Origin of the sequence: Flavobacterium terrigena (genome assembly GCF_900108955.1) — a bacterium.
Taxonomy (GTDB): Bacteria; Bacteroidota; Bacteroidia; order Flavobacteriales; family Flavobacteriaceae; genus Flavobacterium; species Flavobacterium terrigena.
In genome coordinates this window covers 57672-115342 of the sequence record NZ_FNYA01000006.1, presented here as the reverse complement: position 1 = coordinate 115342, position 57671 = coordinate 57672, and the positions used below count along the sequence as shown (strand labels likewise).

Genomic DNA, 57671 nt, shown 5'->3' with positions numbered 1-57671 from the left:
ATTCAACGATAGAGAAATTTTCACCGTTTTCTAATTCATCAAAAGTGTTGTACATAATATCAAATCGTCCGAAATAGAATTCAGAAATATTTGCACTTATATTTTCAATTACATTGGTCAATTTTTCAGAAATTAAATGACTAGAATCTATGAATTTCGCGCCACGAGCATGATTTCCATATGGTACTAAATTCATTTTTTCACCTTTAAGCAATACTTTAAGTAATTTGTTTTTATATTCTTTCTGTAAAGCTTTTAGCTGAAATTCAAATCTCGGAGTTTGTTTGATTAATTGCTCAATTGTACTGACTCCATCACCTTCAACAATTAGATACTCTTTAGAAACAATTCCAGTAATTTTCCCTTTTGCTTCATTCGGTAATTTCACATAAAAAATCCCAACTTCATTTTCAAACGGAATCACATCTTGTATTAAAAAATCAAAATCGGCTTTAGCGTGATATTCTTTTAGCTCTTCTAAATTAACTACTTTTTTTACACCATTTCCTCTCAAACCCGTATCTGGTTTTAAAATCAGTGGAAAATTAAAGTTCGACTCATTAAATTCTTTTAAAACGGCTTCAATTGGTGTTCTTTCTCTTATTATTGACGTTTTTGGATAATATTGTTGCGGAATTAAATCATAAATTTCAATTTTACTTTCATTCATAAATCCGCCATTTTTAATTTTTGGATTGGCTGCATTGAAGAAAAATATCGTTTTTGCTTTTATCGAATAATAAACCCAAAGAAAAAATATCGGAAAATAAACAACTCCAAATGGCCAATATTCCCAGTTTAGGACTTTATGTATGAAAAGTTTCAAATTTTAAAATTAAAAAGTAATAGCATATTCTTTATCCTGAATCAAATCGGAATGATTCACAAATACAGAATTTCCTGAAATAATTGCTTGTGTAACACTTAAAGTTTTTAGCAAATTATCACGGTTGATAATCAAACCATTTTTGGAATCTTTGGGTTCGGTATTTTTGTGAAAAAACTTCATCTTTTCAGCAGAAATTTCCTTATTTTCATTCATATATTGAGCAAACCAATCGGCACGTTGTTGTTGAATTTCAGGCGCATATAATGTTGAAGATGACCAAATATAAGTTTGATTTATCTCTAATTCATCTGTGGATTTTTCTTCACCACTCCATTGTAATTGAAAAGGTTGCTTGTTATCTAAAACTACTAGAGTAAAAGGCTCAATATCAGTTAAATCAATAGTTTTCCAATTAGAAATAATCGAATTGGAAGCGATTAAATCTAAAACAACTATACCACGACTCATTCTGTATTTCTCTTTTGGAATGTGTTTGGTTTTTCCGCCGTTAAGTAGAATTATTGCATTACCAAATTCGTCTATAACAAACCAAGTTCCGCCAGCTTTAGCGTCTTTTGGATAGATTATTTTTTTATTTTCTAACTGATAAACTTTTGGTTCAATAGCTAATGGTCGCGTTATTTTTTCATCTCTATTTGATGTCAATAAAAATGAATCATTGGCATAAACAAAACTTACTGTGCACATTTATTTCTGTAAACTATTGTTGAAGGAGCTACCCCAAAATTCGCATTAACTGTTAGGTATTCAAATTGAAAAACAGCCACTTTTATTAGGGCTTGGTGATGAATACAATGTTCTAAATTATAGATAATTTCTCTAAAATAATTGGTTTTCATATGAGAAACTTCTTCAAAAAAGACACTTTCTAAAATTAAATCTTTGTTTTCTTTTTCGATTGCATTACATATTTCATCGATTTTTTCAATGGCAAAAGAAGGACTTGTTTGAATTAAAAGATTTCTTCCTCTATTATCGTAGTTTAATTCACCTACTTCATAAGAATTGATAGCACATTGAAACAACTCAATAATATGACGTGTATGCTCACCAATTGACGCATTACTTAAATACTCAATAGGTTTTGAATAATCATCTTCAGAGATCTGATTTAATAAATGTTGTAATTCGGAAAGAGTCTGTTTTACGGATGTAAAATTCATATTAAGTAGTTTGTTTAATGCTTAGGTATTTACAAAAATAATTATTTAAGCGTTACTAAAATGTAAAATCCTTACAATTTTAATATTTATAGTCAATTATTTTCTTGCATTTATCACATAATGCTAATTTTTCATTATCAATTGTTGTTAATTTCTCTGCAGCACTTGTCATAACACATTTTTTATCAGGACAATGTGGCAAACCTAAGTTATGGCCAAACTCGTGAATAGCGACTTTTCTTAAGCGAGTCATTTCAGTTTTATGGTTATTACTTTTAACTCTGAATTTAGAAACAATCGCGCTTTTTCCATGTCTATAGGCTAATCCCATAATTCCAAAATCACAATATTTCCATTTTGGTTCTAAAACTTTACCATTCTTATCATTTTTTGTTACCGAAATATCTTCGTTTGTTAATCCTAAAACATAATATACGTCTTTTGGAATATTTTGGTTTTGAATTTTAATAATACTATCTGCTCGATATCGTGGCGATTTAATTTTTGTAAATGCTCTTTTTGGTAAAGGTATATTTGGTAAAACCTTTGTTTCTAGCCTGTAAAAACTATCAATCACAAACGAAATTAATTTAGCATCATCTTGCGAAAACTTCTCGTAGGGTTGAATTCCTACAATTCTTTTTTCAAATTCATAATCAATTGATTTTTCTTTTGAACAAGAAACTAAAAGCAAAATGATAGTGATAACGTAAATTTTCATTGAAATGTTTTTATAAAAAAAGAGGCACAAAAACTGTGCCTCTAAAATATAATGATTAGAAAATGTTGTATTACAATTTCCCTTTCTTAATTTCTTCTACAATTTCCGGATTTAATAACGTAGAAATATCTCCAAAATTGTCTACATCGCCTTCTGCAATTTTTCTTAAAATACGTCGCATTATCTTTCCAGAACGAGTTTTTGGTAAACCAGACACGAATTGAATCTTATCTAATTTAGCAATTGGACCAACTTGATTAGATATCAATTGATTGATTTCTATAGATAAATTTTCTTTATCTCTACTTTCACCTGTTTCTTTCAAAATTACGAAACCATATAATGCATTTCCTTTCACATCATGAGGAAAACCAACAATGGCACTTTCCGCAACTGCAGGATGTTCGTTAATTGAATCTTCAATTGGTGCAGTTCCTAAATTATGTCCTGAAACAATAATTACATCATCAACACGACCTGTAATTCGGTAATACCCAACTTCATCGCGTAAAGCGCCGTCACCAGTAAAATATTTCCCTGGAAAAGCAGTAAAATACGTGTCTTTATATCTTTGGTGATCGCCCCAAATGGTTCTTGCCATTGACGGCCAAGGGAATTTAATACATAAACTTCCCGTAACTTGATTGCCTTCAATTTCGTTACGTAATTCGTCCATTAAAACCGGTTGAATTCCTGGTAATGGTAACGAAGCATAAGTTGGTTTTGTTGGTGTTACGAAAGGAATTGGCGAAATCATAATTCCACCAGTCTCTGTTTGCCACCAAGTATCTACTAGCGGACAACGCTTTCCTCCTACGTGATCGTTATACCAATGCCAAGCTTCCTCATTAATTGGTTCTCCAACAGATCCGATTACTTTTAAAGAACTTAATGGAAAACGTTGAACATAATCAATATTTTCTTTGGCTAATGCTCGAATAGCTGTTGGTGCCGTATAAAATTGAGTTACTTTATGTTTTTCAATAACTTCCCAAAAACGACTAAAATCTGGATAAGAAGGAACACCTTCAAAAATTACCGTTGTAGCTCCGTTTAAAAGTGGTCCGTATAAAATATAAGAATGTCCGGTAATCCAGCCAATATCAGCTGTACACCAAAACACGTCATTTTCTTCGTAATCGAAAACGTTTTTGAATGTATAAGCGGTATAAACCATGTAACCAGCTGTTGTGTGTAACATTCCCTTTGGTTTACCAGTTGAACCAGAAGTATATAAAATAAATAAAGGATCTTCTGCATCCATTATTTCTGCAACGTTATTTCCAATTGCTTCATCTAAAAGAGGTTGTAACCAAATATCACGACCTTCTTTCATGGTAACTTCTGTATTTGTTCTTTTTGCCACTAAAACGGTCTCTACACAAGGGCATTTTTCTAAAGCTTCATCTATAATTCCTTTTAAATCTACTGATTTATTTCCTCTAAATCCACCATCAGATGTAATTACCATTTTACATTCCGAATCGTTTATTCTTGCTGAAACTGCTGATGCTGAAAAACCTGCAAAAACTACAGAATGTATCGCTCCAATTCTGGCACAAGCTAAAACTGACACGGCCAATTCTGGAATCATTGGTAAGTAAATACAAACTCTGTCTCCTTTTTTGATGCCTTGTTCACGCAAAACATTCGCCATTTTAGCAACTCTTTCGTACAATTCGTTATACGAAATATGTAACGCTTCTTCTTTTGGATCATTGGGTTCAAAAATAATGGCAGTTTTATCACCGCGTTTTGCTAAATGTCTGTCAATACAGTTTTTAGTGATGTTAACTTTAGCATTTAAAAACCACTTAAAATTAGCTTCTTGCATATCCACATCAAAAACTTTATCCCATTTTTGGTACCAAGTAAAGTTTTCATCAGCAATGCGATCCCAAAACTTTTTTGGTTCGCGAACTGATTTTTTATACATTTTGAAGTAATTTTCTAAATCTTTTATTTTATAATAACTCATTATCCTGATGTTTCTGTTTAATAATGTAAATATAAGTATTCTATTTATTCGCTGAAGATTTTTTTTGCTAAATAGGTATAGTTGAAATTTATTTGAACGAGCCTATTTTTGCAATGGTAAAATCGTGATTTAATTCATCAATTATGGCTTCATCATCAATTGTAGAAGGAATTTGGTAATTTTCACCATCTGCAATACTACGCAATAATTTTCTTAAAATTTTACCAGATCGTGTTTTTGGTAATCTTTGCACAATAATCACATCGCGTAAAGAAGCAACGGCTCCAATTTGCTCGCGAACTAATTGCACTACTTCATGTTGCAATTGAAAATGTTCCAAATTTTCTCCAGATTTGGTAACTACTAAAGCCAAAGGAATTTGTCCTTTCAATTCATCATTAATTCCAATTACAGCACATTCTGCTACAGAATGATGAGAAGATACAATTTCTTCCATTTCTGCAGTTGATAATCTGTGCCCTGCAACATTGATAACATCATCTACTCTACCCGTTATAAAAATATAATCTTCTTCATCTTTAAATCCGCCATCTCCAGAGAAATAATAGCCTGGGAATTTATTCAAATATCCTGCTTTAAAACGCTCGTTATCTTTCCATAAATCCAACATAGTTCCTGGAGGCAATGGCAATTTAATTACAACATAACCTTCATCATTTGGACCTAATTCTTCACCATTTTCATTAAAAATCTGAATATTATAACCTGTCACAGCTTTTCCTGCGGAACCTGGTTTTATAGGTAAAAACTCTACTCCCATCATATTTGCAATCATTGGCCATCCTGATTCTGTTTGCCACCAATGATCGATTGCGGGAACTGGAATATGTTGTTGATACCATTCTAATGTTGCCACATCACAACGTTCGCCAGCTAATAATTGAGTTCTTAAACTTGATAAATCATATTGTTTGATGAACTCGCCATTTGGATCTTCTTTTTTGATGGCACGAATAGCAGTTGGCGCTGTAAACATTACATTTACGTTATGTTCTGCTATCACTCTCCAAAATGTACTAGCATCTGGAGTTCGGATAGGTTTTCCTTCAAAAATTAAAGTTGTATTTCTGTTGATTAGTGGGCCGTAAACGATAAAACTATGTCCAACCACCCAACCGACATCGGATGCCGCCCAAAAAACTTCATCAGGTTTCAGTCCATAAATGTATTGCATTGAAAATTTAAGTGCGGTAGCATAACCACCTGTATCTCTGACGATTCCTTTTGGTTTTCCAGTCGTTCCTGAAGTATATAAAACATATAATGGATGCGTGGCATTAACGGAAACACAAGATGCTTCTTCTGAACCATAAACTAAAGCATCATAATCAACATCGTATTTTTTAAAAGGAATTCGGGCTCCCAATTTTCTGTTTAAAACGATGACTTTTTTAGGTTTATGTATTGCTAATTCGATTGCTTCATCAACTAAAGGTTTGTAGGCAATTAACCTATCGATTTCAATTCCAGAAGAAGCAGTAAGAATAACTTTTGGTTTACAATCGTCAATTCTTATGGCTAATTCGTGAGGCGCAAAACCACCAAAAACAACTGAATGCGTTACTCCTATTCTGGCACAAGCCAACATTGCAAAAGCTGCTTGAGGAATCATTGGCATATAAATTACAGCCATATTTCCTTTTTTTAAACCTAAAGACAGCATTCCGCCTGCAAGTTTGGCAACTTCAGTTTTGACTTCGTTGTATGTATACTTTTTAACAGTTTGTGTAACTGGAGAATCATAGATAATCGCGACATTCTCTCCAAATCCATCTTGAATATGTTTGTCTAAAGCTAAATAACAAGCGTTCAGTTCACCATCAGCAAACCAAAGCGGATAATTATTTTCGTCAGTTGATAAGATTTTTGAAGGTTTTTTATGCCATTCTATTTGATTGGCTTGATCTGCCCAAAACTTTTCAGGAGATTGAATACTTTCATTATATAATTCTTTATAATTCATTATTTCTATTGATTTATTTTCATACTTATAAAGTAAATGTAACGAATATAATCAAGCCTAAGAAAATAAATTTGCTAAAAAGGTATATATAAAACTACTATTAAGAACATAAAAAAGGCTAAAGAAAATCCTTTAGCCTTTTTAAAATATAAATTAATTTAAAGCAATTCTAAAACGGTTTCCACCACTTTTTTAATGGAAAAGGGTTTCGTTAAATAGGCATCCGCACCTAAAGCCATTCCTTTTTCTATATCGCTAGTTTTATTCTTTGCGGAAAGAAAAATCACTTTAGTGTGTTCTAAGTTTTTGTCTTTACGAATTTGTTCTAACGTGGCGTAGCCATCAACCATTGGCATCATAACATCCAAAATAATCACATCTGGAAAATTTGTTTTCAAAATATCCAAAGCTTCTAAACCATCTCGCGCAATAAAAACTTCAAAATTATTTTTTTTGAAAGTATATTCTAAAGACATTACAATGTTTGGCTCATCATCAACAATTAAAATTTTTTTCATAATTATAAGTTTTCTGTAACCATTTTTTTTGGCAAAGTAAAAACAATACAAGCACCTTTTACAGTTTGTTCTGCCCAAATTTTACCTTTGTGATATTCCAAAATTTGTTTACAAATGGCTAAACCTAATCCGCTACCAACAGGTTTTTTAATATTTTGATTGGTAGATTGATAAAATTTATCAAAAATAACATCAAAATCATCTGGATTAATTCCTTTTCCATTGTCTTGCACGAAAGTATGAATAAAATTGTTCTTTTCCTTGATTTGAATCGTAATTAATCCGTCAATTTCTGGACAAAACTTGATAGCATTTGATAATAAATTAGTTACGACTTGCACAATTCTATCTTCATCGTAAAAAGCATTTACCTTTGATTTACTTTCCACATGAACTATAATGTGTTTGTTTTTAATTAATTGTTGTAATGGTTCAATTGATTTTTCAATAGTTTGAACCAAATTGTTTTGTGATGGATAAATCGTTTGCTTACCAGTTTCGAATTTTTCTAAATCGAGAATTTTATCAATTAACCTATTTAATCTATCAGATTCCGAAATGATATTTTGTAAAAATTGTTTTTTAAGTTCATCTGGAATTTCATCATCATCATGTAAAATCTCGCTAGCTGCACGAATTGCTGTAATTGGTGTACGAAGTTCATGTGTAACAGTATCTAAAAACTCATCTTTTTGTTGATCTTTAATTGTTAATGATTGATTGGCGTCTTGCAGTTTAGCTGTAATTACTTTTAATTCATTTGAAGTTTCAGTAAGTTTTTTATTGATGATGATATTTTCTTTCGATTCTTCTAAGATTTTTAACACTTCAGGCAACGAAATTTTTTCTTCTTTAACCACACTTGAAATTAGAATTCTAGCTGAAGCAGTTCCAATATGTCCGGTTAATAAATTTTCAGAAAACTTAATTAAACGAGCATCAGCCAGTTCTATATCTTTATCTACATTGTATTTCACATTGAAAATATTCATTGCACGTTTGGTTCTTTCTTCTCCTAAAAAACGAATCAAAACTTTCTCAATATCATTTCTATAAGCCGTTCCTTTCCAAATGAAAGCATTTTCGTGATTTGTAATGTATTTGTTGATATCCACAAACATTTCTGCGTAATTTCTTTCGCGGTAATTTCCTTTAAAACTAACAGAAACAGCGAAATACGTCACCGAATTGAACAATAAACTCCAAAATAATGCATGTGGAATCGGATCTAAATAATCTAATCCGAATAATTGAAAGGGTTTTAATAATTCGATATTTAAAAAACCATTAGAAATGAAAGTGCTTTGACTGTTAGTAATTCCAATACTATAAGGAATTATGAGCGTAAAAAAACAAATAACAAATCCGATTAGAATACTATAAATGGCTCCTAAACGCGAACCTCTCCTCCAAAATAAAGCACCAAAAAAAGCTGGAGCTAATTGTGAAATAATTACAAAAGCGACCATTCCGATAGATACTAAATTATAATCTAAACCATAATATCTATAAATAAAATAGGAAAGAATAATAAGTGAAAAAATACCTAATTTTCTACTGTTTAAGATTGTTTTACTGCTTATTGTTTCTGCGCTTTTTAATTTTCCAAGTAAGTTATATGGAATTAAGATATTGTTAGTTATCATAGTAGAAAGTCCAATTGAAGAAACTATAATCATTGAAATAGCAGCGGAAAATCCTCCAAGAAAAACCAAGACCGTTAATGTTTTATTGTTTAGAAATTGTGGAATTAATAAAGAATACATATCAGAATTTACATCTTGACCATCGAACAAAATATTTCCGCCCCAAGCAATTGGATAAACGAAAATATTGAACAATAATAGATATAATGGAAATAGCCAAACTGCAGTATTTATATGCTTTTCGCGATTATTTTCTATTACAGAAACTTGAAATTGTCTGGGTAATAAAAAGATAGCGAACATAGAAAGTACACAAAGTAAAAACCAATTTATTGCTTGTGGCAAACCTCCAATGGTATTTTTCTCTTTAAAATTTTCTAATAAACTTGCTTTTTGGTAGATATCATCAAAACCATCAAACACAAAAAATGTAACATAAACTCCAATAGTCACGAAGAAAACCAGTTTTAAAACACTTTCCATAGCAACAGCAGTGACAATTCCTTTTCTTTTTTCTGAAGCATCAACATAACGAGTTCCATAATATGATGCAAATAAAGCTAATGCAACTGCTACATAAGTTGTGGTGTCATCAAAAATTAATGAATTTATTGGTGTTTTAGTAACAATATGGAAAGTTTCCGCAATAGCTTTAAGTTGTAAAGAAATGTAAGGAATAATTCCAGTTAGGCAAATTACGGTTACAATTGCCCCTAAAAACCTACTATTTCCGTATCGTAGAGAAATGAAATCGGCTATGCTTGAAATTTTATTCACACGAGAAATTCTGATAATTTTCTTTAGAATTAAAATCCAAGAAGGTGCAATAATTATTGGTCCTAAATAAATTGGTAGAAAACTCAAACCACTATCAGCAGCTACACCAATACTTCCGTAATATGTCCAAGCGGTACAATAAACTGCTAAAGACAATGTGTAAACATAGGGATTATTTGTCCATTTGCTATTGTTGTTTTTTTCTGCCCAATGTGCTATGTAAAATAAAATTGCCAAATAAATGGACAAGATTATAAGAAGAACAACACTATTCATTGTAACGAATCATAATGTAAAGTGAAATAAAAATGGAAAGTAACCAAGTTGAGAAAATAAAAATATAACTACTTGGAAATCCAAAAACACTTTTGGAAGAATCGAATAATAACACAATTGGCATATTCAAACAAATGAGTAATACAATTGATACGATAACTAATTTCTGTTGGTGTCTTTTTTTCATATTTATTGCCGCGAAGTCACTAAGATGCGAAGCTTTTGTTTATAGGTTTGTGCATTTTTTTACTAATTTACATAAAGTTTTTAAATGCTTTTCATTTAAACACATAAAAGCCCTTAAATGAATAAGAGCTTTCAGTAATAAAAAATAAATTAAATCAAATTAATCTTCATATTCGTTTTTAAAAGAATACCATCCGAAAATAGCTAATCCAGAAACGATTAAAGGTAATAAAACAAAGAAAATAATTATTGCAAAAACTAAATCTTCTTGTTTTCCTGTAGCAAATTTTCCACCGAAAATTTCATAACTATAATAGGCTACGGCAGCGGCAAGAGCCATCCAAACGATACCTAAATATTTTTTTATTGCGTTCATAATTTTATGTTTTTAGTCGTGAAGAGTATTAATTTTTTTATCAATGTAAATCATTCCAATTACAAAACAAACAGCTGCAATTCCAATTGGATACCAAAGTCCTTCTAAATAGAATTCTGGATTTCCGGCATCTTTAGCCGAAGTTACGAAATATGTAGAAATAGCTGGTAAAAGTCCACCGAAAATACCATTTCCAACATGATAAGGTAACGACATTGAAGTATAACGAATTTTCACAGGGAACATTTCTACTAAGAAAGCTGCGATTGGGCCATAAACCATCGTTACAAAAATAACCTGAATAAATACTAAGAAAACAAGCATCCATTTATCGCTACTGTTTATCGATTTAGTAATTTTAGTTTCAATTTTATCTTTTCCTTTATCGTCAAGCATTATTTTTCCTGCATCGAAGTGTTTGGTTTTAATTTCTTCAACTGCAGTTCCGTCTGTATAAGTTTTTGTAGTGGTATAAATGGAATCTGTTTTTGTTATATCTATTTCTTTTATAGATGGAACAACTTTTGTATTCTCTACAATTTCTGTTTTTAGAGTTAAATCGGTAGTTGTATACATTTGTTTATAGATTGGTCTATAAAGTAAGATTGCAATTAACATTCCGCCCATCATAATATATTTTCTACCTACTTTATCACTTAACCAACCGAAGAAAATAAAGAAAGGTGTTCCTAAGATTAAGGCAATTCCTAAAAGCATATCAACTTGGGAAGAATCTACACTCATTACTGTTTTTAGGAAGTTCATGGCATAAAACTGACCTGTATACCAAACCACACCTTGTCCCATTGTAGCTCCAAATAAAGCTAACAATACGAATTTTAAATTGTATTTGTTTCCGAAACTTTCTTTTAACGGATTTGTACTTGTTTTTCCTTCTTCTTTTGCTTTTGCGAAAACTGGCGATTCATGCATGTTTTTACGAATCATATATGAAACTAAAACCATTAAAATTGAAACCCAAAATGGAACTCTCCAACCCCACTCGTCAAAAGCTTCTTTTGACAAAGTACTTTTCGTAATTAAAATTACCATTAATGAAATAAATAAACCAACGGTAGCCGTAGTTTGAATCCATGAAGTCCAGTATCCTTTTTGACCAGCAGGTGCATGTTCTGCTACATAAGTTGCAGCTCCTCCATATTCACCACCTAGGGCTAAACCTTGTAATAAACGAAGAACAAGAACTAATAAAGGTGCCATAAAACCAATCGTTTCATAACTTGGAATACAACCTATAAGAAAAGTAGCTCCACCCATTAAAAGTAAGGTAACCATAAACGTGTATTTACGTCCGATAATATCTCCTAAACGTCCGAAGAATAAAGCACCAAAAGGACGAACTACGAAACCAGCAGCAAATGTAGCTAATGTTGACAAGAAGGCTGCTGTTGGGTTATCTGAGGGGAAAAATTTTGTTGAAATTACAACAGCTAAACTTCCAAAAATATAGAAATCGTACCATTCAATCATTGTTCCCATTGAGGAAGCAGAAATAACTTTCCAAATTCCTGTTGTTTTTTTATCGCTCATATTTATAAGTTTTTATATTGGTTTATTTTTTTAGAAAGAATAGGCACAAGATATCATAAATCTCATATTCGAAACATCTTTTTTATTTAAACTTGCAGTTCCATCACCATTTGCGTTTAAATCGCCCCAAGTTGCTCCTGTATATTCAATTTCAGGAGTCACTCTGAATTTGTTTTGTTTGAAATCTATTCTACCAGCAACTCTCATTACTTGATCTACTATTCGGGTTCCTGAAACACCTCTTACATAGTACTTTGCAGTTTCTCCAGCAGCTAAAGTTCTTGAAGTTCCATCATTAGTTGTCATTCCGAAGAATAATCCTGGAGCTACTTTTTTACTGTTACTTGCAATATCAATCCAGTAAGCAGTTGTTTTATTCCCTTCATATTGTTCAGCTTGACCAGCCGTAGAATAACCAGTAAAACCTCCTAACATTACTAAATTAGACATGTTTTCACCTGTAATACCATATGCTTTTATTGAGAATTTTTCATTTGAATATTTTAAATATCCAACAAATGATGCACTATTTACCGTTTCTTTACTAACTGCTTTAGTAGTTGGCGTTACATTATATTCTGTTAAAGGTTGCAATGATTTATATTCTGCACCTAAACCTGCAATCCAATTTTTGCTTTTAAATTGTAATTGCCCATGCAATGTTGGAAGTGCTGAATTAATAGCTGCTGAGTTTTGTGTTCCACCTGTAGCAGTTTGTGTAGTAAATTCTCTTTCTTTATAAGCTGTGATTGCTACTGAGAATTCTTTTGTGAAATTTTGTTTCAATCTAATTTGCGTTGCCCATCCAAAAGGATTAAATAATATTCCTGTGTTGAAATTTGCTACACCGGGAAATACTTCTGGAATAAAAGTCGGATACCAAGTTTGTCCCATCAATAAAGATGTTTTTGACCAATCCATATTAATATGTGCGTGTCTTAAACGAAATAACCCAATTGTACTTTCTGTATTTCCAAAGAAATCACCTTCTAAAGTACCTGAAATTTTTGCTCCCCAAACATTTGGGCCTTTCACTTTAGTTCCAATACGGGAAACTACAGAAAGAAAATTGGAAGCTCCAGCGTCATTTAAATCTGCTCCATTAATATCTAAAACTTCGTCTAAAGGATATAAATTTAAATTGTATTCTCGTACTTGGGCAGATTTTCTAGTATCCCAAATATAATCTGTTCGAATAAAGCCGTACCAGCTTATGTCCCATTCTTTTTCAACTACAGCAGTAGTTGTAGAAGTAACTGCTGGAGTTGGAGTTGTTGGAGTCACTTCTGGCACTGGCGTTGTTTGTGAGAAGCCATAATAGGAAGCGGCAAAACAACATAAGGTTAGAATTCTTTTCATAATAAGATTTTGTTTAGTATTGGTTTAGTGATGCCAAATTCTAAAAAATATCATATGAAAAAAATTTTGATATATATATGTGTAAACGAGTATAGTTAATCTTTAAAACGTTCCCATTTTATTAACATAAACTTATCTCCAAGTTCGGTAATAATCATACCAGCTCCAGATAAAACATCTTTATTTTTAAGAAATTCTACTAGTTCTAAATGGTTAAAAATTTTATATGTAGGATGATAATTGGAATTTTCAGGTTTTTTAATTTTAAATTCTTTTACCCAATTACTAATTGAAACATGTGAAACTCCAATAATACGCTCTATCTCTCTAAAACTTAATCCTTCTAAATATAATTGTAGTGCTTTTGTAACGTAATAATCATCAATTTTCTTACCTAATTTATTGACACTAAAGAAATAATTACATGATTTACATAAATATCTTTGTCTATTTTTGACAATTCCACTCTTAACAATCTGATTATTTTGACATTTTGGGCAGGCTAAAATCTCCATATATATAAATTTTGCATAAATATACTAATTTAGCAATATTATAATAACAGAATTCATATTTTTTTTATGATTTTTTTTAATTAGTCTTAAAAAAACTAATAAATATTTATACAAAGCATAAAAAAAGCGCAACAAGTGCGCTTTTAATAATTTAAATATTTAGTATTTAACTAATATTGTAATAATTCTTTTAAATCTGTTTCGAAACGAGCTTTTGGTAAATACTGATCTTCAATTGCTTTTACGAATGGAATTGGTGATTCTAAACTACCTACTCTTTTCACAGGAGCATCTAAATATTGGAAACAATTTTCCATAATCATTGCAGAAATATCACTAGAAATACCACCAAATAAAGTGTCTTCCTGTAAAATGATACATTTTCCTGTTTTTTGTACTGATGCGAAAATTGATGCTGTATCTAAAGGTTGTAACGTTCTTAAATCTAATAAATCAGCTGAAATTTCAGGATTTTTAGCTAAAGTGTCTAAAGCCCAATGCACTCCAGCTCCGAAAGAAATAATAGTTACATCTTTTCCTTCTTTAATTAAAGACGCTTTTCCGAAAGGAATAGTGTAATAATCTGTCGGAACATCTTGATACACACTTCTATATAATTGTTTATGTTCGAAAAACATAACCGGATTTGGATCGTTAATTGCAGTATTCAATAAACCTTTCACATCATATGGGAAAGCTGGATAAACTACTTTTAAACCTGGCGTTTTTGTAAACCAAGCTTCGTTGGTTTGAGAGTGAAAAGGTCCAGCTTGCGTTCCGCCACCACAAGGCATACGAACTACAACATCTGCTTTTTCATTCCAACGGTAATGTTGTTTTGCTAATAAATTCACAATTGGATTGAATCCTGTAGAAACGAAATCGGCAAATTGCATTTCAACAATAGCTTTATGACCGTTTATAGATAATCCCATTCCAGTTGAAACAACAGCACTTTCACAAATTGGTGTATTTCTAACTCTTTCTTTACCAAAAGCATCTACGAAACCTTCAGTAATTTTGAAAGCACCACCATATTCAGCGATATCTTGTCCCATAATAACTAAGTTATTATGACGTTCCATTGATTGTTTTAACGATTGAGAAATCGCATCTACAACTCTAATATTTTCTTTCGCATCCGAATGATTAAATTCTTCATGCGTATATGGCATGTAAACATCGTTTAATTCTTCAGCTAAATCGGCAACAACTTCTGGAGCAGCTTGCGTAATTGCCCAATGTTCGTCGATTTCTGCTTTAATTTCTGCACGAATTTGTTCGTCAACTTCTTCAGATAAAACATCTGTTAATTTCAGATATTTTCTAAAGTTTTCGATTGGGTCTTTTTCCGCCCACATGTCCATTAATTCTTGAGGAACGTATTTAGTACCACTCGCCTCTTCGTGTCCACGCATTCTGAATGTTTTGAATTCTAATAAAACTGGACGAGGATTTTCAATCATAGACGCTTTTAATTCAGCAATTTTCGTGTAAACATCTAAAATATTATTTCCATCAATTACATAACTTTCCATTCCGTAACCTACACCTTTATCGGCAAGGTTTTCACAACGATATTGTTCGTTTGTTGGTGTTGAAAGTCCATAACCATTGTTTTCAATTACGAATAAAACTGGTAAATCCCAAACTGAAGCAATGTTTAAAGCTTCGTGGAAATCTCCTTCTGAAGTTGCGCCTTCACCAGTGAAAACAGCAGTTACTTTTCCGTTTTGTTTTAATTTATTTGCTAAAGCGATTCCGTCTGCGACACCTAATTGTGGACCTAAGTGCGAAATCATTCCGATAATTTTATATTCTTGCGTTCCGAAGTGGAAACTTCTATCACGACCTTTTGTAAAACCAGTTTTTTTACCTTGCCATTGTGAAAATAATCTATGTAAAGGAATTTCACGAGAAGTGAAAACTCCTAAATTACGGTGCATTGGCAAGATATATTCGTCTTTATCTAAAGCACAAGTTATTCCAACAGAAATTGCTTCCTGACCAATACCTGAAAACCATTTTGATACTTTACCTTGACGTAAAAGGATCAACATTTTCTCTTCAATTAGTCTTGGTTTTACTAATTTTTTATATAAATGAATTAATTCTTCGTTAGTTAAATTCTGTCTTTCAAAAGTCATAATTGTAGTTGTAAAATTTTGTTCAAAAGTAATAAAAATAACATTTTAAACGAATTTTGTTAGAATATTATTTTTTAAAAATTGTAATTATTTTAATTATTCAGCACGTTTCTTTTTTTAGTGCTTCATTTGAATGCAAAAGTATTGATTAAAAAAGAAATTTTAAGATTTGAATAGTTAATTGATTGTGAAATTGATAAAAAACTTACTACTTCTAACTTCCGACTTCTAACTTTTTCTATCTTTGCCAAAATTAATTTTATAGCACCATGACATTACGTTGGAGATTAGCATTTTATATATTTGGATTATTAATTGGGTTTTATTTTGTTGGGGAATTTTTATCGGCAAAAGCAGAATCTAAAGGAGTTACCTTTTGTTATTTCCCAAATTGTAGAGTAATTAAGGATATCAGAAGTAAACCTTTCAAAACTTCAGCTGCTGTAGATAGCATTTTAGCTAAAAAAATCACTACTATGAAGGAAATTGATGTTGCTATTTTTCATGGAGATGTAGATTTTGAAAAAAGTAATGTTCCTTACAAACATGGAAAAAAATACATTATAGATTCTCAATTACCTGGTAATAAAAAAGTTACATTTACAGTAATAAATAAAACAAATCAAGTCGTTTTAGAGGATATAAAATTTAATTAATTATTTTATATTTTTACTTGGAAATATAAAAATTGAGTGTATATTTGCACTCGCAATACGGAAGTAACGCATTTTATTGGGGCGATTAGCTCAGCTGGTTCAGAGCACCTCGTTTACACCGAGGGGGTCGGGGGTTCGAACCCCTCATCGCCCACAGATTTTAAAAACACTCCTTTTGGGGTGTTTTTTTATACCTAATTTATTGAAACGAGCAATTGGCTATAAACAAAAACTCCTTAAGAAATTAAGGAGTTTTTGTTTATTATATATTTTATTTATTGACTTAATTTAAATAAATATTACTAATTCTTGTCGCAAAATCATCAATATCATCAACAGATGTGTTTACTAAAATTGAAATGACAAATTTTTGCCTTGGATAAATTCTTAAAATTGAACTACTCCCAGTATATCCTCCATTGTGTCCATAAAAAGGATTACCTCTGACATCAACACAACTTGAAAAACCAAAACCATAACAAATAATATTATTTGCAAAAACTTGCGGCTTTTTTAACTTTGAAATACTTCTGTAATTTAATATTCTATTAGGATACAAATAAGCGTTTCCAATTTTATTTAAATCCTCTGTTGTTGATAAATAGCAACCTTGTGCGTGCTTAAAATTACAATCTAAACAAGGCGCAGTTGAAAAAAAATTATCTTTAAACATATAAAAATTTGAAGTATTCTCATCATAAACACCTGTATCTGGAATTGTGTTTTTTAAATTTAACTTATTAATTATATATTCTGAATGATTTTCAGTTATACTTTTCTGAGTAATTTTTTCAATTAAAATACCTAGTAATTTAAATCCATAATTACTGTAACTATGTTTAGTTGAAGGTTTAAAGAGTAAACTATCATTATTAAAAACTCTGTAGAAATCTTTTCTACTATAGCTGTTATCACAAGTATATTTCTCTTCACTTGCAACTCTTCTTAATCCAGCTAGATGACCTCCAATTTCATTAATTGTAAAATCATACTTCTTTTTAGGTAAACTATCTAAATAGTAATAAATGCTTTTTCTTGTATCTAATAAATCTAATTCAGATAATTTCATTATGACAACTGAAGTTAAAGTTTTTGTAATACTCGCAATTCTAAACTTAGTTTGAGAAGGGTTTATTTTACTTTTATTCTCAATATTTGCATAACCGAAGCCTTTACTAAATATTATGGTATCATTTTTTGAAATCGTAATTGAAATACCTGGCATTTTCTTTTCAGCAGCCTCTTTTTCAATTAACAATGTTGCTAATTTATTTTTTTCGTCATATTTAGTTTGAGAATATGAATAACTTGTAATTAATAATAATAATAAAGTTTGAAATGTTTTTATCATTTTTTGAATATTATAGTATTAAATTTAATCTAAATAAACTCTTTAAATTAAAAGAAATATTTATCACCTACAAGCCTTATCCATCAAAGTAAAATCAACTAAAACCATTGCAGCTAAAGCTTCTACAATTGGCACAGCTCTTGGAACTACACACGGATCGTGACGACCTTTTCCTTGTTGTTCTATGATTTTTCCATCGTTGGTTAAAACGTCTTGTTTTTGTAGTAAAGTGGCAACTGGTTTAAAAGCTACACGGAAATAAATATCCATTCCGTTACTAATTCCGCCTTGAATTCCGCCAGATAAGTTGGTTTTTGTAGTTCCGTCTTCGTTAAATAAATCGTTGTGTTCGCTTCCTTTCATTTTTGAAGCACAAAATCCGCCACCATATTCAAAACCTTTAACAGCATTGATTGACAACATCGCTTTTCCTAATTGGGCGTGTAATTTATCGAAAACTGGTTCACCTAAACCAATTGGTACATTTTGAATGACGCAAGTAACGGTTCCACCAACAGTATCGCCTTCTTTTTTAATTTTTAGAATATATTCTTCCATTTCAGAAGCTTTTTCTAAATCTGGACATCTAACAGGATTAGATTCTATTAAATTAAAATCTAAATCTTGGTAAGCTTTATTGATAGAAATTTCTCCAACTGAAGAAACAAAAGCATTAATTTTAATTTCAGGAATAATTTGTTTGGCAATGGCTCCAGCTACAACCCAATTTACGGTTTCTCTTGCAGAAGTTCTTCCACCGCCTCTATAATCACGGTTTCCGTACTTCTGATCGTACGTAAAATCGGCATGACTTGGTCGGAATGTATCTTTTAAATGATCGTAATCGTTAGATTTTTGATTTCCATTTTCGATGATAAATCCAATTGATGTTCCAGTTGTTATTCCTTCAAAAATTCCAGATAAAAATTTCACTTCATCAGCTTCTTTTCTTTGGGTTACGATTTTTGATTGCCCAGGTTTTCTTCTATCTAACTCAGATTGAATGAAATCGAAATCAATTTTTACATTTGATGGACAACCATCTATAATTCCGCCTAAAGCAGTTCCATGAGATTCTCCAAAAGTAGTTAATGTGTAAAGTTTACCAATTGTGTTTGCCATCTGTTGAATTTTTAACAAAAATATTGAATGTTTTTTTTATATTAGCAAAAATAAACAACAATCTAAACCAGAATTTATTATTAATTCATTAAATAAACCAAAAAGCCTACTAAAATGAAAAAAATACTATTTATTGCATTAAGTTTTGCATTATTTTCATGTTCAAGTAATGATGATTCATCATCAAATGAAACAAGTGATTTCACAAATGCCTTACCATTAAACACAGGAAATTATTGGACGTATGATGTGGTTGGAACTGCTAATACTAGGGATTCTTTATATATTTCAGGTGATACTATAATCGCACCAAATACCTATAAAAAATTCAAAAACAAAGATAATGTTGCTACAGGGTTTTACTGTACATCTGTTAATAATAATGGAGTAAGAAAATCTAGTGGAAAATTATTATTAAGTGGAGATTTTTCTTTTGGACAAGGCACAACCTTACCAGTTGGCTTAGATTTACACTTAGTTGATTTTATTATTTTTAAAGAATATGCAACTTCAGGTGAAGTTTTACATGAAAAAACAGGTTCATTTGAGCAAGATTTTAATGGAACACCATTGACAATTACTTATAAATTAAAATCAGTTGGAGGTGAAAATTTTGCCAATTTTACTTCTCCAAATGGTGATACATATACTAATGTGAAATCAACAAAAATTATATTGAATTTAAAGGTAACTACAACGCAAACAATTGCAGGTATGCCAATAGTTATACCTGTTTTACAACCTCAAGATGTTGTAACTTCAACTCAATATATTTCTAAAAGCATTGGTGTAGTTTATACAAAAACTAAAACTACTTATAATTTAAATGCTACAATTGCAGATCAATTAGGTATTCCTGCAAGTAATACTCAAAATCAAGAAGAATTTTTAGACACTTTTGTAGTAAACTAACATACTATTTTCTTGTTAAAAGCGTTATCTTTATTTATAATCTTAAATTCATATTTATGAGGAAAACAATTTTATTTGCTTTTTTACTGTTGGGAACAGTATTTGCTCAAGGTCAAAAAAATTCTAAAAATGCAATTGGCCTTAGGTTAGGTGACAATGATGGTTTTGGTGGTGAAGTTTCTTATCAAAGAAGCTTATCTAAAAATAATCGTTTAGAATTTGATTTAGGCTGGAGAGATTCAAACCATTACGATGCCGTAAAATTAATTGGGTTATACCAATGGGTTTGGAATATTGATGGCGGATTTAATTGGTATGCAGGTCCTGGAGCAGGTTTAGGTTCATGGAGAAGTCAGTATTATAATAATGGACATGATTATTATTATGAAAATTCTGGCGCCTTCTTTGTATTAACTGGAGATATTGGTATTGAATATAATTTTGATATTCCACTTCAAGTATCTTTAGATTTAAGACCTGAATTTTATTTTAGTTCTGATGATTTTAGAGAAGATAATTTTGGACCAGATATTGGATTAGGAGTTAGATATAAATTCTAAAATATAGACCTAAAAAAAGCCTTTCAAATTGAAAGGCTTTTTTTATTATTTTATAATTATTGCTTTGTTTTTTGGCAAGGTTACAAACATGTATGGTGTAGTTAATGACATTGTTACCATGGCATTTTTTTCAGGAACTATTTCTTTTAAAGTTACTTCTGAAGATTTTGGTGAAAATTTTACTTCATCAATATCAACATCATAACCACCAGTTGTTTTTTCGCCTAAAAAGCAAACTAACAAATCGTGTTTTTCTAAATCGATGCTCAATAGTTTTTCAAATTCTTCTTCTCCAATATTTAATTCAGAAATTAAAGCATTAAAATCTTCATAATTTTTAATAATTAGATTCGATTTTTCTTTTCTTCCACCAAACTGATTCTTATAAACAACTTCATACACGTCATTTTTGTCCACAACAGGTTGTTGCGTTTTACATGACATTAATAGAATTGAAAGACTAAATAGTGAAATTATTTTTTTAATATTGCTCATATTTATGATTTCAAATTAATAGCTTGATTATACAAATCTTCATATAATGGAAGAATATTTTTAATGTCGAATTTTTTAGCTACTTCAAAAGCAGATTTTTTAAATTGAGCTAGAGTCTCATCCGATTTTAAAATCGTAATAGCATTTTTACTCATGTTTTCCACATCGCCAACATCACTTAAAAATCCAGAAATACCTTCTTCATTTACTTCCGGAATTCCTCCTGAATTACTAGAAATTACTGGAACATTAAACGCCATGGCTTCTAAAGCAGCTAAACCAAAACTTTCTGTTTCTGATGGTAATAAAAACAAATCAGAATATTTTAAAATTTGATTGATATCATTACTGTTTCCGAAGAAAATTACTTTATCAGAAATTCCTAAATCTTCACATAATTTTTCGGCAATCGCCTTTTCTGGACCTTCACCAACCATCATCAATTTGGATGGGATTTCTTTTTGAACATTATAAAAAACTTTCACTACATCTGGAATGTTTTTCACTTTTCTAAAGTTTGAAATATGTGTAATAATTCTTTCGTTTGAACCTGCTAAAACAGAACGTTGACAAATTGATTTTTCCAAATCTGAATTTTCATTAATCTCAATAAAGTTAGGAATTACGTGAATTTCTTTATTTAAATCGAATAATCTATAGGTATCTTCTTTCAAACTATCAGAAACACTCGTTACAAAATCGGATTTATTAATACTAAATGTAACCGCACTTTTATAAAACGGATGATTTCCTACAAGTGTAATATCTGTTCCGTGAAGTGTCGTAATCATTGGCAATGAAATACCTTCTTCCGCTAACATTTGTTTTGCCATATAACCAGCATAAGCGTGTGGAATCGCATAATGCACGTGTAAAACATCAATTTTATATAGTTTCACCATATCTACCAATTTACTTGACAAAGCCAATTCGTACGGTTGATAATGAAATAACGGATAATTTGGAACGTTTACTTCATGAAAATATATATTTGGATTTAACAACGACAAACGCACAGGTTGCTTGTAAGTAATGAAATGAATTTCATGCCCTTTCTTTGCAAGTTCTAAACCTAACTCCGTTGCTACTACTCCACTCCCACCAAACGTAGGATAACAAACCATTGCTATTTTCATATGTAGATAATTATTGTTTTTTATTTGTCATATGGTATCGCATTATCATAATCGGTGTTTGTTTGCAACAAACTTTTTGTTAATGGCGATTTCATATTTTATTTTTTCTTAGTGAAAGCTGATTCATACGTTGCAATCCAGTCTTCAACTGAAACTTTTGTTACTAATTCTCCAATTAAATCGAACGGAATTTCTTCAAATTTTTTAAATCGCATACAACTTTTTCCCATGTCTAATTTACGAGTGGAATGTTTTGGATATTCTCCAACGAACCAATCGTATAATTCTTTGTTTGCATAAATTCCCATGTGATAAAAATTAATGCTATTTTTTTGAGAGGCAAATCCCATAAAAGGTAATGGATCTGAAGGTTTACAATGATAACCATTTGGATAAATTGAATGTGGAACAGAATAGCCCATCATTCCATAACCCATTCCTTCTTGAAAACCTTTTGGCAAATTTTTAAGAATTACATTTCGTAATTTTTCCATATAAATTTTTCTATCTTCCGGTAGAGAATTTATATATTCTTCTGGATTTTTAGCATCTGAAGTCATACTTAATCAATTATAGATTGATAAATAACTTTTTGAATATCTTCGCGAATATTCAACTTTGATAATTTATTTACATTCGCATCTGGAAAGGTTCTATTTGAAAGAAAAATATAAACTAATTCTTTATCTGGATCCGCCCAAACCATTGTTCCTGTGAAACCTGTATGTCCGAAACTCGATTTTGTTGCACAACCACAAGTTGGACCTTCGCTACCTAATTGCGGTTTATCAAAACCAGCTCCTCTTCTATTTCCAATTTTGCAGAAATAACATGTATTGAATGTATCGAAAGTTTCTGGAGTAAAATACGAGTAACCGCCATAACTTCCCTTCTGTAAATACATTTGCATAATTTTAGCAACATCTAATGAATTTGAAAACAATCCGGCGTGACCACCAATTCCGCCTTGCATAGCCGCAGCCATATCATGAACGTAACCTTTAATCGTATCATATCTAAAATAAGTATCTACTTCAGTTGGTGGAATTCTATTTAAATCGAATTTTTCCAGTGGATTGTACGAGGTTGAATACATTCCTAATTTTTTATAGAAATTATCATCCGACAATTTATCTAAACTCTCATGATGCTTTTTTTCTAGATATTCTTTTAATAAAATAAAAGTGTAATCGCTGTATTTGTATTGTTTATAAGGCAATAATTGTGTGTCTTTTATGAAATTTACAATCGTATCATTATAATCTTTTCTTAAATATAAATTATTTGAAACCTTAAAAGGAAAATCTTTTGACTTAAAATTTCTATAGTATTTTTCACTTGGTTTCTTCAAAGTATCCAATGTCTTTGCGTAGAAAGGCGTCCAAGCTGGCAATTTTGCTTGATGCGTTAACATGTCTAAAACATTGATATCTGCTTTATTTGAATTTTTATAACTTGGAATTAATTCTGATAAAGTTGATTTAAAATTAATGTCTCCTTTTTCGAAATCTTGCATGATGTTAGGCAACGTGCTCAACACTTTTGTTAATGAAGCCAAATCGTAAATGTCTGTATTTTTTACTTTTTGAATGGTATCGTACGTATGATATCCGAAAGATTTTCTGTAAACCACTTGTCCTCTTCGAGCCACTAAAATTTGCATTCCAGGTGCTGCTTTGCTTTTGATAGCATAATTTGCAATAGAATCTATTTTTGCTAAAACTTCCGAATTCATATTGACTTGTTCAGGAAAAGCAAAACCTAATCGGTGAATGTTTTTCGTAGGAAGTCCATCATTTGCGCTAAAGTTTTTTTTTAAAGAAACGGGTAAAACACCTTTGGCTTCTTTGGCTCCGAAAATGATTTCGGCTGCAACAATTTGCGAAAATTCGTTATTTTGATACGCTTCAATTAAGCCTTCTGTTTCTCTAAATGTTGGAATTCTTAATAAAGAATAAGGTTTAGTAAAAAACGTAACGATTGTTCTATTGTGTTTTGCAATTTTATCGATCCAATTGATTTCATTAAAAGTCATTTCGTTCTTTTTCCAAATGCCTTCTGGTTTGTGATACCCAACAATTACAGTAGAATAATCTTTGATTTCAACTAAAAGTGAATCTAAATTTTTAGTTTCGATTACATCGATTTGAGTGTATTCTTTTAATTTATCTATGAAAAAAGTAGCATCACCATCACCAATTTTTACAAAAGCAATTTTTTCTTGGTCAATTCTTTTGATTGGAATAATGTCTTCTTCGTTTTTTAGAACGGTGATTGCATTTTCATACATTTCCAAGTTTAAAGCCTTGTATTCTTTCTTGTTTAAATCTTCATATAAATTTTCAAATTCAATTGGACAGTAATTATTTAAACCCGATTTGTATTTGTATTTTAAAATTTTCTTTACAGAATGTGCTAATCTTTCTTCTGTGAATAATTTATCTGCAAAAGCTTGTTTGAATTTTTCAATAGCCGTTGGAACATTTTCAGCAAAAAGCAACACATCATTTCCAGCTAAAAAAGCAGCTAAATCAATATCTCCAGGTTGTTTGAAATTACTCGCGCCTTTCATATTTAAGGCATCTGTAAAAATTAAACCTTCAAATTTTAATTGATTTTTTAGAATATCTGTCACCACCTTTTCCGATAAAGAAGAAGGATAATTTTCACGAGGTTCGATACTTGGTACATTCAAATGAGCCACCATTACACTCGCTAATCCGTTCTTAATCAGTTCTCTGTATGGATATAATTCTATTTCTTCAATTCGTTCCCTAGAAAAATCAACAGTTGGTAAAGCATGATGCGAATCTGTTGAAGTATCTCCATGACCAGGAAAATGCTTCGCTGTTGCAAAAACACCATAAGATTGCAAGCCTCGCATATAAGCCACAGCTTTTTCAGCTACATTTTCTTTCGTTTCACCAAAAGAACGATTTCCGATAATTGGATTTTTTGGATTGGTATTGATATCAACTACTGGTCCGAAAGTGAAATGAATGCCTAATCTATTCGATTGATCAGCCATTTGCATTCCCATTTTTTCAATTAAAGAATTGTCTTTTATTGCACCTAAAGTCATGTTCCAAGGATACGCATGAGTAGAATCAATTCGCATACTTAAACCCCATTCTGCATCGATACCAATAAGCATTGGAATTTTCGATTTCGCTTGAAAACGATTGGTTAGTTTCGCTTGACGATTTGGGCCACCTTGAAAAAAGATTAACCCACCTATTTTATATTTGGTAATTAATTTATCTAAATCTTGCGCGTGATCTTCTTTTTTGTTGGAATAAGCTGCAATCATGAATAATTGGCCCACTTTTTCATCAAATGAAAGTGAATTATATGTGCTATCTACCCATTTTTCTTGGGTTTGTGTATTAATTTTATTTTGTGCAAAACCTAAAGTTGTGAGAAATAAAGTTAAATATATATAGTGTTTCATGAATCGTAAATAAATAAAAAAACCATCAGAATTTCTATTTTCTGATGATTTTCAAAGTTAGTTATTTTTTTTAGAAAAATCTACTGTGCCAACTTTCTTCTGCTGGAACTTCCCAAAATTCTTCAAATTCTCCTTTCGTATTAATCAAATTATTAAAAACAATAGTTTTTGAGGTTACTGCTTTTTCTTTTGCCATTTTTTTGAAATCGATAAGTGTTTTATGTGCGATATGTTCTCCAATTTTATAGGTAACATTCATTTTATCTAACAATTCAATTTGAAATTCTTGTTCTAATTGTTGAATAAAATGTACCGATGCATCGATAGAACATCCCGTTGCTTGTTGCACTTCCTGATTGACAGCAAAAATGATGAAACGGTTATATTTTAAAAGGTATGAAGCTTCTAAACTTGTGCCGTGAGCTGCCCAATTTTCAACAAATTCTTGGCATTTTGCATCAATGGCATTTACTTCATCGTCAGATAATTTTCTGTTCGATTGGTAAATCCAAATTTTGGAATCTTCTGGTAAATTTTCGAATGGTATGTACATTTTTATAAATCTTGAGCATTAGCAATCAATTCTGCAATATCCATTACTTGAACTGAGCCTTCTTTTTCTTTATGTTTAATTCCGTCAGTTAACATCGTATTACAAAATGGACAACCTGCGGCGATAATTTCTGGTTGTGTTTCTAATGCATCCTCAGTTCTTTCTACGTTAATGTCTTTATTACCTTTTTCTGGTTCTTTAAACATTTGCGCTCCACCTGCACCACAACATAATCCGTTAGCACGTGAACGTTTCATTTCAACTAATTCAGCATCTAATTTTTGAATTAAATCTCTTGGAGCTTCGTAAATATTATTTGCACGACCTAAATAACATGGATCGTGAAAAGTAATACGTTTTCCTTTGAATTGTCCGCCTTCAATCGTTAATCGACCTGAATCTAATAATGATTTCAGAAATTCTGTATGATGCACAACTTCGTATTTACCACCTAATTCTGGATACTCATTTTTAATGGTATTGAAACAGTGTGGACAAGCCGTTACGATTTTCTTTACTTCATATGCATTCATGACTTCTATATTCATCATGGCTTGCATTTGAAACAAAAATTCGTTTCCAGCTCTTTTTGCAGGATCACCAGTACAACTTTCTTCCGTACCTAAAACAGCAAAAGGAACTTTGGCTTTGTTTAATATTTTAACAAATGCTTTTGTAATTTTTTTTGCTCTATCATCAAAACTACCTGAACAACCTACCCAAAACAAAACTTCTGGTGTTTGTCCTTGTGCCATCATTTCGGCCATTGTTGGTACTACTAAATTTTCTGACATATTATTTTATGTTTGTTCTTATTATATCTGAATTAATCGTTTAATTCATCATTATATTCGTCATCAAAAACTTGGATTTTTACATCTTTTTCAACTAAATCTGTAAACTTTCCGTTGAATCTTGTTGCTTTAACCAAATGATTGTCAATCCAATGATAATTTCCACCTCGAGGTTTTCCCATTACCATTCCATGATATTTGAAACCGTGATCATTAAGCCATTTTTCTGTAACTTGTCTATGTGCTTCTGTTCTAGAAGTAAAAAAGAAAATCACATGACCTTCATCGTACCATTTATTCAAAGTTACTAATGCGTCTGGATAAACTTTTGCCGTAGCCATTCTTTCTGGTTCTTCATTAGGAATGTCATCACAAATAGTTCCATCAATATCAATAAGGTAATTTTTTATGCCTTCAGGTAATATTGGACTTAAATGTTCACCATTTACGGTTAATTCTTGTAATTTACCTTCAATTTCTTCTTTTTTCATGCTTGGTTGTTGTTGTAGTTGTGTAGTAGTTATTTAATTTTTATTCTTCGTTTCTCCAGTTTACTCTATCTTGTTGGTTGTATTGCCATGGCGCACCGTTATTTTCGATGTTTGTCATCACAGCGTTTAATTCCATTGGTGCAGCACTTTGTTCCATTACTAAATAACGTCTCATATCCATAATAATAGATAAAGGACTAATATTGATTGGACATTCTTCCACACAAGCATTACAAGATGTACAAGCCCAAAGTTCTTCTGGAGTGATGTAATCGTTTAATAATGATTTATTATCTGGAACAAAAACACCTTTATTGGCGTCCATGTTTTTTCCAACTTCCTCTAATCTATCACGAGTATCCATCATGATTTTTCTTGGAGATAGTTTTTTACCTGTAATATTTGCTGGACAAGATGACGTACAACGACCACATTCTGTACAGGTATATGCATTTAATAATTGCACCCAATTTAAATCTTGAACATCTGAAGCTCCAAATTTTGCAGGAACTGCATCTGGATTAGCTGGCGCTGCAAACGGATCAGCATTTGGATCCATCATTAATTTTACTTCATTTGTAACACTTTCTAAATTGTCAAATTTCCCTTTTGGATTTAAATCGGCAAAGAAAGTATTCGGGAAAGCAAGTATAATATGTAAGTGTTTAGAGAAATATAAATAATTTAAGAAAGCAATTACCATTAATAAATGTCCCCACCATCCTACTCTTTCTAAAATATGTAAAGCACCTTCGCTCATTCCACCAAATAAAGCTGGTCCTAAATGTTGAGAAACCGCAAAATTAAATGAACCAGTTCCTTCAAAATGAGATTTTCCTAAAGAATATAAAACTTCATCAGTTCCATTCATGGTGAAAATACATGTTACTAAAACAAGTTCCATAATTAAGATTAAGTTCGCATCTTTTGTTGGCCAACCTAACATTTCTGCCTTGTTGAAACGTGGTAATTTTAATAAATTTCTTCTCGATAAAAAGGCAATTGTAGCTGTTAACGCTAATAATGAAAGAATTTCGATGAAACTAATTAGGAATGTATAAAATCCACCTAAACTTTCTTTAAAGAAACGGTGTGTTCCGAAAAATCCATCAATAATAATTTCTAATAACTCAATTTGAGTAATTATGAAAGCCGCATATAATGCAAAGTGAAGAATTGCAGGAATTGGTCTGGTGAACATTTTTTTCTGTCCCAAAGCAATTAGCGCCATGTTTTTCCAACGTGCACCAGCATTATCTGTTCTGTTGACGTCTTGTCCTAATTTAATATTTCGTATTATTTTTTTAACATTTTTCGCGAAAAAGCCAACGCCTACTATTAGGACAATTGCAAAAATAATATTTGGTAAAAAACTCATAAGGTTTTAGTTTTTAGGTTGTTCAATATTTGGTTCAGTAGTAGCTGGCGCAACGTATGGTTTGTTTTTCTTACCGAAAACAGACACATTTACATAGCGTGTAGGATGTAATCGTAAATCTTGTAATAGCAATTCTAGCTCTTTAGATGTTTTAGTTAAATTAGTATACATCGCATCATCATGTAATAATTTACCCATCGTACCTTTTCCTTGCTCTAAGTTAGCCATTATTCCGTTAACACTAGCCAAAGTTGCGTCTAATTTTTTTACTGTTGCTCCTAAATCGGCTTTATCCAAAGAAGTAGATATATTATTTAAATTAGCAGATGTTTTTTCAAAATTAGATAAAGTAGTATTTAACTTAGGCTTAGTATCCGCTAAAATTCCATTTATATTCTTTGAAGCTTGGCTAAATTCAGCCATAGTAACTTCTAAAGAAGCAATAGCGGATTTTAATTTTTGTTGTGTCGTAGCGTCTAAAGTAGTGTTTAAATTTTCAATTAATTTATTCGCGTTTTCTAAAAGTATTTCAACTTTATCTTTTACTGGTCCGATTTGATTGGCTAATTCGGCAGTTAACCCTAATTTATCTGAAGTTTTTAGAGTATCACCAGATTCAACGTAGTTTTTATCTGAAAAATTATTGATAATTGCAATTTCTCTACCGCCAATTAATCCAGAATCCTTGATTTGTGCGATACTTGATTTTGCAATTTGAATTTGTTCATTGGTAATTACTAATTCTACATTCATTTTACCATCAGGTAACATTTCAATAGAATTCACTTTTCCAATGGTTAATCCATTTATAGTAACTGGAGCAGAAACTACTAACCCAGCAACATTATCATATACGGCGTATAATTTATTGCTGCTATCAAATAAATTCCTTCCTTTAAGGAAAGTAAATCCCCAGTAAAATAGTACTATGGATAATATAACTAAAACGGCAACTTTAATTTCTCTAGTAATTTTCATATATGTGAAATATATTTATAAGTAAACACCTTTTAATTTATTAGTATTTATCTAAGTAAACTAATCTCAATTTAATGTGAGATGGTGATTTAAAAATATCATTGATTTAAAAAAAACAAAAATAACAATATTTATTTGATTGCCTCGCTTAATTTAATTTTTTTACCATTTTTTATAGCCACAATAAACGAAGAAGAATAGCCTTTTGCATTTGCATCAGCTAACAATTGTTTTGCAGTTGCATAGGAAGTTGTTAAACCATAAAAATACTTATAAATCGCGTTTTCTTTTTCGATTGAAATATTTTTTAATCCTTTGAAGTTTTTTGGCAACGTTTCTAATTTCTTACCACTTGCCGAAATTTGAACTTTAAAACTAACACCTTCAATTGCCGTTTTATTATCCGTTGATGGTTTTGCATCGGTTTTTTTAGGATCGTCTTTTTTAACTGTATCTTTTTTTGGTTCGTCTTTTTTAGGAGTTGTTATAGTTTCCAACTTGAAAAAATCGTCTCTATAACCTAAGATAGCTTTTGAAATAGCTTCTGCTAATTTATCTTGACCATCTGCAGAATTTAAAAAAGCACCTTCTGTTTTGTTTGACACGAAACCCATTTCTATAAGTACACGTGGCATGATAATTTTTCTTAAAACTAAGAAACCTGCTTGTTTTACACCTCTGTTTTTACTTGGTGTGAATTTCGTAAAAGCTTGTTGTACTTTTCCAGCAATATCAATACTTTGCTGAATATTCTCTTCTTGCATGATAGAAATTCCCATCACCGATTCTGGCGATTTCGGATCGAAACCATCATACTTAATCTTATAATCACTTTCCAAAGTAACAACGGCATTTTCCTTTTTTGCAACTTCTAAATTCGCCGCATTTCTGGTAACTCCCATTACATAGGTTTCATTCCCAGCTGCAGCCTGATTGTCATTCGCATTACAATGCATAGAAACAAATAAATGTCCTTTAGATCTATTCGCAATATTAGCACGTTCGTTCAACTCAACAAAAACATCAGTTTTTCTAGTGTAAACAACTTCAATATTTGATTCTTTTGCTAAAATTTCGCCAACTTTAAGAACTGTATTTAGTGAAATTTTCTTTTCAATATTCCCGTGATAAGTTGCACCATAGTCTTTTCCACCGTGACCAGCGTCTAAAACAACCTTAAACTTTTTAGTTTGAGATTGGGCGGTAATTGTAAATAAAAGTATAAATAGGAATTGCGTGAATTTTGTCATCTTTTTATTTTGATTCTACTATAAAAGCAGATTTATATCCTTTTAATTTGGCCTCGGCTAATAATTTTTTACAAATTTCCATACTTCCTTCGCCATAATAATATTTGTATCCACCATTAATTTCAGCTACAGTAATATTATTTAATCCGTTAAAATTTTCAGGAATTAATTCTAATTTTTTAGCACTAAAACTAATTTGAACTTTATAACCAGAACCAGCAGGAACAGCTTCTATAGTTGTTGAATTTGCAACTGTAGATGAATCTGAAGTAACTACCACAACTTCTGGCTCAATAATAATTGGTTCTTTAATATCTAATGTATTAGGAATAGTATTTGTACCTTTTAAGTTGTTTTTATATTCAATAATTGAACGTGCAATAATTTGAGAATAGTTAGATTTACCTTCTTCTGATTTCATGTATCTAGATTCTTCTAAATTACTTAAAAATCCTAATTCAATTAAAACACCTGGCATTACCGTAGCATCTAATACCCAAAGCGGTTGTTGGTGCATTCCTAAATCTTTTCTTTGTAAAGAGTTTTTAAAATAACTTTGAACAGAACTAGCAAAATCAATACTTTGCATTAATGTTTCTTCTTGCATAATTCTTAATCCAATTTGTGTATTTGGATTATTCGGATCAAAACCTTCGTATTTTTCTTTATAATTTTCCTCTAATGAAATTACGGCATTTTCAGCTTTAGCAATTTCGAAGTTCATTCCTGCTCGAGACAATCCCATAACTAAAGTCATAGCTCCATAAGGTTTTGGAGAAACAGAAGAATTACAATGTACAGAAACAAATAAATCTGCTTCAAAATCATTTGCCATTTTTGCTCTATCCTTTAAAGGTATAAAAACATCGGTTGTTCTGGTGTATTTTATGTCAAATTCTGGGTAAGCTTCTAAAATTTTTCCAATCCTTAAAACAACATCTAAAGCAATAAGTTTTTCTATACAGCCATTTTTTTGCGCACCAGGGTCTTTTCCTCCATGGCCAGCGTCTAAAATAACTTTAAACTTCTTTTCTTGAGCATAAGAAAAGACTGATAAAGAGAGTAATATATATAATAGTATTTTTTTCATTTTTAAATAAGTTATAATTTTACTAAATAATTAAATTTAACAAAAAATATACGTAAGTTTGACCCATCAAAAATTGAACCAATTTTTACAAAAATAGTATTTATAGATTTGAGTACAAAGATTAATCATATCGTTTTTTTATTTTTTTTTCTAATTGCATGTAATTCAGAAATTTACTCTCAAAACACCAATCCTACAGATAGTGTTAAAGTAAATGCAAATGAATTAATTGCCACTAAATCATTAGTAAAAAATGACTCCACAAAAAAACCTTTATTAGAAGGAATTGTCAACAGAAAAGCTAAAGGTTATGAAAAGTTAGACCAACGTAAAAAAAGGCTAACTCTTTATAATGAAGCTGAACTACATTATATTGATTTCGAATTAAAATCGGGGATTATTGTTTTAGACTACGAAAAAAACCTTGTACATGCTGGTAGATTAAAAGATAGTACAGGAAAATACACTCAATATCCGTATTTCAAACAAGGTGAAAATATTATAGAACCAGACTCCATAATTTTTAATACCAAAAGTGGTAAAGCAAAAATTTGGAATACCAAAAGTAAACAAGGAGAAATGTTCCTTCGTTCTGAAGTTTCCAAAAGAGAAAATGATTCGGTAATCTTTTTTCAAAGAGCCCGTTTTACTACATCTACAAATATTGAAGATCCAGAATATTATTTTTTAGCCTATAAAGCTAAATTAGTTCCTAAAAAGAAATTTGTTACCGGATTAACTCATATGTATATTGCAAATGTGCCTACTCCTATTGGTGTGCCGTTTGCATTTTTTCCGATGACTAACAAAAATACCTCTGGAGTTATTATTCCTGCACCTGGACAAAATAATGACCGTGGTTATTTTTTACAAAATGGTGGGTATTATTTTGCTTTAAGTGATTATTACGATTTAGCCATTTTAGGAGATTATTACACCAATGGAAGTTATGCTTTAAGAACAGAAACCTCTTACGCAAAAAAATATAAATTCAACGGAAACGTTCAATTTAGATATGAAAATCAGGTTTTTGGTGAAAAAGGATTTCCAGGTTATGCTAGAAGTAATCAGTATAACATTCAATGGTCACATATTCAAGACGCAAAAGCATCAGCCAATTCTAGATTTTCATCGTCTGTTAACTTCGGAAGTAGTAAATATTTTCGCCAATCGTTAAATCTTATTAATGTTGGTTCGAATTTAAATAATACCTTAAGTTCATCTATTAGTTACTCTAAAACTTTCCCAACTGTTCCACTAGTTAATTTTGCCCTTGCAGTAACTCACAATCAAAATACAAATACAGAAGTTGTTAATTTAACTTTGCCATCTTTTAATGCAAGTGTGGACAGAATTTTCCCATTTGCCAAACAAGATGGAATTAAAAAAGGAGTATTTCAAAACATCAATTTTCAATATAGTTTGAAAGGTGAAAACAGAATTGCAACCACTGAAGAATTCATGTTTAAATCGGAAATGTTTGATACGGCATTAGCAGGAATTTCACATACAATTCCACTTTCTACCAATTTTAAAGTTTTCAAACATTTTAGTGTGACTGCCGGAACTGGTTTTACAGAAAACTGGGTATTTAATACAAATGAAAAAACGTTTAATACCACTACAAATACGGTAGATACTGTTCGTAAAAATGGCTTCGACGCTTACAGAACTTATAGTTTTTCTTCAAGTATTGGAACAACCGTTTACGGAACCTATACTTTTAAAGAAACAAATAAAATTCAAGCGATTAGACACTTAATGCGTCCAAATATTTCTTATGGTTACACACCAAGTTTCGATGAATATTACGATCAATATACCGACAATTTAGGTAACTATATTGATTATAGCCGATTTGAAAACACACTATTTGGTGCACCTGGTAAAGGAATTTCAAACGCAATTGGATTTGGCTTAGCCAACTCATTAGAAGCAAAAGTATTAGACAAAAACAGTAAAAAAGGAGAAACTAAAAAAATATCTTTATTAAATCAGTTTAACTTTTCAACCAGTTATAATTTTGCTGCAGAAGAATTCAAATTATCTCAAATTAATTTTATAGGTGGTACAACTTTATTAGACAATAAATTAGGTGTTAATTTCGGTGCACAATTTGACCCATACGATTTAGATGAAAATAACAAACGAATTGACGAATTCAGCATCAGTAATGGAAATGGCTTAGCCAGAATGACATCGTCAAACATTACGTTAAACTATTCTGTTGCGAGTAACGACTTCAGTGGTGAGAAAAAATCAAAACAAACGGTTCAAAACGGTGGTCGTGATGACGATTTATTTGGTGCTGCTACAGATTTAGGTAATCAAGATGAAAGTTTATTCACAAAAGACGTAACTCAAAAAACTCAAAAAACATTATATAACTTTAGCTTTCCATGGGATTTACGTTTAGCCTATTCCTTAACGTATAGTAATTCTGCTAATGAAAGAGAAATCTCAACTAATTCATTAATGGTTTCTGGAAATATAGATTTAGCTGTAAGATGGAAAATGGGATTCTCATCTGGTTATGATTTTGCTAAAAAAGGAATTACGTTTACGCAATTGCGTTTCGAAAGAGATTTAGAAAGCTGGAGAATGAGTTTTAGTATTGTACCAATTGGGGTATATTCTTATTGGAATTTCTTCATCGGAATTAAATCATCAATATTAAGTGATATCAAATGGGACAAACGTAATTTACCAGATCCTAGATTAAGATAAAAGTTTAAAGAGAAAAGGCAAAAGTTTAAAGAACACACAATATAATTCAAGTATAACAATTAAAAAAACTTAGCGACTTTGCGACTTTGCGGCAAAAAAATGCTTCGTAACTTAAAAAACAATGAAAAAAATAATATTTACAGAAAAAGCGCCTGCTCCTATTGGTCCATATAACCAAGCGGTTTTAGTTGGAAACACATTATACACTTCAGGACAAATTGCTATCGATCCAGCAACAAACGAGTTAGTTTTAGACAACATTGAAGACGAAACGAAGTTAGTCATGGAGAACTTAAAAGCGGTTTTAGAAGCAGCTGAAATGACTTTTGAAAACGTAGTAAAAACTACTATCTTCATTAGCGACATGGGTAACTTCGCAAAAATAAATGGTGTTTATGGTGCTTACTTTAACGAAGCAACTGCTCCAGCAAGAGAAACGGTACAAGTAGCGTGCTTACCTAAAAATGTAAACGTAGAAATTTCTGCAATTGCAATAAAATAAGCACTTCAAAATAAAAACACGAATCCTCATTTTATTCTTAATCTGAGGATTTTTTTGTGGGAATTATTTTATATTTACAAAAAAGAATAAGTATTTATACACTTGTAATAATTTCACAAAATGAAACACTTTGAAAAAATACAAACTTTACTCCCACTTGGCTACCTCTATTTAGTCATATTAGGAATCATAAAGGAAACAGCATTCTTCTATCAATTAGACATCAATATTTTAAAATACTCCTCAATAATGGATGTACTAATAAGTCCAATTGCTACCTTAACATCAAACCCTATAGTATTCATAATTATCACAATAATTTTAATATCCAGCTTTTATTTACCAGACTTTCTATTCAAAAACGATCACAAAAATTGGGTGCGAAAAATCTTTGAATTAAAGAAAACTAAAACCGATTTGGGAAATGACGAAATTAAAAACTATTACTTATTTATTTCAATAAAGTTTCTTGCTGTTTTTTTATTATCCGTTTATTTAGGCTACGGAGTTGGTGAAGGTTATACCATATCAAATAGAATAAAAGATAACAAATTAAAATATGAGCACAAGCTTAATTATGCAACTGGAGAATCTGAAATAGTGTCTCTTTTAGAAACAAATAGCCTATATTATTTCTATGTAGAAAAAGGAAAGCAATCTGTTAAAATTGCACCAATTGGAGGAATTAAAAACATCGAGATTATATATTAGTTTTCCTAAATCTGAACCCAATAACACAAATTTTCAATCCAAAAATTAAAAAAGCTAATACAACAAATGAAAATTTACTATTTATTAATATTTATAACTTCAATATGTTTTGGACAAAAAGAAGCTACAGAAAACGAAATTAAGGCACACTACTATTATAAATGTGCTTACAAAATTTTAAACAATACAACTAGTAATGCTTTATCAGAAGATCTTTCACTTAAAGCATTAGATTATGCCAACAAAGCTATCGAGTTAAATTCTAAAAATTCTAAGTATTTTAGAGTAAGAGGAACAACATATTTTCATTTGAAAAAATATGATTTAGCATTAAATAATCATGACGAAGCAATAAAAATTGACTCAACAAACACACTTGCTTGGATGGGTCGTGCCATAGTTTATGAAAATACAAATCAATTTGAATTGGCGGAAAAAAATTACTTCAAAGCACTTGAATATGATAGTAATTCTTCTATAATACCTTTTAATTTAGGTTTGCTATATGACAAATGGAACAAGCCTGAACAATCATTAAAATCCTACGATAAAGCCATTCAATTGGATTCAATTTATGCAGATGCCTATATTAATCGAGGTGCTGTTAAGCTAAGATCTAAAATGTATGAAGAAGCTATTAACGATTTCAATACAGCTATTTCTTTAAATTCATTAGACAAAATGTCTTATAACAACAGAGGACTTTGTAAATTTTATTTAAAAGAATATAAAAGTGCCATTGATGATTTTGAAAAAGCTTTAGCAATTAAACTGGGAAAATCATTTGATGAAAATTTTGATACGGATAAATACTCTTATAACAATATTGCAAACTCTTATTTTGGCTTAGGAAATAACGAAAAAGCTTGTGAATACTGGAATATCGCAGTTCAAAAAGGATATAAATATCAAAAAAAATGGAAAGAAATATACAATATTGACGACCCAAATGAGTTGATTAAAAAACATTGCAAATAAACTGATAGCACGGATTTCCATTCAATATCAAACAAAATAAACACAACAAAATGGTAAACATAAACTTCACCCCTTTCCCAGTTTTGACTACAGAAAGACTAACAATCAGACAATTATCAACTGATGATAGTCAAGATATTTTTGCTTTGCGTTCAGATGCGGAAATAAACAAATACCTTGGCAGACAACCTAGCAAAACAATTGATGATGCTCTAAAATTCATCAACACAATTAATGACAACATCAAAAATAACAACTCCATTTATTGGGTAATTAGCCTATCAAATACCAATACATTTGTGGGAACAATTTGTCTTTTCGACTTTTCAACCGAAAAAAATAGTTGCGAAATCGGTTATGAACTTATGACAGTATTTCAAGGTCAAGGAATTATGAAAGAAGCAACCCAAGCTGTTATCAATTATGCTTTTCAAACCTTGCAGTTTCATAAAATTGTTGCGTTTACGCATAAAAACAATCTGAATTCAACTAAACTATTAACAAATTTCAACTTTCTTCAATCAAAAGAAGCAATCAAAGAATACCCAGATTTTACTATTTATACATTGACTCGAACAATTTAATTTTACCAAAATTGCCAATTTGGATGATAACGAAATTGACTACGAATTAAGAAAGAATTAATTAAAGTTTAAAACTTCCGCAGATCCTATTTTTATTCTAATTTGAGGCTTTTTTGTGGGAATTATTTTATATTTACAACCCGCAATAAATACTTATAACTATTTGCAAACGGAAAGTTCGCATATTTATGAGTTAGGGGTCAGTTGTGCGGAACCTCAGATTTACAACAATAAATGAACAAATCCACCAGAAATCAAGTTTACTTTTACTTAATACTTACAGCAAGTATCATTTGGTTAATCATATTACCAAAACCATTCAGAAATTATGCGCCAATTATATTCATAATCCCAACATTTCCTTTTTTTATGTTTAATTATTATTCTAAACTAATTGAGTTCAGTAATATGTTAAAAACTATGCGCCCAGATTTATTTAACAAATACGTTGTTGATTATGGAAACGCCTTTAAAGGAGAGATTGTAAATATCGGATTAGCTAATAAAAACAATGATTTCGAAAATTTGGAAAATATAGAACTACGTGAAAAGTATCTTTTAAGCAAACAATCAATAAAATTGGGAATAATATCATTTCTAATTTTCCCAGTATTAGGAATTGTAACTATTTGTCTATAATTCAATAAATTTTTTGGCTGAAAAACGAAACGCAGAAAATTGTTTGTCAAAAATAGAAACGTGAAAAGTCTTTCGCAGAAATTCAGAAACGTGAAAATAGAAACGTGAAAAGTTTGCGCAAAATATAGATTTAAAAAGAACGTTTTTCTTCCAAAACAACCGAACCGCTAACAGGCGTTTGGCGAGATTGCGAATTTTGTAGTAAATTCACGTTTACATTTCGCAAGAAATTTTATCTTTAACAGAAAATAATCAGTTCCGAAGTTCGCAACCTCGCCAAGCGCCGGAACGTTATGAGCAATTAACATGAAAATAGGAGATGTTTTTAAAATCAAGACTAACATAGGTTTCGGATACTTACAGTATGTGGAAACTGACGATTTGGGAATTGATTTTGTACGAGTACTGGAACCGATATCAGCAAATGGCGAAATAACACAAGCTGGCGTGGATCAAACTGAAAGATGGAATATTGGATTCCCTTTGAAGACAGCTGCAAGAAGGAAAATTGTGGAAATGGTTGGTAATTTTGAAATCCCTAAATCATTTGTTAATTCTGAATTTGCTCGAAGTGAACACAATATTCGAGGAGAATTTCTTGGATGGCATATTGTACATAAATCAACTCTTAAGAGAGAATTAAAGTCAGACCTGGACGAGAAGAACTTAAAACTATCACCGCACGGAATAATGAATGATACGTTGATTGTCGAACGATTGGAACAAAACTGGAGATTGGAAAACTGGAAATAACTGCTCATAACAGGCGTTTGGCAAGATTGCGAATTTTACAGTAAACCCAATAGCACAGATTTATACACGAGCGCTACGAACTAACGAAGTAATCCATGCCAAAACATAATACTCCACCAAGACCTGACAGGTCTAAATACAAATCCTTATTTTGAGGCTTTTTTGAGGAAATTATTTATATTTACAAACGACAATAAATACTTATAACTATTTGCAAACGGAAAAGTTCGCTTATTTATGAGTTACAGGCAATTTAACCACACTAAACTATGAAACACTTCCTATTTTTATTTTGTCTTGTAATACTATTCGGTTGCAACGAGAAGAAAGAAACTAAAAGTATAAAAACGATAGTACTTTATAGTGAAAATGACAAAATTCCTAATGCTGGCGAGAATGTAAAAATAATAATAAAAGATACAATGTGTCCTTTTCAGAAAAATAGAGCTATGTCTGATATTAAAAATGGAAAACTGAAGATTTACTTTTCTTTTCTAAATTTCAGAAAGGATTTTGATATTGATAACTATAATGAACTTGAAAAATATCTTTCAAAATATAATATTGCTATCGATACAATTGTTGATGAATACAGCTCTGGATGTTGTCATAGTAGTAAGTTTGAAAGATACTGTTATCAAAATACTATGAAAACGGAAATTGAAAAAAAACATGGAAAAAATTTCTTGGATTCGCTTTGCAATCTGGTAGAAAAAAGCTTTGTGAAAAAAAATCCAAACAGAATATATGAATTTACTGAATGTGATATGGTTTCAAGATATCCAAATACAAAAAATTATAATGATATGTTTCATAAATCAAAAAGAGATTTCTTTGAACAATTCAAATATCCAATTGACTATAAATTTAAAAATGAAAAATATTATTCATACACAACAGCAAGTTTTTTATTAAGTAAAACTGGCAAAATATCAGATTTAAAAACAGAAGCTCATTTACAAAACTTTACAAATAGAAAACATAAATCTTATTTTGAAACTGAGGTAGCAAAATTCATTAAAACGGTTAAATTTGTTCCTGCCACAAGTTGTGGAATTGCAGTTAATAGTAAAATGGAACTAAGCTTTACAAATAAATAAACTGCCTGTAACAGGCGTTTGGCAAGATTGCGAATTTTATATTAAATTCACGTTTACATTTCGCAAGAAATTTTATCTTTAACAGAAAATAATCGGTTCCGAAATTCGCAACCTCGCCAAGCGCCGGAACGTTAGGTACAATTTTAAGACAGACAGCAAAAAACAAATGACACATTTTCCAGTAACAAATTCTAACCTTTCAGCAACACATATCGGACTGTTTTTACAGGAAAAATATTCTTTAAGTAAAGACACCAAATGCCAATTAATTAAAGCAGGAATCAATGACACCTATTTGATAACCGACAATTTGGACAAGTTTGTATTCCGCATTTATAGTTTAAATTGGAGAACACATGCAGAAATAGTAGAAGAAATAAAATTATTAAACGAGTTAAAACAAAAAAATATTTCTATTTCTTATCCACTACCAGACGAAACAAATAATTTTATACAAACACTAAATGCCCCTGAAGGAAATAGATATGCTGTACTTTTCACTTATGCAAGAGGCGAAAAACTGCACATTATTTCGGCTGAAACTCATTTCCGTATTGGGCAACTTATGGCTCAACTTCATACGGTAACTAATAACCTGAAGTTAAGTCGTGTAGAATACACACCTGAAGTAATTCTTATTGACTCCTTAAAGAAAGTATCAAATTTTTTGACAGCGGGCACTGAAGAAATGAACTTTATGTTGTCGGCTCAAAAATATTTAATAAAGGAGTTTGAAAATGTTGACACTTCTCAAATTCGAAAAGGAATTGTTCATCTTGACATTTGGTTTGACAATATAAACGTAACAGAAGAGAACGAAATAACAATTTTTGATTTCGATTTCTGTGGAAATGGTTGGCTTTGTTTAGACATCGCTTACTACATTATGCAACTTCATAATGTCGAGAAGTATGAGCCAAAAGATTATCAACCAAAGGTAGAAAGCTTTATCAAAGGTTATGAATCTATAACCCCAATTAGTAAAGAAGAAAAACGACTCATTCCGATGCTTGGAGTAAGTTTATATTTTTTTTATTTAGGAATACAATGCCAACGTTATGACAATTGGTCAAACTCATTTTTAAGTGAAAACTATTTGAAAAGATATATAAATGGGCTCGTGAAAAGATATTATGATATTTACAAACTTGGAGACAATAAATACACCACATAACAAGCGTTTGGCAAGATTGCGAATTTTGAAGTAAATTCAAGTTCACATTTCGCAAGAAATTTTATCTTTAACAGAAAAAAATCAGTTCCACGTAGCGCTACTGCACCAAGCCCCGAAACATTATATGTAATTTTGAAAAACATGGTAAACAGAATTATGAATTTAGAAATCAAATTTAGAAAAGAAAGAATAACATTGGGAATTATAATTTCTTTACTACTGCTTACCTTTTCTGTTTATTTCATTTTAAAACCTGAAATTTTCATAAGAAATGTGTTTATGAAAATATTACACATTCAAATTCTTGGAATAATTGGAATAGTTTTATTTTCAGCATTATTTTTCTCAATTTTAAAACTTTATTCTAGAAGATATGCATTATATATAACCGAAGAATTTATAATTGACAATTCAAGATATGAATCTTTAGGCAAAATTGAATGGCAGAACATTTCAAAAATTGAGAGAATTAAGAAAAAAAGTATAGAGATATTTGTAAATGAATCTGTTTTTAAAAATAGAAAATTAAACTTAATAAAAAAATTTCTAATGTTTATGGGGAATTGGAATTATAAAAAAAGTATAATAATTTCAAGTGCGTTACTAGATTGTAGTATTGAAGAGCTTTACGAAAATATTACTAAATCTTATAAAAATTATAAAAAAACTACACACAAAAACGGTTTAGCACAATAGCTACTTTTACATTAAACAGTTAGCACAGATTTACACACTAGCACAGCGAACTGACGAAGTAAACCGTACCACAATATTACGTCTGTTTGACACAATAACAATAATCTATGAAAGAAAGTTTAGAATTACCAATAACTTTACGCGCACCAAATATTGACGAAGTTCCAGCAAATTCTACTGTATCTAAACGACTTGAAGAAAGGAAAACCGCAAATATTGTAGAGGGTTATATTTTACATCAAAAGGACAATAATCCAGATCATGCAGATTTAGGTTTTAACTTTTACACAGAAATAAATATTAACAATTCTAATCTATGGAATTTGATAGTATCACTTTCTAAAGAAATGCCTGAAATAATTGCTATAATATTTGGTCACGAAGGTTCAGAATTGAAATATGGTAAATATTCAAGCAAAGAGAAAACTTTAAGTTTTTTAAATAAATATTCTAAAGAGATTGTTGCAGATACTTTTATTGAAATAGGATTGCTATTTCAATCAGAAAATGAACTAATCGAAATCTTCGTTAGTGAATCTAAATACATTAAATTTTGGGGAATAAATGAAGAATCGTTTACACAAATCATGAATAATTTTAATCTAAAACAAATAGATGACATTGAATTTGTTGATGAATATCCAAAAGTTAGAGAACCTTTGAGATTATTTGATGAAACAGCAGTTGAGACAAATGATTTAATCAAAATGTTTGAAAAAGAATTTATATAATTTTGAAAACCAATCGTACTTAAAATACCTTATGAAAAATATTATTCTTTTTTTAATTGTCCTTTTTTATAGTTGTAAGAAAGAAATCGTTTCTTACCCAGCTAACAATTTAGAAATTATATTTCACAAACCAGGCGTAAATTATCCAATGCGGTTTGGATGTGGTTGGCCTAAAAATGTTGATTCTCTTACCGAAAATTTTAAATTCATGAGAGTTTGCGATAAAACTTCGGTTGACAAATTCTTAAAAATCTACAGAAAGTATAAAATTGATTCAACTGATTTTCGTGCTGATGTTCGTATTCGCATTTTAGTACATCAAGGAATAAAAACTGATACACTTTGCTTGGGAGAGAATTTTGGTACAATAATAAATGGGGAATCTATGGAAGATTCAAAAGAATTATTGAACTTTATAAAACAAAGAATTGAATACAATAAAGCTTTTACCCGATAACGCTGATTTGTACACGAGCACCAGCGAACTGACGAAGTAATCACACAATTAAGAAAAAATGAATAGAAATGATTTAACTGAATGGATTATACATTTTGTTCACGATAGAAATCCTGAAAATGACCCTCAAGAATTTTCTTATGATTGGGAAGTTGAAGATGGCTTTGAATATGATCCTTTTCCTGACACTTTTACATATGAGGGAGAACCAATATATCTTACTGAAAAATATCAGGAGGATGATTATGGATTGGAATCTGATGCAGAAGCTTTCTATGTGTTAAAAAAAATTCTACATGATGGAATTATAAAAACTGGTTGGTCATTCAGAAAAAAATCAGCAACAATATATGGATCAAAATCAGCAGCTTGTTTTACTGAAATGCCTTTATATGCATTATTAGAATATGCTAAAACTCGCAAAAGCAGTGAATCTATAGAGTCATATGGAATTGCTTTTTTAAAAGAAGAGCTATTCGAAGCAGGTGCACGACCGGTAATTTATGGATTATCGGGTAAACATTTAGAAGCTAAAATGGGTGACAAAAACTTTGGGATTGGCATAAGAACTTTATCAGAAAAGTGTGGTATTGGTCTCAATGAAATGTATAGATATGTTTATACAAATATTAAAAAACAAAAACGAATTGATTGGACTCATGAAAGAGAATGGAGATGGGCAGATATAAAAGAAAATTTTGATTTTCCAGGAATGCCTTTTATAGCTCAAAATGATGATTTCTCATTTAGTAAAATTATAGTTTTTGTGAAAACAAATGTAGAAGTTATTGATATATTAGAACATATAAAAAACTTATATCATTCAACCAGTACAAATTATGGAATAGAATATAATTTAAAACTTTTGGAAAATACTTTTGTAATGTCAATTGAAGAATTGTCAAATCTAAATATAGATTTAGATTATATAAAATTTGATGACCTTCCATTTAATAGAATATCTAAACTAAATAAAGTCTCTGTAAGAAAAGAGACATATGATTTAGTTAAAGAAGCAATTAAGGAAGCCGAAGAAATAAATTATAAAGAAACAGAATCAAAATATAAAAAATATGGAGATAAAGGACCTTGTGGCTTTGCCAATATTGTAACATATGAAGTGAATTCAGAAATTACTCAAGCATTGATTGACCTTGAAATTGCTCATACATTTGCAAAAGGTGAGTATATTATTTATTTAAAAGGTTATCCGATTCAATCGATAGATGTTCAAGAATATGGGGTAATAAAAGCTGCAGAATTTTTAACAAAAAAATTATCTCAAAAATTTTATCCTCATACAAAATTAGATTAATATCCCTCCGCTCATGAGCGAAATGAAATTCGACGAAGTCAATCCCTTCGCGTTCGTTCATTAGATAAATAAATTAGAATTTTTAAACCCAATAGCACAGATTTGCACACTAGCACAGCGAACTGACGAAGTAATCCATGCATCTAAATAACAGCATTTCAAAAACCTGTCAGGTCTTATTAGTTACCCCACCTAGATAATTACTAAAATACTTTCCAGTTTTAACAACAGTATTTCCAGTTAGAACAACATCATTTCCAGTTTTAGCAACAGTATTTCCAGTTATAACAAAATCATTTCCAGTTTTAGCAACATCATTTCCAGTTTTAACAACAGTATTTCCAGTTATAACAACATCATTTCCAGTTTTAGCTATTTTGTTTCCAGTTTTAACAACATCATTTCCAGTTTTAACTATTTTGTTTCCAGTTTTAGCAACTTCATTTCCAGTTTTAACTATTTTGTTTCCAGTTTTAGCAACTTCATTTCCAGTTTTAACGACATTACTTGTAGGATTTATATTATAATTTTATATTTTAGCATCATAAATACTAAAACTCAAATAATTTATATGCTTTCTTTCAACTTATCACCAATATTTAAAGCTCGTGGAATCGACAAACCTCACGCCTACCTTGTAAAAGCGGGTATATCACCACATTCTGCACAGGATATATTAAATAGTCAATCAAGAACATTACGTTTAGATCACCTCGAATTGTTATGCAGAATACTAGTTTGTGAACCAAACGACATCCTTGTTTACAGAGAAGATGCAACACACAAAATTGCAGAAGACCATCCCCTAAATAACCTAAAGCAAACTGAAACAGACAAGAGTCTTAAAGAAACAATAACAACAATCCCATACAAACAACTAAAAGAACTAACAAAGCAAATCAATCAAACAGAAGTTGAGAACAAATAGTTAGGAATAAGCACAAAAAAAGACCTAACAGCTTTAAAAAACTATTAGGTCTGATATACTATTTAAATTAGTTACTCCTCTAGCAACAAAGCATTCAACAGCAATTGTGCTGTAGCCTCATTGGTAGCTAAAGGTACGTTGTGTACATCGCAAATACGAATTAGCATATTAATATCTGGTTCGTGCGCGTGACTACTAGATGGGTCTTTAAAAAATAATACCATTTTAGTTTTGCCTTCCGCTACTCTAGCCGCAATTTGTGCATCGCCACCTAAAGGTCCGCTCAGCATTTTCTTGACTTTTATACCAGTGGCTTCTACTCTACTGCCAGTCGTTCCTGTAGCAATAATTTTGATGTTTTCTTTTAGTAATATGTCTCGGTTTTTATTTAAAAACTGAACCATATCTGCTTTCTTACCATCGTGTGCAATTACTGCTATTTCCATTTTTTTATTCATGTTATAGTATTTTTTTACCACGAATTCACAAATTTTAATTGTTTAGATTCGATTTTATTCGAATTTCATCAAAGATGAATCAAATTTAGACAATCCATATCAATTCGGAAATTCGTGGCTTATATAATTTAATCGAAAATTATTCTTCAACTTCAATATGAGAATCTTTCAATGTGGCTTTCAAAAACACAAATCCTAAAACTCCCGCCACTAATGAAGAAAGTAGAATGATAAACTTAGCATTATTAATAACCGTTTCATTTTCAAAAGCCAAAAGCGTAATAAAAATCGACATCGTAAAGCCAATTCCACCTAAGAAACCAACACCTAAAACCGTTTTCCAATTTAAGTCGCTAGGCAATTTACATAAACCAACTTTCACTGCGAAAAACGTAATTAAAAAGATGCCTAGTGGCTTCCCTACAATTAATCCGAGCGCAATTCCTAAACTATAATTCTCAGTAAGTATTTGCGAAATATCTCCACTCATCACAATGGCAGTATTCGCCAAAGCAAAAATAGGTAAAATGATAAACGCCACAGGTTTATGTAAAAAATGTTGTAAAATATACGATGTAGATTTGTGTCCACCTTTTCCAAAAGGAATTGCAAAAGCCAATAAAACTCCAGTAATTGTAGCATGAACGCCAGAATTCAGCATAAAATACCACATAATGACACCACCAATTAAATACGGAATTAAACTCTTAACTTTAAAATATTTACCTAAGACATAAAGAAACACAAACATTCCTAATGCAATGAATAAGTTCGTCCAAAGTAAGGTTTTTGTGTAAAAAATCGCGATAATTAAAATCGCACCTAAATCATCAATAACAGCTAAAGCCGTTAAAAAGACTTTTAGTGAAGTAGGTACTCTGTTTCCTAATAAAGACAAAATTCCTAACGCAAAAGCAATATCTGTCGCCATCGGAATTCCCGCTCCCGATTGGGTTTCTGTACCAAAATTAAAAAATATAAATATCCCAGCGGGAATAATCATTCCACCAATAGCAGCAAAAATGGGTAATAACGCATCTTTAAAGTTGGATAATTCCCCTTGATAAATTTCTCTTTCTAATTCTAAACCAATTAGTAAAAAGAAAATCGTCATCAAACCATCATTAATCCAATGTTCTATGCTATGACCAGAAAATTCAGTCATCCAAAAATGATGGTAACTTTCTCCAAACGAAGAATTTGCCAGTAATAACGAAACAACTGTACAAAGAATTAATACTAATCCGGCTAGTTTTTCACTTTCGAAAAAGTCTTTAAATAATTGTGTTAACTTCATTTTATATATTTTAAGTTATGTAAATTTTAAATGTTTTTTTTGTCCATTAACAAATACGTTGGATCTTCCATAATATTTACGTCTACAATTGCTTCAGCATTATTCAATAATTGAATACAATCTTTACTTAAATAACGTAAATGTACTTTTTTTCCTTGTAAATAATAACGATGTGTAAGTGCGTTTAAAGCTTCAATTGCCGACATATCCGCTACTCGACTTTCTTTAAAATCAATAATAATTTCATTAGGATCGTTTGCTACATCAAACTTTTCTGCAAAATTAGTAACTGAACCGAAAAATAAAGGTCCGAATATTTCATAATGCTTCACTCCTGCTTCATCGATATATTTTCTAGCACGAATTCGTTTCGCATTATCCCAAGCAAAAACCAATGCAGAAATAATCACACCAATTAATACCGCTAAAGCTAAATTATGAAGTAAAACGGTAATTAAAGTTACCACAAGCATCACAAAAATATCTGATTTTGGCATGCGTTTAAAAATTTTCAAACTTGCCCATTCAAAAGTTCCGAAAGCAACCATAATCATCACTCCAGTTAAAGCAGCCATTGGTAATTTTCCAATAACTGGCGCACCAACTAAAATAATGAGTAATATGGCTAAAGCGGCAACAATACCAGAAAGTCGAGCTCTTGAACCAGCAGAAAGATTAACTAAAGTTTGTGCAATCATAGGACAACCGCCCATTCCGAAGAAAAAACCATTTAAAATATTGGCACTTCCTTGTGCAACACATTCTCTGTTACTATTTCCTTTTGTTGAAGTGATTTCATCAACTAAATTCAATGTAAGTAAACCTTCTGTTAATCCAACAGCTGCCATTATAACCCCGTAAGGCAAGATGATTAGAAATGTATCAAAATTTAAAGGGAAATTTGGAATATGAAATGGCGGCAAACTTCCGCTAACAGAAGCGATATCTTGTACTTGTTTCGTATCAATATTGAAAAGTAACACAACGGCAAAAACCACTAAAATTGCGACTAAAGACGAAGGGATCACTTTAGTAATTTTTGGAAACAACACAACAATTGCAATAGTTAACGCAACTAAACCAGCCATAATTAAAAAAGGTGTGCCAGTTAACCATTGCGTTTGTCCGTTAATTATAGTTTTGAATTGCTCTAATTGCGACATGAAAATCACAATAGCTAATCCATTAACAAATCCATACATTACAGGTTGTGGAACTAATCTAATGAATTTCCCGAGCTTAAATAATCCAACTAAAATTTGAATGATTCCTGCTATCACAATCGCACCAAAAACATATTCTAAACCGTGAGATTTCATTAATGCGATAAGAACGATAACTGTTGCTCCTGCTCCACCAGAAATTAATCCTGGTCGTCCACCAAAAATGGCAGTTACTAATCCCATTATAAAAGCGCCATATAATCCAACCAAAGGGGGAAAACCAGCTAATATTGCGAAAGATAACGATTCGGGAATCATAGTCATGGCAACGGTTAATCCAGCTAATATTTCGGTTCTGTAATTAACTTTTTGAGATAAATCAAATAAATTGAAAACTTTATTCATAAAACAAAATAATATTTAGATACAGCTTCATGATAAAACTGCATCGAAAAAAATTAAAAATAGTTTTGGAAAAATCCCCTGATTTAAAGAAAACAAATCAGTTAGGAATGGCTTTATTCAAATGACTTATATTTTCCATAGCGTTACACAAAGTTACTTTTTTTAAGCAAATTTTCAAAGTAAAATCGAGATTTTAAGTCTAAAACAACTGATTTTATTCTTTTGTTATAAACTTAATTGCTTTTAAATTATATGTTGTTTTTATCCAATTTTGAAATTTTTCAAAGTCAAAATCTTTTGTGCTATTTTTTTCTAATTGAATGATACAAAGATTTACAAGTTCCAATTTTTCTATATTATGATTTTCACCCGTTGTCATTATAAAAGAAGTTATTTCTGGAAATAAAACTTTAATTTCTTGGAATACTTCTTTATTTTTCTTTTTGAAATTTTCATCATTTGAGATTTTGTTTTGATATTCCTCAAGAATTCTGTTTTGAGATGTATTTATTTTTTTATCTACATCATTAGAAAACGAAAATCCCTCTTTAATAATCAGATTTGCAGTTTCTAAATTATATGCTTTTAGATTGTTTTTTAGCGTGTTAATTTCTAATGAGTCAACTTTTTTTCCACCAATAACCAATTCGATTAATTCATCCTTGTATTGCATTTTCTTTGAAATAATGAAGTTGTTTTTCAAATTTACTTGTTCAGTTATAAATTTATTCGCTTGTGTTTTAAACTTGATTTCTTTGATAAATTCGTAACCAAAATAAATACTTGGAACTAATGTCAAAACCACTATAAATCCAATCCAATTATGAACTTTTTTCTTTATTTTGACATCAATAAATTCTTTATTTGGAAATCGTAAAAATCTAACCGTTACAAAAGTTGATAAAGCAATAAAAACGGTATTGATAAAAAACAAGTATAATGCTCCAGAAAAAAACTGCCAATTTCCACTTGCTAATCCATACCCAGCAGTACATAAAGGTGGCATTAAAGCAGTTGCAATTGCCACACCTGGAATGACATTTCCTTTTAATTTGCTTGAAGTGGCTAAAATACCTGCAAGTCCACCAAAAAAAGCAATTAAAACATCATAAATATTGGGGGTTGTTCTTGCTAAGATTTCAGAATGTGCTTCATTTAGAGGAGAAAGAAAAAAATAGAATGTAGATGTAAATAAACTTACACCAACAGCAAATAGAAAATTTTTAGCCGATTTTTTTAATAGTGCTAAGTCGTTAATTCCCATTGCTAAACCCAATCCCATAATTGGACCCATTAAAGGAGAAACCAACATCGCACCTATAATTACAGCTGTTGAATTCACATTTAATCCAAGTGAAGCAATAAAAATAGCGAAAATTAAAACCCACAAATTCGTGCCTTTAAAAACTACTCCTTGTTCAATAGTTTCAATAACTGTAGCATAATCTTCTTTTTCTTGGTATAAACTAAAACGTTTTAAAAACTCCATATCTCGTAATAAATATTTTTCAAATTACAAATAAATACTAAATCAAACAAATCAATGCAAGAAAAAACCCTGTTAAACGATACTTAACAGGGTTTATAAATTTTAATTATTCGCTATATGAAATTCAATTAAACCGTCAATTGGTCGTCGCAAAACATTCCCGATTGTGATTCCGTATTCGTTTAATACAGCTTCTAATTCATCTTTTAAATAAAACGCAATCGAACCAATAAAATGAACCGGAACTTCTTTATGATTTTCAAATTGCATGATGTAACATTCTACAAAAGCAACCATTTCTTCACGAATGAACTTTTGACAAATTTCCTCATCTTTATTTTTAATTAAAAACTCGGCAAACGTTGCTAAATAAGCATTTGGGTTTGGTTCTTTATAGAAATTTTGCTTCAGTACATCTGCATCTAAATCGTATTCTTTTTCAAAACTCTCTGCTAAATGTTTTGGCATTTGATTGAAATAATACGCTCGAATTAAATGACGCCCAAAACGATTTCCACTACAATCATCCATGGCAATATAACCTAAAGATTGCACTTTCTGATGTAAAACATGTCCGTCAAAATAACTACAATTTGAACCTGTTCCTAAAATACAAACAATGGCTTTTTCATTCTTAGGTGTAGTGGCAAAAACAGCAGCATACGTATCTTCATGAACTGAAATTGCTGCGTTTGTGAAATATTCTTTAAAGATATTTGAAAGAAAGATTTTCATTCTATCCGTTCCACAACCTGCTCCGTAGAAAAACAAATGTGACGCTTTATCTTTATTTTGTGAAATATCGAATTTATCGTTTAAACGAGTAATTATCTCTTCTTTTGTTAGTACTTCTGGGTTTAAACCTAAAGATTGTGTGGTAAATAATACTTTTCCGTTATCATCAATGGCAATCCAATCGGCTTTTGTGGAACCGCTGTCTACAAGTAATTTCATTTTTATTTTGTTATGAGTTATGAGTTTTTTGTTATGGGATGTGAAAATAACACTTTAAACTCATAACCCAAAACTCCTAACAATTTTTATTTTACAGAATTGATATGAACCGCCAAATCGATTAATTTACTTGAATAACCGTATTCGTTATCATACCAAGAAACCAATTTGAAAAACGTTGAATTTAAACCAATTCCCGCTTTTGAATCGACAATTGAAGTATGTGTATTAGATACAAAATCTTGAGAAACTACATCATCTTCTGTATAACCTAAAATGCCTTTCATTGAAGTTTCTGAAGCATTTTTAAGCACTTTCATAATTTCTTCATAAGTAGTTTCTTTAGCCAATTTCACTGTTAAATCAACTACAGAAACATCGGCAACTGGAACTCTCATTGACATTCCTGTTAATTTTCCTTTCAATTCTGGAATTACTTTGGTAACCGCAACGGCTGCACCAGTTGAAGACGGAATAATATTTAATAATGCCGAACGACCACCACGGAAATCTCTTTTAGAAGGTCCGTCAACCGTTAATTGTGTGGCTGTTGTAGCGTGAATAGTTGTCATTAATCCTTCTACAATTCCGAAATTATCATGAATAACTTTTGCTAATGGCGCTAAACTATTTGTAGTACAAGATGCATTTGAAACAATAGTATCTGCAGGGGTAACTTTTTCGTGATTCACACCCATTACAAACATTGGTGCATCTGCTGAAGGAGCAGAAATCACTACTTTCTTAGCACCACCTTTAATATGGGCATTAGCCGTTTCTAATGTGGTGAAAATTCCTGTACATTCTGCTACGACATCTACATCAACGTCTACATCATCCCATTTAATTAAGGTGGGATCTTTTTCAGCTGTAACACGAATATGTTTATCGTTCACATATAATTTTCCGTCCTTTACTTCTACTTTTCCATCAAAACGTCCGTGTACCGAATCGTATTTTAATAAATAAGCTAAATGTTCTACCTCTAATAAATCATTGATAGCAACTACTTCTACATTTTCTCTGTTGTATGTTTCTCTGAAAACAATTCTTCCAATTCTACCGAAACCGTTTATTCCTAATTTTACTGTTGACATATTTTTTAAACTTTAGGCTTTAAGCAATAAGCTTTAGGCGAATATTAATATTTTTTATTTAACTTTTCTAATGTTGCTTTCGAATACCTCAAGCAACTGTTGACTGAGGTTCTCGAAGTCACTTGGCTCATATTTATGAAGAAACGATATCTGAAACTTTTACCAATTCCATATCAATTTCACTTTGTCCTTTAATAGCTTGTTCTAATGGAGTTAAAGCGATTTTATCTTGCAAAATTCCAACCATATAATTTGATTTTCCTTCTAATAAACTTTCTACAGCTTTTACACCTAAACGCGAAGCTAAAACTCTATCAAAACAAGATGGTGAACCACCACGTTGTATATGTCCTAAAACAGAAACACGCACATCATATTCTGGCATATTTTCTTCTACGTAATCTTTTAGTTCGAATACATTTTTACCAATTTTATCACCTTCTGAAACTACTACAATACTTGATGCTTTTCCAGATTCTTTACTTCTTTTTAAAGATTCTAACAATCTCTCTAATCCGAAATCTTCTTCCGGTATTAGAATTTCTTCTGCTCCTGCTCCAATTCCTGCGTTCAATGCAATATGACCCGCATCTCTTCCCATTACTTCCACAAAAAATAATCGGTTATGAGAATTAGCAGTATCTCTAATTTTATCAATCGCATCAATGACAGTATTTAGCGCTGTATCATATCCTAAAGTATGACTTGTTCCGAAAATATCATTATCAATAGTACCTGGAATTCCAATTACTGAAAACCCGAATTCCTCATTGAAGATTTCTGCTCCAGTGAAAGTTCCATCACCACCAATAACTACTAACGAATCTACTCCGTTTGCTTTTAAATTATCATGGGCTTTTTTTCTTCCTTCAACCGTCATGAAATCTTTAGATCGAGCTGTTTTTAAAATCGTTCCACCTTTATTAATGATGTTTTTTACATCCCGTGGTCCCATGGCTTTAAAATCTCCTTCAATCATACCTTGATAACCACGATAAATTCCAACACATTCCACATTATAATAAGCACAAGCACGAACAACGGCTCTGATAGCTGCATTCATCCCTGGAGAATCTCCACCTGATGTTAAAACTCCAATTTTTTTAATTGTTGATGACATATTCAAAATTATATTATTGTAAATTTAGCAAAGGAAATTACATATTATGCTAAAAAATCACTTATTTTCTAGTATAAAAATGGTTTCAAACGTTTTCGTTAATAAATTTTTCTAGTGTTTAACAGAAATTAATGAATATCATTAATATCTGGAACTCTGTTTTTAGGATCGACTTTTTTCTCTTCTTTGATTTGTCGTCTTCTGGTTTCTTCAATAAAATTGATAAACTCAGGATTAGTTTCAGAATCTTCAGATTCATCCACAGGATTATTAGAATTCGCTTTAGATTTTTGAGATTTAAATAATTTATGAAGTAATTCTTTAAAATCGTCAAAATCGACACTATAAGACAAACCAATACCTTGTGTATAGCCAATATTTTGACCAATAGTATTAGAATTTAAGTCATTTTCTTTATTGAAAACATGTGCAGTTAATGTTCCATCTGTATTCAGTTTCATAACAACTTCTACATTCCCGACAACATAAGATTGATTCACACCACCAACTGGAACTCCAACATTACCATTTATACTAATCTTTTCACTAATTTGTGTTGTTAGAGTCACTAAGGCTCTATCTGAGATTTCTTGTTGTCTATTTCCTAGTTGATAATTTACACCTAATTGCAATTTGTTTTCACCGTCTGATAATACATCACCAAAAATACTATTTGCCTTTTCAAATAATGAACCAAAATAATTGGTATTATTTGGCGAGATAAATCCACCCGTTGCTAATAAGGCGAAAGCTTGTTGTTGTCTGAAATCTTTATCTTGTAATTTATAATCCAAATCACTTTTTAATACAGAACTTACATTTGGAAAACTAATATTGAAATCAGATTGAGGCGCATCTAATTCACCAGTGATACCAATGGTTACTTGAGTTGGAATTTTTGTATTAAAACTAGAATTTTCTAATAAAATATTAGGATTAGCTTGAGTCGAATAAACTGCTTCTAAATTTAGTTTGGCTCCCATTGGATCGCCATCCCAGTCAATTGTTCCTCCTTTTTTTACTGTGAATTTTTTATCTATAAAACTTCCATATCTGAAAAAATATTCTCCTTTATCCACAATGAAATTACCATCCATTTGGAATTTACCCAAAGTATTAATACTCATAAACATAGAACCATTTCCGCTTCCTTTCATAGAATGCCCAGTTTCTCTGTTTAAGATTACTTCGATTTCAGTGTTTGGTGTGATATTAAAATCGAAATTTAAATCAATTCCTCTGTAGGTTTTTGTTTGCTTATTATCAGAATTTTTTATTCCATATTTTTCTTCAGGTGTAGTGAAATGAACCACACCATTATCGCTCACACTTTCAGAATCATTTACAGGAATTTTAATTGAAGTTCCTCTTGCACTTTCTCCTTGAGCATTGATAACTAATGCTTCAACTGGCCCCTCAATTGTGGCAAAGCCATCAAAATAAGCTTTTCCATAATAATACGCATCATCAGAATCTTTAGTGTCTAAAACCAATAATCTGTCTGATGCAATTTTTAAATCCATTTCCCAATCAGCAAATTTATCATGCGAAATGGTTCCACTTAAAATACCGTTAGTTTCTTTTTTAACATCTGAAATTTCAATATTTCTGAAAATAAACTTTTCTTCGGTTAAATCAATAATTGAATTTTTCTCAAAATCGTAATCCACATTTAAATAAGGCACACGCATTCCAGCATTAGCTAAATATAAAATACCATCCACCTCAGGATTATCAAAAGGACCAACTATATGTGCTCTACCCGAAGCGAAACCACGAACATTATCTAAAATTCCTTTTAAGAAGCCACCAATTGGTTTAATATTAAAGCTTTCAAAACCAGCATCAAGATTTAAAATAGTTTTATTATTGATCATTTCAACAAAACCAGTTGTGTAAAAGGTTTCTTCACCTTCGTGTGAAATGCTTGCATTAACATCAAACTTCTTGAAGCTTTCATCACCTTCAACATCTAATTTTAAATCCCCAACTGGAATGTCATTCACCACTAAACTATCAATAGTTAAATTCGTTGAAGGCTCGTAAATTAAATTATCCTGTTTGTATTTTAACTCCCCATTTAATCTTCCGCCTAAATCTAAATTCTCTATATCAGGTGTAACTTTAGAAATATCAACATCATTAAAAGTAAAGTTTAAATCTTTGAAAGTACTTCCTCGCATTTCCCCATTAAAATCGATAAATTGTTCGTTATGAGATAAGGTTAGTTGATTGAAATTAAAGTTTTTAAAGCCTTTATCAAAAACAACAGTATTACCTTTCGTTTCTTTTTCATTAATATACCATTGGTAATTTTTGAAAGTGATATCCGATTTTTTGAATCCAATAACTGATTGTTTATTTTCATCAATTGTGTGATATAAATTCAAATCGAACTTATCTTCACCTTTTTCGCCACCTTTAAACTCGGTTCTAGCAAATAAAGTGTCATTTAACGTTAAATTAATCAAGCTAAACTCAGAAACTTTATATTTTTTAGTATTTATACTATCTAACTCTATATAAGCATTATATAAAGGATTTTTATTGTCGATATCAATTTTAATTCCACTAAATTTATTCTCATAAGCGTTTACAAATGGTGATTTAAAATCGAATTGAAACAAACCTTCATCTGCATTGATTTTTCCTTTTACACGCGTGTTTTCCGCAATAGAAACATCTGGATAAAAAACTTCTAAAATTTTATTGTAAATCGTAAAATCGAAATCTAAAAACTGATTTTTAGATAATTTATGTGGCGAATAATTGGCATATAAACTACCAACAGCGTTCTCTAAAATTTTTCTGATTTGTTTGGTTTGATATTTTCCAACAATTTGTCCATCAACCATATCTGATGAGTTCAACGTAATTGTTCTTACATTATCACTATCAAAAGAGGAAGTAATATAAGCGTTATCAAAAGAATAATCTGCTTTTTGATTCTTATAAGAAATGTTTTCTAATTCCACAACTCCAGCTAAATCTTCTAGAGTATTACCTTTGGCTTTCATTCTAATATTACCCGAGAAAATTGATTTTGAATCTTTTGTATACAAATTTGTTTTTTTCAAATCCGCATATTCAATTTTTGCATCAAAATCGTATTCTTTTTGTCTTTTACTCAAATCGACTAAACCATCGAAAGTCATTTTCAAATTTGGATCTTTACTATTAAGAGAACCTTTAAAATATGGCATTTTCATAGTTCCGTTTACATCAACATTTCTATAAGTGTAACCGTTATATTTAAACTGCCCAACATTTCCTTTTAATTTTGTGTTCAAATACTTTTTAGAAAACCCAGTTCCGTCAATGTCTAAAACCACAGAAGTTCTTCCTAAATCTTTCTCGTCTAAGAAAGCACCTAAATCGAAATTATCTAATTCAAACTTTCCATCATATGTCGCTCTGTCGATATCATCAATTTTGTCCATTTTAAAATCGCCAATCACATGACCTAATTTCGAAAACAAATCCACATCAGCAATCACCCATTTTTGAGTTAATTCCACATCACCTTTTAAATCAACACGACCAAGTTTTTGCAATTGTTTAGGTAAATTTTTTCCCAAAAGATTTGGTAAAACCTTACTTACACTCGCTTGGCTAGCAGTTAATCTATCGAAACTACCTTTCATGTAAAATTTTTGATCGCCTTTTCCGAAAAGATTTTTCAATTGAAGATTACCCACAACTTCATTATCATTTAAATCGTTGAATTTTAAATTATTGAATTTCAAATTATTTAAAGTTCCTAAAATATGTGAATCAATATAGAATTTTTGATTTTTTCCAAATTCTGGATAAAAGAAATTTAAATCGTTACTCGATATTTTCCCCTCTTTGATGTCTAAATCGAAAATTACTTTATTATTGAAATCTTTGAAGTCTTTTCTATCGTAACGTAATTCGGTTCTTCCTTTAAACGAAGAATTTTCCGTTTCTAATTCTAATTCGTTTAATAAAATATTCTTTTTGGTATAGGTAAAATCAGAAGTTAAGTTTTTCATAACCAAACCTCGATGATCTTTGAACGACATTTTATAAACATAAGAATAAACACTAGAGCCTTTTACGAAAAAGTCATCTAATTGTCCGTTAAGTTCTGTGAAATCTAATAATT

At 30.7% G+C, this 57671-nt stretch carries 53 protein-coding genes and 1 tRNA gene (2 of these 54 cut by a window edge); 19 read left to right on the top strand and 35 right to left on the bottom strand.

What is annotated here, in order from left to right; all coding sequences use genetic code 11:
• The 14 genes from BMX42_RS10830 to BMX42_RS10765 all read right to left on the bottom strand — a co-directional run.
• A protein-coding gene (locus BMX42_RS10830; RefSeq protein WP_091313748.1) for an ATP-grasp domain-containing protein crosses the window boundary here: on the bottom strand, positions 1-826 show its 5' portion. It extends 209 nt beyond the left edge of the window; 826 of the gene's 1035 nt are visible here — the first part of the coding sequence; the start codon lies at positions 824-826; its stop codon lies off the left edge, out of view.
• Positions 827-835: 9 nt separating this feature from the next.
• Complete coding sequence (locus tag BMX42_RS10825; RefSeq protein ID WP_091313744.1) at positions 836-1537, bottom strand: NRDE family protein; 702 nt, start codon at positions 1535-1537, stop codon at positions 836-838.
• Entirely contained in the window at positions 1525-2013 is a 489-nt protein-coding gene (locus BMX42_RS10820) for a hypothetical protein (protein WP_091313741.1), read from the bottom strand. Before BMX42_RS10820 ends, BMX42_RS10825 begins: the two co-directional genes overlap by 13 nt.
• Before the next feature lie 79 nt (positions 2014-2092).
• Complete coding sequence (locus BMX42_RS10815; RefSeq protein ID WP_091313737.1) at positions 2093-2734, bottom strand: matrixin family metalloprotease; 642 nt, start codon at positions 2732-2734, stop codon at positions 2093-2095.
• A 70-nt stretch (positions 2735-2804) separates the two neighbouring features.
• Positions 2805-4712 carry an acetate--CoA ligase gene (gene acs, locus BMX42_RS10810; RefSeq protein WP_091313733.1) on the bottom strand — a complete coding sequence of 636 codons (1908 nt, stop codon included), beginning with the start codon at positions 4710-4712 and terminating at the stop codon, positions 2805-2807.
• An 88-nt stretch (positions 4713-4800) separates the two neighbouring features.
• Complete coding sequence (locus BMX42_RS10805) at positions 4801-6705, bottom strand: propionyl-CoA synthetase (RefSeq protein ID WP_262487631.1); 1905 nt, start codon at positions 6703-6705, stop codon at positions 4801-4803.
• Positions 6706-6854: 149 nt separating this feature from the next.
• A complete protein-coding gene (locus BMX42_RS10800; protein ID WP_091313725.1) occupies positions 6855-7214 on the bottom strand; it encodes a response regulator transcription factor in 360 nt (119 codons plus the stop codon).
• A gap of 2 nt (positions 7215-7216) precedes the next feature.
• Complete coding sequence (locus tag BMX42_RS10795; protein WP_091313722.1) at positions 7217-9913, bottom strand: ATP-binding protein; 2697 nt, start codon at positions 9911-9913, stop codon at positions 7217-7219.
• Positions 9906-10100 (bottom strand): hypothetical protein, encoded by a 195-nt coding sequence (locus BMX42_RS10790; RefSeq protein ID WP_091313720.1) that lies wholly within the window; start codon positions 10098-10100, stop codon positions 9906-9908. Before BMX42_RS10790 ends, BMX42_RS10795 begins: the two co-directional genes overlap by 8 nt.
• Positions 10101-10259: 159 nt before the next feature.
• Positions 10260-10475: a DUF6814 family protein gene (locus tag BMX42_RS10785; protein WP_091313717.1), complete on the bottom strand. Its 216-nt coding sequence runs from the start codon at positions 10473-10475 to the stop codon at positions 10260-10262.
• Between the two features lie 12 nt (positions 10476-10487).
• Positions 10488-12026 (bottom strand): MFS transporter, encoded by a 1539-nt coding sequence (locus tag BMX42_RS10780; RefSeq protein ID WP_091313713.1) that lies wholly within the window; start codon positions 12024-12026, stop codon positions 10488-10490.
• A 30-nt stretch (positions 12027-12056) separates the two neighbouring features.
• Positions 12057-13385, bottom strand: coding sequence for a hypothetical protein (locus BMX42_RS10775; protein WP_091313710.1), 1329 nt, complete (start codon positions 13383-13385; stop codon positions 12057-12059).
• Between the two features lie 95 nt (positions 13386-13480).
• Positions 13481-13900: a transposase-like zinc-binding domain-containing protein gene (locus tag BMX42_RS10770; RefSeq protein ID WP_091313709.1), complete on the bottom strand. Its 420-nt coding sequence runs from the start codon at positions 13898-13900 to the stop codon at positions 13481-13483.
• 170 nt (positions 13901-14070) lie between these two features.
• Positions 14071-16047, bottom strand: a complete 1977-nt coding sequence (locus BMX42_RS10765) for an alpha-ketoacid dehydrogenase subunit alpha/beta (RefSeq protein ID WP_091313706.1) — start codon at positions 16045-16047, stop codon at positions 14071-14073.
• 269 nt (positions 16048-16316) lie between these two features.
• On the opposite strand from BMX42_RS10765, the gene BMX42_RS10760 reads away from it, so the two are divergent.
• Together BMX42_RS10760 and BMX42_RS10755 are read left to right on the top strand one after the other, a co-directional pair.
• A complete protein-coding gene (locus tag BMX42_RS10760) occupies positions 16317-16703 on the top strand; it encodes a hypothetical protein (protein ID WP_091313703.1) in 387 nt (128 codons plus the stop codon).
• A 79-nt stretch (positions 16704-16782) separates the two neighbouring features.
• Positions 16783-16857 (top strand) — tRNA-Val (locus tag BMX42_RS10755).
• A 129-nt stretch (positions 16858-16986) separates the two neighbouring features.
• Here the strand turns inward: BMX42_RS10755 and BMX42_RS10750 are convergent.
• Both BMX42_RS10750 and aroC read right to left on the bottom strand, forming a co-directional pair.
• The gene (locus BMX42_RS10750; RefSeq protein ID WP_091313699.1) at positions 16987-18054 is read right to left on the bottom strand and encodes a serine hydrolase domain-containing protein; all 1068 of its coding nucleotides are present in this window, start codon (positions 18052-18054) and stop codon (positions 16987-16989) included.
• A 63-nt stretch (positions 18055-18117) separates the two neighbouring features.
• Complete coding sequence (gene aroC, locus BMX42_RS10745) at positions 18118-19176, bottom strand: chorismate synthase (RefSeq protein ID WP_091314111.1); 1059 nt, start codon at positions 19174-19176, stop codon at positions 18118-18120.
• A 114-nt stretch (positions 19177-19290) separates the two neighbouring features.
• Here aroC and BMX42_RS10740 point away from each other — a divergent pair, with 114 nt between their 5' ends.
• Positions 19291-20088 (top strand): hypothetical protein, encoded by a 798-nt coding sequence (locus BMX42_RS10740; protein ID WP_091313694.1) that lies wholly within the window; start codon positions 19291-19293, stop codon positions 20086-20088.
• Positions 20089-20144: 56 nt separating this feature from the next.
• A complete protein-coding gene (locus BMX42_RS10735) occupies positions 20145-20648 on the top strand; it encodes a hypothetical protein (protein WP_091313691.1) in 504 nt (167 codons plus the stop codon).
• 45 nt (positions 20649-20693) lie between these two features.
• On the opposite strand, the gene BMX42_RS10730 is transcribed toward BMX42_RS10735, so the two are convergent.
• The 11 genes from BMX42_RS10730 to BMX42_RS10680 form a co-directional block, all read right to left on the bottom strand.
• Positions 20694-21143: a protease complex subunit PrcB family protein gene (locus tag BMX42_RS10730; RefSeq protein WP_091313688.1), complete on the bottom strand. Its 450-nt coding sequence runs from the start codon at positions 21141-21143 to the stop codon at positions 20694-20696.
• A 2-nt stretch (positions 21144-21145) separates the two neighbouring features.
• Entirely contained in the window at positions 21146-22279 is a 1134-nt protein-coding gene (gene bshA / locus BMX42_RS10725) for an N-acetyl-alpha-D-glucosaminyl L-malate synthase BshA (RefSeq protein WP_091313686.1), read from the bottom strand.
• Between the two features lie 98 nt (positions 22280-22377).
• Positions 22378-22839 carry a DUF1801 domain-containing protein gene (locus tag BMX42_RS10720; protein ID WP_091313684.1) on the bottom strand — a complete coding sequence of 154 codons (462 nt, stop codon included), beginning with the start codon at positions 22837-22839 and terminating at the stop codon, positions 22378-22380.
• Between the two features lie 2 nt (positions 22840-22841).
• The gene (locus BMX42_RS10715; RefSeq protein ID WP_091313681.1) at positions 22842-25730 is read right to left on the bottom strand and encodes a serine hydrolase domain-containing protein; all 2889 of its coding nucleotides are present in this window, start codon (positions 25728-25730) and stop codon (positions 22842-22844) included.
• 70 nt (positions 25731-25800) lie between these two features.
• Positions 25801-26283, bottom strand: a complete 483-nt coding sequence (locus BMX42_RS10710) for an ABC transporter ATPase (protein WP_091313678.1) — start codon at positions 26281-26283, stop codon at positions 25801-25803.
• Positions 26284-26285: 2 nt separating this feature from the next.
• Complete coding sequence (locus tag BMX42_RS10705; protein WP_091313675.1) at positions 26286-27077, bottom strand: (Fe-S)-binding protein; 792 nt, start codon at positions 27075-27077, stop codon at positions 26286-26288.
• Positions 27078-27109: 32 nt separating this feature from the next.
• On the bottom strand, positions 27110-27568 hold the full coding sequence (locus tag BMX42_RS10700) for an LNS2 domain-containing protein (RefSeq protein WP_091313671.1): 459 nt from the start codon (positions 27566-27568) through the stop codon (positions 27110-27112).
• Between the two features lie 40 nt (positions 27569-27608).
• Positions 27609-28946 (bottom strand): 4Fe-4S dicluster domain-containing protein, encoded by a 1338-nt coding sequence (locus BMX42_RS10695; protein WP_091313667.1) that lies wholly within the window; start codon positions 28944-28946, stop codon positions 27609-27611.
• Positions 28947-28952: 6 nt separating this feature from the next.
• Positions 28953-29924 (bottom strand): MlaD family protein, encoded by a 972-nt coding sequence (locus BMX42_RS10690; RefSeq protein ID WP_091313665.1) that lies wholly within the window; start codon positions 29922-29924, stop codon positions 28953-28955.
• Between the two features lie 131 nt (positions 29925-30055).
• A complete protein-coding gene (locus tag BMX42_RS10685) occupies positions 30056-31174 on the bottom strand; it encodes an N-acetylmuramoyl-L-alanine amidase family protein (protein ID WP_091313661.1) in 1119 nt (372 codons plus the stop codon).
• A 4-nt stretch (positions 31175-31178) separates the two neighbouring features.
• Complete coding sequence (locus BMX42_RS10680; protein WP_091313658.1) at positions 31179-32264, bottom strand: N-acetylmuramoyl-L-alanine amidase family protein; 1086 nt, start codon at positions 32262-32264, stop codon at positions 31179-31181.
• Between the two features lie 108 nt (positions 32265-32372).
• Between BMX42_RS10680 and BMX42_RS10675 the strand changes: the two genes are divergently transcribed.
• The 15 genes from BMX42_RS10675 (at position 32373) to BMX42_RS10605 (ending at position 45559) form a co-directional block, all read left to right on the top strand.
• Complete coding sequence (locus BMX42_RS10675) at positions 32373-34991, top strand: putative LPS assembly protein LptD (RefSeq protein ID WP_091313654.1); 2619 nt, start codon at positions 32373-32375, stop codon at positions 34989-34991.
• 121 nt (positions 34992-35112) lie between these two features.
• Complete coding sequence (locus BMX42_RS10670) at positions 35113-35493, top strand: RidA family protein (RefSeq protein WP_091313650.1); 381 nt, start codon at positions 35113-35115, stop codon at positions 35491-35493.
• A gap of 120 nt (positions 35494-35613) precedes the next feature.
• The gene (locus BMX42_RS10665) at positions 35614-36204 is read left to right on the top strand and encodes a hypothetical protein (RefSeq protein WP_143055642.1); all 591 of its coding nucleotides are present in this window, start codon (positions 35614-35616) and stop codon (positions 36202-36204) included.
• 66 nt (positions 36205-36270) lie between these two features.
• Complete coding sequence (locus BMX42_RS10660) at positions 36271-37182, top strand: tetratricopeptide repeat protein (RefSeq protein WP_091313644.1); 912 nt, start codon at positions 36271-36273, stop codon at positions 37180-37182.
• A 50-nt stretch (positions 37183-37232) separates the two neighbouring features.
• The gene (locus BMX42_RS10655) at positions 37233-37766 is read left to right on the top strand and encodes a GNAT family N-acetyltransferase (protein ID WP_091313640.1); all 534 of its coding nucleotides are present in this window, start codon (positions 37233-37235) and stop codon (positions 37764-37766) included.
• Between the two features lie 234 nt (positions 37767-38000).
• On the top strand, positions 38001-38405 hold the full coding sequence (locus tag BMX42_RS10650) for a hypothetical protein (protein WP_091313637.1): 405 nt from the start codon (positions 38001-38003) through the stop codon (positions 38403-38405).
• 306 nt (positions 38406-38711) lie between these two features.
• Positions 38712-39158, top strand: a complete 447-nt coding sequence (locus BMX42_RS10645) for a hypothetical protein (protein WP_091313634.1) — start codon at positions 38712-38714, stop codon at positions 39156-39158.
• Between the two features lie 269 nt (positions 39159-39427).
• Positions 39428-40258 (top strand): hypothetical protein, encoded by an 831-nt coding sequence (locus BMX42_RS10640; RefSeq protein ID WP_091313631.1) that lies wholly within the window; start codon positions 39428-39430, stop codon positions 40256-40258.
• A gap of 166 nt (positions 40259-40424) precedes the next feature.
• Positions 40425-41432 carry a phosphotransferase gene (locus BMX42_RS10630; RefSeq protein ID WP_091313626.1) on the top strand — a complete coding sequence of 336 codons (1008 nt, stop codon included), beginning with the start codon at positions 40425-40427 and terminating at the stop codon, positions 41430-41432.
• A gap of 156 nt (positions 41433-41588) precedes the next feature.
• Positions 41589-42128, top strand: a complete 540-nt coding sequence (locus BMX42_RS10625; protein WP_143055641.1) for an STM3941 family protein — start codon at positions 41589-41591, stop codon at positions 42126-42128.
• 107 nt (positions 42129-42235) lie between these two features.
• On the top strand, positions 42236-42859 hold the full coding sequence (locus BMX42_RS10620; RefSeq protein ID WP_091313620.1) for a hypothetical protein: 624 nt from the start codon (positions 42236-42238) through the stop codon (positions 42857-42859).
• 31 nt (positions 42860-42890) lie between these two features.
• Positions 42891-43316, top strand: coding sequence for a hypothetical protein (locus BMX42_RS10615; protein ID WP_091313617.1), 426 nt, complete (start codon positions 42891-42893; stop codon positions 43314-43316).
• Between the two features lie 58 nt (positions 43317-43374).
• The gene (locus tag BMX42_RS10610) at positions 43375-44631 is read left to right on the top strand and encodes a hypothetical protein (protein WP_091313612.1); all 1257 of its coding nucleotides are present in this window, start codon (positions 43375-43377) and stop codon (positions 44629-44631) included.
• 377 nt (positions 44632-45008) lie between these two features.
• Positions 45009-45158 (top strand): hypothetical protein, encoded by a 150-nt coding sequence (locus BMX42_RS14540; RefSeq protein WP_177169162.1) that lies wholly within the window; start codon positions 45009-45011, stop codon positions 45156-45158.
• A gap of 44 nt (positions 45159-45202) precedes the next feature.
• A complete protein-coding gene (locus BMX42_RS10605; RefSeq protein WP_091313609.1) occupies positions 45203-45559 on the top strand; it encodes a helix-turn-helix domain-containing protein in 357 nt (118 codons plus the stop codon).
• Between the two features lie 71 nt (positions 45560-45630).
• Here BMX42_RS10605 and BMX42_RS10600 read toward each other — a convergent pair whose 3' ends face one another.
• The 8 genes from BMX42_RS10600 to BMX42_RS10565 all read right to left on the bottom strand — a co-directional run.
• Positions 45631-46005 carry a methylglyoxal synthase gene (locus BMX42_RS10600; protein WP_091314108.1) on the bottom strand — a complete coding sequence of 125 codons (375 nt, stop codon included), beginning with the start codon at positions 46003-46005 and terminating at the stop codon, positions 45631-45633.
• 151 nt (positions 46006-46156) lie between these two features.
• Positions 46157-47314 carry a Na+/H+ antiporter NhaA gene (nhaA, locus tag BMX42_RS10595; RefSeq protein ID WP_091313605.1) on the bottom strand — a complete coding sequence of 386 codons (1158 nt, stop codon included), beginning with the start codon at positions 47312-47314 and terminating at the stop codon, positions 46157-46159.
• Between the two features lie 26 nt (positions 47315-47340).
• Positions 47341-48882 (bottom strand): SulP family inorganic anion transporter, encoded by a 1542-nt coding sequence (locus BMX42_RS10590; protein ID WP_091313602.1) that lies wholly within the window; start codon positions 48880-48882, stop codon positions 47341-47343.
• 214 nt (positions 48883-49096) lie between these two features.
• Positions 49097-50371 carry a TIGR00341 family protein gene (locus tag BMX42_RS10585; protein WP_091313598.1) on the bottom strand — a complete coding sequence of 425 codons (1275 nt, stop codon included), beginning with the start codon at positions 50369-50371 and terminating at the stop codon, positions 49097-49099.
• Between the two features lie 102 nt (positions 50372-50473).
• Positions 50474-51325, bottom strand: coding sequence for an N-acetylglucosamine kinase (locus BMX42_RS10580; RefSeq protein ID WP_091313595.1), 852 nt, complete (start codon positions 51323-51325; stop codon positions 50474-50476).
• Positions 51326-51411: 86 nt separating this feature from the next.
• Positions 51412-52422, bottom strand: a complete 1011-nt coding sequence (gene gap, locus BMX42_RS10575; RefSeq protein ID WP_091313592.1) for a type I glyceraldehyde-3-phosphate dehydrogenase — start codon at positions 52420-52422, stop codon at positions 51412-51414.
• Positions 52423-52555: 133 nt separating this feature from the next.
• A complete protein-coding gene (gene pfkA, locus BMX42_RS10570; protein WP_091313589.1) occupies positions 52556-53542 on the bottom strand; it encodes a 6-phosphofructokinase in 987 nt (328 codons plus the stop codon).
• Between the two features lie 128 nt (positions 53543-53670).
• Positions 53671-57671, bottom strand: partial view of a translocation/assembly module TamB domain-containing protein gene (locus tag BMX42_RS10565; protein WP_449404129.1) — the 3' portion only. The gene runs 490 nt beyond the window's last position; the window shows 4001 of its 4491 coding nt (coding positions 491-4491); the start codon falls outside the window, past its right edge; its stop codon occupies positions 53671-53673.

Coding starts and splice junctions, on each gene's coding strand:
- BMX42_RS10825 (WP_091313744.1), bottom strand. CDS start 1,537: ATGTGCACAGTAAGTTTTGTTTATGCCAATGATTCATTTTTATTGACA.
- BMX42_RS10820 (WP_091313741.1), bottom strand. CDS start 2,013: ATGAATTTTACATCCGTAAAACAGACTCTTTCCGAATTACAACATTTA.
- BMX42_RS10815 (WP_091313737.1), bottom strand. CDS start 2,734: ATGAAAATTTACGTTATCACTATCATTTTGCTTTTAGTTTCTTGTTCA.
- acs (WP_091313733.1), bottom strand. CDS start 4,712: ATGAGTTATTATAAAATAAAAGATTTAGAAAATTACTTCAAAATGTAT.
- BMX42_RS10800 (WP_091313725.1), bottom strand. CDS start 7,214: ATGAAAAAAATTTTAATTGTTGATGATGAGCCAAACATTGTAATGTCT.
- BMX42_RS10795 (WP_091313722.1), bottom strand. CDS start 9,913: ATGAATAGTGTTGTTCTTCTTATAATCTTGTCCATTTATTTGGCAATT.
- BMX42_RS10790 (WP_091313720.1), bottom strand. CDS start 10,100: ATGAAAAAAAGACACCAACAGAAATTAGTTATCGTATCAATTGTATTA.
- BMX42_RS10785 (WP_091313717.1), bottom strand. CDS start 10,475: ATGAACGCAATAAAAAAATATTTAGGTATCGTTTGGATGGCTCTTGCC.
- BMX42_RS10780 (WP_091313713.1), bottom strand. CDS start 12,026: ATGAGCGATAAAAAAACAACAGGAATTTGGAAAGTTATTTCTGCTTCC.
- BMX42_RS10775 (WP_091313710.1), bottom strand. CDS start 13,385: ATGAAAAGAATTCTAACCTTATGTTGTTTTGCCGCTTCCTATTATGGC.
- BMX42_RS10770 (WP_091313709.1), bottom strand. CDS start 13,900: ATGGAGATTTTAGCCTGCCCAAAATGTCAAAATAATCAGATTGTTAAG.
- BMX42_RS10765 (WP_091313706.1), bottom strand. CDS start 16,047: ATGACTTTTGAAAGACAGAATTTAACTAACGAAGAATTAATTCATTTA.
- BMX42_RS10760 (WP_091313703.1), top strand. CDS start 16,317: ATGACATTACGTTGGAGATTAGCATTTTATATATTTGGATTATTAATT.
- BMX42_RS10750 (WP_091313699.1), bottom strand. CDS start 18,054: ATGATAAAAACATTTCAAACTTTATTATTATTATTAATTACAAGTTAT.
- aroC (WP_091314111.1), bottom strand. CDS start 19,176: ATGGCAAACACAATTGGTAAACTTTACACATTAACTACTTTTGGAGAA.
- BMX42_RS10740 (WP_091313694.1), top strand. CDS start 19,291: ATGAAAAAAATACTATTTATTGCATTAAGTTTTGCATTATTTTCATGT.
- BMX42_RS10735 (WP_091313691.1), top strand. CDS start 20,145: ATGAGGAAAACAATTTTATTTGCTTTTTTACTGTTGGGAACAGTATTT.
- BMX42_RS10730 (WP_091313688.1), bottom strand. CDS start 21,143: ATGAGCAATATTAAAAAAATAATTTCACTATTTAGTCTTTCAATTCTA.
- bshA (WP_091313686.1), bottom strand. CDS start 22,279: ATGAAAATAGCAATGGTTTGTTATCCTACGTTTGGTGGGAGTGGAGTA.
- BMX42_RS10720 (WP_091313684.1), bottom strand. CDS start 22,839: ATGACTTCAGATGCTAAAAATCCAGAAGAATATATAAATTCTCTACCG.
- BMX42_RS10715 (WP_091313681.1), bottom strand. CDS start 25,730: ATGAAACACTATATATATTTAACTTTATTTCTCACAACTTTAGGTTTT.
- BMX42_RS10710 (WP_091313678.1), bottom strand. CDS start 26,283: ATGTACATACCATTCGAAAATTTACCAGAAGATTCCAAAATTTGGATT.
- BMX42_RS10705 (WP_091313675.1), bottom strand. CDS start 27,077: ATGTCAGAAAATTTAGTAGTACCAACAATGGCCGAAATGATGGCACAA.
- BMX42_RS10700 (WP_091313671.1), bottom strand. CDS start 27,568: ATGAAAAAAGAAGAAATTGAAGGTAAATTACAAGAATTAACCGTAAAT.
- BMX42_RS10695 (WP_091313667.1), bottom strand. CDS start 28,946: ATGAGTTTTTTACCAAATATTATTTTTGCAATTGTCCTAATAGTAGGC.
- BMX42_RS10690 (WP_091313665.1), bottom strand. CDS start 29,924: ATGAAAATTACTAGAGAAATTAAAGTTGCCGTTTTAGTTATATTATCC.
- BMX42_RS10685 (WP_091313661.1), bottom strand. CDS start 31,174: ATGACAAAATTCACGCAATTCCTATTTATACTTTTATTTACAATTACC.
- BMX42_RS10680 (WP_091313658.1), bottom strand. CDS start 32,264: ATGAAAAAAATACTATTATATATATTACTCTCTTTATCAGTCTTTTCT.
- BMX42_RS10670 (WP_091313650.1), top strand. CDS start 35,113: ATGAAAAAAATAATATTTACAGAAAAAGCGCCTGCTCCTATTGGTCCA.
- BMX42_RS10665 (WP_143055642.1), top strand. CDS start 35,614: ATGAAACACTTTGAAAAAATACAAACTTTACTCCCACTTGGCTACCTC.
- BMX42_RS10660 (WP_091313644.1), top strand. CDS start 36,271: ATGAAAATTTACTATTTATTAATATTTATAACTTCAATATGTTTTGGA.
- BMX42_RS10655 (WP_091313640.1), top strand. CDS start 37,233: ATGGTAAACATAAACTTCACCCCTTTCCCAGTTTTGACTACAGAAAGA.
- BMX42_RS10650 (WP_091313637.1), top strand. CDS start 38,001: ATGAACAAATCCACCAGAAATCAAGTTTACTTTTACTTAATACTTACA.
- BMX42_RS10645 (WP_091313634.1), top strand. CDS start 38,712: ATGAAAATAGGAGATGTTTTTAAAATCAAGACTAACATAGGTTTCGGA.
- BMX42_RS10640 (WP_091313631.1), top strand. CDS start 39,428: ATGAAACACTTCCTATTTTTATTTTGTCTTGTAATACTATTCGGTTGC.
- BMX42_RS10630 (WP_091313626.1), top strand. CDS start 40,425: ATGACACATTTTCCAGTAACAAATTCTAACCTTTCAGCAACACATATC.
- BMX42_RS10625 (WP_143055641.1), top strand. CDS start 41,589: ATGAATTTAGAAATCAAATTTAGAAAAGAAAGAATAACATTGGGAATT.
- BMX42_RS10620 (WP_091313620.1), top strand. CDS start 42,236: ATGAAAGAAAGTTTAGAATTACCAATAACTTTACGCGCACCAAATATT.
- BMX42_RS10615 (WP_091313617.1), top strand. CDS start 42,891: ATGAAAAATATTATTCTTTTTTTAATTGTCCTTTTTTATAGTTGTAAG.
- BMX42_RS10610 (WP_091313612.1), top strand. CDS start 43,375: ATGAATAGAAATGATTTAACTGAATGGATTATACATTTTGTTCACGAT.
- BMX42_RS10605 (WP_091313609.1), top strand. CDS start 45,203: ATGCTTTCTTTCAACTTATCACCAATATTTAAAGCTCGTGGAATCGAC.
- BMX42_RS10600 (WP_091314108.1), bottom strand. CDS start 46,005: ATGGAAATAGCAGTAATTGCACACGATGGTAAGAAAGCAGATATGGTT.
- nhaA (WP_091313605.1), bottom strand. CDS start 47,314: ATGAAGTTAACACAATTATTTAAAGACTTTTTCGAAAGTGAAAAACTA.
- BMX42_RS10590 (WP_091313602.1), bottom strand. CDS start 48,882: ATGAATAAAGTTTTCAATTTATTTGATTTATCTCAAAAAGTTAATTAC.
- BMX42_RS10585 (WP_091313598.1), bottom strand. CDS start 50,371: ATGGAGTTTTTAAAACGTTTTAGTTTATACCAAGAAAAAGAAGATTAT.
- BMX42_RS10580 (WP_091313595.1), bottom strand. CDS start 51,325: ATGAAATTACTTGTAGACAGCGGTTCCACAAAAGCCGATTGGATTGCC.
- gap (WP_091313592.1), bottom strand. CDS start 52,422: ATGTCAACAGTAAAATTAGGAATAAACGGTTTCGGTAGAATTGGAAGA.
- pfkA (WP_091313589.1), bottom strand. CDS start 53,542: ATGTCATCAACAATTAAAAAAATTGGAGTTTTAACATCAGGTGGAGAT.